The following is a 57,671-nucleotide window of genomic DNA, read 5'->3' on the forward strand; positions in this document are numbered from 1 at the left end:
AATTGGTTGTGCGGTAGATTTTGTGTGTAGGCTTCTTCATTTGAAAATTATATCGCTGAAAAACCCTTTACAGATAGGTTTGTGCAACAAAGCCGTTTTATGCAGCAGTGACTGACTGAGCTTCTGACAGGCAGTGGCCTGTAGAAACATATTTTTTTGGATACGAAAAATTAAGTCACTGCGGCTAAAGTTCTGATGAATTTTTTCATAATGCAAATAATTAGAGGTCACTTGTTCATGGATATCTTGGGCAAAATAATACAAATTTAACCAATAGATACTGGTGTTATTGATACGGGAAGACTTGAGTCGAGAAAGTAAGGAGTGCTTGGCTTGATTGAGACTATTCACCACCTGAGCATTTTTTTGTGAGAGTTCAAACAACAGTGCTTCAACATTATCTACATTGTCTGGATCAAACAGTTTGGCTTTGATTTGTAAGAGTTCTCCTATTTCTTTAAAAATAGTCGAAATTTTTTCTTGTAGTGGCAGTGTGGGGCGAATGATAAAAAATATGATTGAGGTGAAACCGTACCACAGTGCACCACAGACAAAGTAACTGGGTTGCTGGTACCAATGCGGATAATCACCCAATCCAAACATGGTGTAAATAGAAAGTAAAATCGTACCAAATGAAATCGTGGCATAGCGTTGACCTAAAGCGCCCATCAGCACAAAAGCAGCACTGGATAGACTCAAATAAACGATGAACCAGAATTTATAAGGTGCGAGAAAGGCTAAGATTGTACTGACCGTAAAGAACAGTACACAGACATAAAACAAGTTTCGAAGTCGGATGCTTAAGCGGTCATCAAAGTCAGTCAGGGCTGCTGCAATTGCACCCAGTGTGACAGGCACAATAAATTGACTCAGACCAAGTCCATGCAATAGCAGGGTTGTACCGATTAAAACAATAAAAATTTGTAGGCAATACAGCAGAATTGAATTCGATCTAAAGCGATTGAAGAGCACATAAAGACTGTTCATGATTATTTTTCTTCAATGGGTCTGGGTTTTATCATACAAACAAATTTTCCTTATAAAAGTATTGTTTGATCAATGAGGCATATCATTTTTTTGCATCAAGATTGAGTTGATTTTTCAAGTAAAAAGAATAAGCAAAATCCGTGCACAGTTATTGTTTTAAAGATTCGTAATGGAAAAATAAATGAATTTTCAAGCAAACTGTGGATATCTTTTAAGATACCCACAGTCTTTTAACTATTTCGTATCAGGTGGTGCTTCAAGTGCTGCAACTGGCTCTTCCACATTTTCATGTAGCCATTCACGCCAAATCGCCAGTAACACGGCCAAAATTACAGGACCAATAAACAAACCGACTAAGCCAAAGCTAGCGACACCGCCGAGTACACCAAACATAATCAAGATGAATGGAATCTGCGTTGCACCTGAGATTACCAGTGGTCGGATCACATTGTCTGCACTACTGACGATCAGTACGCCCCATACGATGACACCAATTGCTTCGACGGTCTGACCTTGAGAAAATAACCATAGCCCGACACCTAAATATGAAATAGGCGTACCAAATGGAATCAGGGCTAAAAAGAAGGTCACAATCGTCAGTAACATTGGATTCGGTACACCTGCGACGAAGTAACTTAAACCCGCCAAAAGTGCTTGTGCAACTGCAGTTAAACCAACGCCGTACACAACAGCACGTGTTGTTTCTGAGATGGTTTGTAGATAATGGTGGACACGCGGCCCGATCACCATTTCTAAAGCACGACTGACTTGTGCCAATATGGTTTGTCCATCACGATAGAAAAAGAACAGGGTCATCAGAGCAAACGTCAGTTTGATCAAATTACGGCTAATTTCACTCAGGACAAAACGACCATAGCTCAAATGGCTTTGAATCCATTCCGCGATATTTTTTGCAATGCTATTCGGATCGCTGCTTAATTCATTCAGTGTGTGGCTAATGTCTCCGCCAATAATCGGCAGGTTCTTAATAAAATCAGGGATCTGAACATGCCCTGAAAAGAGTTGTTTTTGTAAATTAAAATATAAATTACGACCTTCAAGTTGCAACATAAAGATCGCGAAAATAAATGGAACCCCAATCACCAAAATGACCAAACTGATCATAATCGTGGCATTTAGGGTAGGGCGATGCTCGCCAAAAAAACGACGTTGTACCCATAGATAAACAGGCCAAGTCATATAGGCAATAATCGCAGCCCAAAGGACAGGAACAATAAAGTATTTGAGGATATTAAATCCCAAAAACATTAAGACAAAGAACAGTCCAAACAGCAAAACGCGTTGTAATACGGGAGCGTATTGTTGCACCATAGTTTTCTCTAGTGCTGGAAATTGAATAGATCCATATTAACTGAAAAACCAGTTTAGGGATATTTTCCTGCTGATCTTTTAAGATTTAATATCAAAAGATTACGTTTCTTTGCAAAGCTTAGAACCACTCACTGGGATCATCGACCAACTGGTTTAAAACAGGCTGCCATTGGTTTTGAATCAGCACAAAATTCTTCTGTGGTTTATCAAAAATACTTAGACCTTGCATCGCCAACGTACCATAAGCACTACGTTCAGAAATCCAAGCGACAGGAGGGTGCTCGATTTTGGTAAAGAAGTTCTGGATATCTTTGGAGCTGGCACTGTTTGCTTTGACGCGGTTGGCGATCAATAGGATTTGTACTTTTCCTTTACGAATCCGTTTGATCTCTTGCAAGTGTTTGAGAAAGCGACGGGTACTATCAATATCAAAGAATGACGGTTGTATTGGCGTCACAATCGCATGTGCTTCGCTGACCAACTGTTCAGCATGCTCACCTGAAAGTGCTCCGGGTGCATCAATGATCAAATAATCAAGATTCTTAGGCGCGTCGCCAATTGATTTCTCATGTCGCCAATCAAGACTTTGGATTTCAGTGACCGTTTCTGGACGTTGTTTTAACCATTGTAATGAAGATTTTTGGTTGTCCGCATCTGCTAAAGCAACCTTATACCCTTTTTGTGATAATGCTGTGGCAAGGGTGATCGCAGTCATGGTTTTACCACAACCACCTTTTTGATTTGCGATTAATATTGTCTTCATGAACTCTTTTTTAACAGGTCTCTTATATTCAATCATACCTTAGCATCTTTTTGGCAAGAGTGTGTTACACATGACAAAAGTTTAGGGTCTGTTGACATTTCACAGATGCTTGCGACAGAGGATATTTTTTAGACGATACAAGGCATGGTTTGCGAAATTTAGTATTCTAAATGAGCAAGACATAACGTAGTAGCGGCAAAAAATGTCCCTGTCCCGCAGGGTTATGGCTAAAACTGCCTCAAACTTCGTTGTGAAACTTGACAAGGGGATCGCCATTGCCTACGTTTCACGCCTTGTTTGTGTGGTTTTAGCCTTTAACGCAATGCATGGCTGAAATGTCAATAGACCCTCATGTTGCAGTTAAATAGCACGGCGATAGATAAGGAACATTTTTATGTCAATTTGGCTTGCAATGCTGATTGGTGGATGTATTGGAGTGGTGCTGACGACGCTTATTTTGTCTCATAGTCGTAATGGGCGTATTCAAGCCGAGTATGAGCAATACATTGCTGAACTCGAATTGGAACATAAGCAAGCATTGTTAGATGCGCAGAAGCGTAGCGTAAATACCAGTCGTGCGGTGTTGAAAGGTAAAATGGCAGAGCAGTTTGCACCGATTTTGCCTGAGTTTCGGTATTTACCCAGTGATGCTAAGTTTTTAGGGGATCCAGTCGATTATGTGGTGTTTGATGGTTATACCGATTTTCGAGATGGTGACGGTGAAGCCGAAGATATTGAAGTGATCTTACTTGATATTAAAAGTGGTGGTGCGCGTCTGAGTAAAGGACAGCAGGCGATTGCGCAAGCAATCAGTGAGGGACGGGTCAGGTTCGAAACTGTACGAATTGATTTTGCTGAATAGCCATGGTTTTAATTTCTAATGGCACAAAAATATGACCAAAGTGAAGCTGATTGTTACTAAAAAAAGCAACTTCATTCACGGTCTAGGCATAGTATTAAGGAATGATGTTCTAAGATTTTAGTCATTTTTGAGGATGATCGAGCCATGAACAAACGTCTTTGGATCAGTTTATGCATGGTTGCTGCAATGGGGCAAACACATGCATCAACCAATCAGGCAGAATATAATATTGCCAATGGTTTATCGCCTGTTGTGAAATATCAGTCTATTTCGGTATTAAAACCGTTTGATGGGAATTTTCGTATACTCGGTTCAAAAGTTTATCACGATGATGAACAAGCGAAGTTTTCTCCTATCGATTATGCAGTCAGTTTAGACCTGTTTGCTGATCCAGAGATTGCACGCACGATTTCCGTGCGTCAGTATGATCGGTACTTAAACTGGAACATGAAAAAACTACCTGTATCACCTGATCAAGCATTAAAAATGGTGTCAAATATGCACATCATTCCTGCCAATCCTGAAATCGCAAAGCAAATTAAGCAGGTAAAGCGTGGCGATTTGGTCAATTTAAAGGGTGAGTTGGTTGAGGTGCGTGATAAAGATCTGGTCTGGACATCATCTTTGACACCTGGTGGTGTAGGCGATGGCGCTTGCGAATTATTTCGTGTGAGTTCGATTGAATGGGTCGAAAGACAGAAGATTTAAAATACCAGTTTGATAAAAAAAGCCCGCTCTTTTATAAAAAAGAATGGGCTTTTTATTATGAAAATATTGAGAAAGCTTCATATAATCTTGAAATTTTCTATCAATTAACTTTCGGCCGTTTGTGAACTTTTCCAATGATGCAATTGGCTTTGCGCATGTAGATAGCCATTTAATTGCTCGACCTGATCGGTCGAATTTTGAGATGGATTAGAATAACGACTTTGTTCTAAAGCCTTGGCTTGATTGTTCCAGTAATCATAAAGTAAACCCTGAATATAGCGACCTTGTTCAGTTTTGAGTTCCAAGTCTTTCAACATGTTGAGTGCAGAACGTACATTGTCTTTTTGGCGCTGCTGTTCAAACTCTGCTGTTAAAGTGCCATCTTGTTTCATTTTCGCCAATTCAATTTCCATACTATCGGTCATCTCGGTAAAGCGTTGCTCATATTCATCCAAGATCGCAATATCATGTGCATCATCAGCCGTGGTTGCAAACTGTTTAATTGGCATTGGATTGAGTTGACCAATTGCATCATTGACTGAATTGGTTTGAGCTTCATTTTGCGTTGTAGGCTCTTGGTCTTTATTACATGCACTGAGCAGCAAGGCTGAGCCCAATACGCAGCTCATGGCAAGTGTTGTTTTAAATATAGCTTTCATAAATAAACTCATTAATTCGATATTTTTTGAAAATGATAAGCATAAGTGACATAAGGGAAATCTATCTGATCTTGCGCAGTTAATCCCGTAAAATCAAATACAATTTGTTCGAACTTGGTTTTGAGTTGTTGTTGATCGCTTGGTGCTAGGGCTGCGATAAAGCTGGTAGAGAGCAGACGCTTACTCACCACTTGTTCGACTGTACCGCGATGCATCAATTGAAATGTTTGTACATCGATGGGTTTGAACAAATTCTGACCGTCAAAAACCTGCTTCCATTTCCCGCTGTGATAACGTGGGCTATCTCCTTCAAATGGTGCAATTTCATCAGCTAACGCTTTCACCCAATTGACCTCAATGTCTCGCTGATTCCAAATCAAGCCGACATGCCCAGATGCGGTTAATACGCGATGCATTTCACTTAGACTCTCAATATTTGAGAACCAATGAAAAGACTGCGCGCAAACAATCGCATCAATTGACTGATCGCTTAGAGGAAGATGATCACTGGATGCCTGTATACATTCAATGTTGGGATGGCTGTGTTGGAGTTGTTGCAACATTTCTAAGATAGGCTCGACTGCGATCACTTTTGCTTGTGTCTGAATCAAGTAAGGTAAGAATTTGCCAGTCCCAGAGCCGAGGTCAACAACAGTTGAATTTTCACCTATTTGGAGCCGATCTTGCAGCCAAATGACTGTTTCTTGTGGGTAACTGGGTCGAACTTGTTGGTACAGTTTAGCCCCCAAACTAAAGCCTTTTTGTGCGGTAGGATGTAAGGATTGTGTCATTTTTTGCGCTTTTTAATCTGACTGATCTCTATAAAATAAGATACTCCGCAATTAAGGATTGGCAAAGCCATCATTTGATGACTTGTTGATTCACACCTAGGAATATTTTTCAGTGTGAGCATGGATAAACAAATAATATTTGAAGATGATCATATTCGCGTTATTTTTTTAAAAGGTTCAAGTGACACGTTAGTGGTTTCGTTTGGCGATTTGATTAGTCGCGCTAAAGGCATGTCCATTAATGCTGAAAAATCATTAATAAAATATCAATACAACGTCATCGGCATTATGCCGAAGCAGAAGACATGGTTTCCTAAAAGCAGCATGCTTGCCATGCAGCAACAGATTCAATCGATCTTGCTGCAATTTAAACAGATTGTGGGCTATGGTGGCTCGATGGGCGGTTATGCTGCGATTAAATATTCAAATTTATTGAATATGCAAAAAATCGTGGCTTTTGTTCCGCAATACTCCATCGATCCTGACATGGTGCAAGACCGTCGTTATGCTGAATTTTTTGATGCATCAATTCATCAAGATATGCAGATTCAATCGGATGAAGTCGATCCTGCACGTGAATACATTATTGTCTATGATCCTTATTATGCTGAAGATAAAGAGCATTTTTTAAAGATCCAGCCGTTGTTGCCAAAGATGCATGTGATTCATTTACCTTTTACAGGGCATGAGGCACTCTCTGTGTTGGCCAGTTCAGAACTTTTAAATGATTTCGTTGAAAAGCCATTTGATATCACCTATTTCTATCGACGTGTTCGAGAAGTCAAAAAGCAAAGTAAATTTTATTATCGCCATGTGCTGGATGCTTTATTGCACCGACATCATCGTGCTTTATTAAAAATATTGGAAAATAATGACTTGCAATTGGATGAGCGTTATTTTGATGCAACCATGAAGCAAAAACTGGTGCAGCAATTATTTAAGCTTAAACAAGGAACTGAACAGAACCTACATAAGTTGGGCGCGATTCCGCATTTTGTGCAACACGCTGAAGCTTTGAGTCCGAATGTCGGAACGACGCAACAAAACTTTTTGGTTTTCAATGTGGTGACTTTAAAACTCGAAAGTTATGCGACAGATATTATTGCTGCAAATCATCAGTATCTTTTGCCATTAAAGGTTCAGCCGAATGCTTTGGTCGAACTTGATTTGAATAATGATCGCTACTTACTCACCATGAATGATCGTGGTATTCATAAATTGATTCCATTAGGCGAAGCATTGCCTTTAGATCAGTCTCCATTGATTTTTAAGCAGTATGCTGATTTTTGTAGTGTGAGCTATAAGCAACTGACTTTATGCTGTGATGCTGAAGGATTAAGTCATTTTATTGAAAATAATGCAGATGAGCAGACCAAGCTACAATTCTGTTGAGTTAAAAGATTTGCCTAATAAAAAAAGCCTTTTGAACGTTCAAAAGGCTTTTTTGTGGTGAATATGTCGAGCTTAGTTTGCGCCGACTTTTGCATTGCTGTTTACATTGGCGTTTACACCTAATACTTTCACACCAACATTTGCACCAGCTTGTGCTTGTTTTTTATCTGCATTTAAGCCTGTTTGAGCTTGAACAGATGAATTTCCAACATGAACGCCTGCTTGGGTATTCAGACCCACTGATTTTGGTTCAGCTTTACGTTCCTGATAACGTTTTTTTGCTTCTGCACGTTTTTCAGCCGCTAAGTTTTTGCCATCAATGGCTTTATCGACCGTATAGTCTTTTGAAGTTTTAACAGCTGTGCCCGTGCTATGTACCACTTGTGCGGTTTTATCTGCTGCAAATGTTTTACCATCAACGGCTTTATCTACTGCATAGTCTTTAGAATTCTTAATCGCTGTGCCTGTGCTATGAACAACATTTGAGCCGATATTCGCAGCCGCACCAACGGTTTTTTGAGTGGCATTTACACCTGTATTCACAGCGGTATGACCAACATGATGTGCTGCTTGGCCAACACCTTGTGCGGTATTTTTAACTGTACCAGTAACGCCCTTAATTAAGCCGTTTGACTGAACAGAAACTTGGGCTGAGCCACTTGCATTTGCGCCGACGTTTTGAGCAAAGACAGATGCAGAAGCAAGAATACTTGTTGTCACGATAGCAGTTTTGATCATTTTTTTCATATTGCGGTTCCTTAAGTGATGTGCCATATCAGGGCACTTCATAAACGCAATTGCATCATAGCGAGCAAAAAGGAGAAAGCTATGGATTTCAGCAAAACTTTACAAGCAGATTACAGCTTAAACACACTATAGAGATAAATTGTGGAGAGAGATTAGGAAACTAAATATGTGAAAAATATAATTTTAATTATAAGTAAAAACAAGTTAATTGACGATTAAATAGATAAAAATAAAACCAAATGCGCTTCTATAAGGAAATTAAAGAATGAATGGGGGAGCCAAATATCAAGTTCAAATCATCTAAATTAAAAGTGGCATTTTTATTGCTTGGTCTAAAAGTGTGGAAAAATTATTTTGGTTTTTCATTAAATTCAATTGTCTTTATAGAAAACCATACATCTCTCAAATGATTCTACGTCGAGGTAAAAAGCTGTCTAAAAGTTGAGCGCAATAACGAATTTTTATGTACAATTTTGAATGTTGGAAAAAACATTAAAATTAACGTGAATATTAAAGTTAATAAAACTTATCTTTTAGATGATTCAAACAAAACCTTGCGATAAACAGTAAAAAAAATTGGAGCATATGAATGAAAAAGATCGCGGCATTTTTACTTTTATTGATTGGAGTGGGCGCGATCGTGCTCTATTTCCAGCCATCCGATCCCTTAACATCTTCCCAAGATCAGTATATCCATCAGATGAAAGATGAATATCTTGAAGCTATTCCAACAACATTAAACAAAGAGGAGAACAGCACCACTGAAATAACAACAACTTTATTGAATCAATCGGAACAGTCGAATGAAGAGGCGCAATTTTATAACACCAAAAGTGATCCTGCGATTCAACCGATAGATCCAGAAAAAGATCCTGCAAATGAAATTAAAACGCTTTAATCGTTTAGTGGACTTTACCCAAGACCACTAGAGATTCAAATGTTCTTTATCCGAGAACAATGGAGATATAAATTGAAAAATAAAACGTTATTATTACTAAGTTTATGTGCTTTATACAGTACAAGCTCTTCTGCTGCAGCTTTAAATGCAACTCAATTAAAGCAGCAGTTGAGTTCAAGCGCAGTAGCCAAAGTTGCCCAAGGAAAAATTGATCTAAATGCCTTGGTGAGTAATGAATCTAATGATTTACTGATTGAATATGAGACGAACTTTTCTCATATATCGCCAAGCCTTGAAAAGCGGAGTTATATTGCTGAAGGCAAAACACAGTTTAAAAATAAGTTTGCCAAAGCATCAGGCTTTCAAACTTTACGTGAGTTTAATGGACTGCCTTTAGGTTTATATCGCATCCAAGATCGTGAAACATTAGCAAAGGTTTTAAATGATCCGTCAGTGAAGGGTGTTTACCCGAACCGAAAAAATTCACCGACCACGATGCAAAGTCTCCCTTTAATTAACCAACCACAAGCTGAAACGAATGGCTTTACAGGCGATGGATCTAGTGTGGTGGTGATTGATACAGGTGTAAATTATAAACATGCTGACTTTGGCTGTACCGCAGTCAATACCCCTGCATCGACTTGTCGAGTGGTACATTCCTTTGACAGTGCGCCTGATGACGGCAGCTTAGATGATGATGGACATGGCAGTAATGTTTCAGCGATTGTCGCCAAAGTTGCGACTAAAACCAAAATCATTGGCATCGATGCATTTAGAAAGGTCAGATATCAAGGTCAATGGGTGAGCACTGCCTATGATAGCGATATCCTCGCAGGCATTAATTGGGCAGTGAATAATGCTCAAGCTTATAATATTAAAGCGATTAACATGAGTTTAGGTGTATCTGGGGTGAAATATACGTCTGAATGTCAAAACAGTAGTTATGCCACTGCTTTCGCCAATGCACGAGCAGCAGGTGTTGCTCCTGTAGTTGCTTCGGGTAACGATGGATTTGCAGATGGGATATCTTCACCTGCTTGTGTTGCGGGTGCGGTGCGTGTAGGGGCAGTGTACGATAGTAATCTGGGGAATATGGCATGGAGTAATTGTACAGATCGGACCACGACTGCTGACAAAGTGACTTGCTTTAGTAATGGTGGTTCATTGGTCACTTTACTTGCACCAGGTGCATTGATTACTGCTGGCGGTGAAACTCAGGGCGGGACATCACAAGCTGCACCACATGTGGCAGGGGCGATTGCATTGTTGCGTGCCAATAGTGTGAGTCCGACTGAAAGCATTGATCAAACCATCAATCGTTTGAAAGTAACCGGTAAACCAGTTACTGATACGCGAACTGGTTTGGTATTCCCACGTATTGATGTGTTGGCTGCGAGCAGTGGCTTATCATCAAATTGAGTTAATTTTTTATAGTTTAAATTGACCCAAAGCGTGTTTAAAAGTGCCATAACTCGTTGCAGATATAGATATCTACAACGAGTTTTTTTAATTATTGAGGAACGATTAGTGACATTGGTCTAAATTAGTTTGGCTAAAATGGCTTTTTAACTTGTTAAAGTTGCTTTTTACGTCAGTGTTTTGAATATCAAATATGGTGACTTTGCGAGTATTTTGATCTAACTCAGGTTTTTGAGTTGTGCTATTTAGTGGGCTTTTGAGCTCGTAGTGTGAGGTTTCCGAAAGTGCGCGATTGAGTTTATTTTTTCTAAACGTCCATGTTTCGGTACTTTCACCACTTTCTAAGTAGCCTGTAAATTTGATCACGCACCGGTCTTTGTATTTGCTGAGCGTTGCAATATTTGTTTTTGTATCAGGTAGCGCATCAATATTCTCAACTTGCTCCAACTGGGTGATGGGAAATACGGTTTGAGTTGGTGTAAGCGAACATGCAGTGAACCCAATACTGCTTGCTATGGTCAATAGGGTTATTTTGAATGGCTTGTTAATCATTATTTGATGCATTCCTATAAGTTTTATTTAATCGTATTAATTTGATGATGGTGAGCTTAGATCACCGCGCTCAATTGGTACATTTCCATCATTTGTACCCACTACAGCATCTTTGGTGTCTTGCCATTTCTTTGCAGTATACGTTTTTGCTTTCTCAGTTTGTTCTTGAACAATGACGGACTGTTCAGCACTGTATTCTTTGGTGTTTTTCCATTTTTCACCGATTTTTTGTGATGTATTTTCAGATGCACCTTGAATCGAATCACCTAGGTTCTGCATGCCTTTGCCTGCTTTATAGAGCAAAACACGCGCTAAGTTTGGATTGTCTCCATAGGGTTTAGCATTGGATTGGGTTTCACTCGATGTATTTGTTGGTGTCGTGGTTGTATCCGTTGCCCAGAGAGAAGACGATGCGATCAGTGTAGTGGCGAAACATAAAACTTTTACTTTGTTCATCCTCTTTTCTTTCCTTTGAGCGATCTTATTGCAATAGAGTTTTATAGCTTATCGCCAAGTTCAAGAAAAGAATGTAGGTGATGTGAAATTGATACAGTGAGTAAATATTATGCCTATTCAGTTCGATAGCACATATGTTTGTAGTGTATTTACTGCTTCATCCAATTCAGAAGATCGGGTTGTTAATCAAACATTTGATGAGCGTTGACGCCTTGTTTTCCTCATGATAGTTTTAATTCAACAAAAATCAATATTTGCACGTTTTACTTTTAATCAAAATAGGTATCTTATGAGGCAGAATTTGGAATCTTATGTGTCACCACTGCCGCATAAGAGTAGTTGTGCAGATCGCGTGGTCACCATTGGTGATTCTATAAAGCATCGTGTGCACGATGATCGACGGGTTCTTTTGAACTATGTTGTTTTTATAGTGGTGATGCATTCTATTGGTAGGTTGAACCTGTGCCGCTCCAAGTGCAAACCATAAAAGCAGTATGCAGTGATGCGTAACCGCAGGCACCGTAAGAAGGTTGGGAACAAAACGCATTCTATTGGTCGGGCTTTGGGTGCCGTGCTGGATCAGCCGCCGTAAATTTTTCGCTAGTTTCGGCCAAGTGCATTCTATGGGCATTGCTCGGCAGTGATACTAATCTCCACAACAAGTCGTTCAAGTGGATAGTCCTACGTTCCGCAAATGTTGTGCATGTGCTTCGCACATTATTGCACAACATCTGCTCCACTACGGTCTGCCACTTAACTCTACGTTATACATAAGGAATATCGAGAATATGCCAGAATTAAATGAAGTCTTTGGAGTGAGTCCTAATCAAGTACTTTCTTATATCGAACGGGATAAAATCGATGAAAGGTTTAGTGAATCACTAACCACTGGAAACCATGTCGTCGTATATGGCGCATCAAAGCAGGGTAAAACTGCCTTGGTATCGAGACATCTTCCTTATGATGAAAATATCGTTGTTCGACTCACCCCAAATACAAATATATCCGACATTTATTCGAGCATTTTGAGACAAGTTGGAGTGGAGATTGAGGTTGCTAATCAAAGTGAAGAATCATCTACCTCTTCTGCTAGTGTAGGCATAAAGGCTAAAGCAAAAATCTTATTTTTTGGAGAAGGTGAGGCCAGCGCAGCAGGCTCGATAGGTGCGGGCGAGAAAAAGTCAACAACATATCAAACAGTCCCGTTTAACTTGGCTGTAGCGCAAGATATATCTGAGCTTTTGCACAAAATTAATTTTAGCAAAAAGATAATTTTAGAGAATTTCCATTATTTGGATGAAGAAAAGCAAAGGGAGCTTTCATTTGATCTAAGAACGTTCCAGGAAACCGGTATAATATTTGTCGTCCTTGGAGTCTGGCGTAAAAAAGATAGGTTGAGGACATTTTGTCCTGACTTGACGGATAGAGTTAATGATATTCCCGTAGAGCCTTGGAACGAAGCTGATTTTAGACGCGTGGTAGAGAAAGGGTGTAAACAACTAAACATTACTATTAGTGAAAGCATTATTGCCAAATTTATCGCAAACTCATTCGGGAGCATTGGTGTGCTTCAAGAGCTATTAAAGGCTTGCTGTAATTTTGCTGGCATTAATCGAACTCATGAAGGCGATAGCCATCATTTGGCGAATGATTCTTATGCAGATGATGCCTTAGCAGAAAAATGCAATGAGTACCGAGAAAATCACCAGCAAGCATTAGAATTATTGGCGTCTGGAAACGTGACTCATTCTAAAGGAAAAGAAAAAGCACCCCTTCACCTTCCTTATTATCTAGTAAGAGTTATTGCTCAAAAAGGGTATGACGGCATAGTCGGCGGCTTATCTAGAGCTGATATTAATAATGGAATAAAAGCGATTCATCATCGGGCAGAGGATGTTAGGCCGGGGGATATAAGTAACCTTCTACACAATATATCTCATCTACAGTTCAAGAAAAAATTGAATCCACCTTTAATTGACTATGACCAAGGGAAAAGGCTTCTTTTTGCAATAGATTCTACATTCTTCTACTTTCTCAAAAATAGTAACCTTGAAGAGTTCGAAGAAGAGTTGCCTTCACCATTAGAGTAAAAATGTATAACAAACGGCTCCACGCAGACGCCTAAACCTACGCGCTTTTTGTGGGTTTCGCTACGCTACACTTTGCCACAAAAATCGCTCCGGTTTGGGCGCTGGTGAGCCGGACGTTAAGTATCAGTAATATATTCAGATAAATCACAGAATGGTAATTTGCAATAAAGTTTGTATGATTATTGCCTATAAAAATAAACCCCACTAAATATATAGTGGGGTTTATTTGAAAGATCAAGTATTATAAATACTTAACCCTGCAATACACTCACATCCGCTACAGCGGTAAACAAGCCACGCAACTGAGCCAATAAACGTAAACGGTTCGCTTTTAATTCAGCATCATCCGCCATCACCATGACACCTTCAAAGAACGCATCAATAGGCGCACGAAGGGCAGCAAGCTTAGACAACGCTTCAGTATAGTTACGTGCATCAAGCAAAGGCTGAACCACTGGTGTTAAAGCAGATAATTCCGCATAAAGTGCTTTTTCAGCCGCTTCAACGAGATTCGCTTCAACCACCGCACCTTCAGGCGTTGCTTCTTTCGCAAGAATATTGGCAACACGTTTGTTTGCAGCAGCTAAAGCAGCCGCTTCAGGTAAAGTACGGAAGTGATTGACCGCATTCACACGCTTATCAAAATCAAGTGGCGATTTTGGTGCAAGTGCTTGAACTGATTGTAGAACATCAACCGCAACGCCTTGATCTTCGTACTTGGCACGATAACGACCTTCAAGGAAAGCAACTGCATCAGCACGCGTCTTGTCATGATCTTTAACTACGTCGCCATAACCTTGCAGTGCAAAATTAACCAATTCTTCAATCGTTACATCAAGTTCATTTTCAATCACTAAACGCAAAATACCAATCGCAGAACGACGGAGTGCAAATGGGTCTTTAGAACCTGTCGGCGCTTGTCCAATCCCGAAAATACCGACTAGGGTATCTAAACGATCAGCAAGGGCAATGGTTGTACCTGTCTTAGTCTGTGGTAATACATCACCTGCAAACTTAGGTAAATATTGTTCACCTAGCGCTTCTGAAACTTCGGTGTTTTCACCTTCAAGACGGGCATAGTAAGTCCCTGCAATACCTTGAAGTTCAGGGAATTCACCAACGAGTTCAGAGGTTAAGTCGCATTTCGCAAGTAAAGCTGCTTTCTCAGCATCAGTAACATTCGCACCTGTGGTTGGTGATAACGCTACAGCCAATTTTGCAATACGTTCTGATTTATTCCAAAGCGTACCCAATTGCGCTTGGAATACCATGTTGGCTAATTTTTCTTTACGACTTGCAAGTGGTTGCTTTTGGTCTTGTAAGAAGAAGAATTCAGCATCAGACAAACGCGGGCGTACAACTTTCTCATTGCCTTCAATAATTTGAATCGGATCTTTCGACTCAATATTTGAAATAGTGATGAAGTAAGGCTGTAATTTACCTTCTGCATTGATTAAGCAGAAATACTTTTGGTTGTCCTGCATGGTGGTAATCAAAGCTTCTTGAGGAACGGCTAAATAGCGTTCTTCAAAAGTCGCACGTAATGCGACTGGCCATTCAACTAAACTAGTCACTTCATCAAGCAAGTTTGCAGGAACAATTGCAGTCGCTTTGACATCATCCGCCAATTTTTTCACTTGTTCTTGAATGGTCGCTTGACGCTTTTCAAAGTCTGCTACCACATATGCTTTTTCTAAAGTCGCTAAGTAATCGTTAGCATGCACCAAAGCCACTGCTTCAGGGGCATGGAAACGATGACCATAAGTCACATTACCCGCTTTGTGATCTTGAATGGTTGCTTCAACCACTTGATCATCTTTCAGCAACACGACCCATTTCACAGGACGCACGAACTCAGTACGACTTGCTGCTGAACGCATACGTTTGGCGATTGGCAAGTTATCCAACGCAGTTTGCAAAATCTGTGGCAGTAAAGCATCAAGGCTTTGACCTTTTACATCTTTTAAGAAGCAAACTTTTTCAACCTTACCTGCTTGGAAAGTAGAAAGCTGGTCAACCGTAATGCCTTGACCACGCATAAAGCCTTCGAGTGCTTTGGTCGGTTTGCCTTCAGCATCATAAGCAGCTTGTACGGCAGGACCGTCAAAACGTTTTTGTGTATCTGCTTGAGCTGCATCAATATCCACAATTTTAAGTGCTAAACGACGTGGAGCAGCATAAGCTTCGATTGAGGCAAAGTTTAAACCTGCATCTTTTAAACCTTTTTCCGTTTCAGCTTTTAAAGCATCACGTAGAGTTTTTAAGCTTTTTGGTGGGAGTTCTTCACAGCCAAGTTCGAATAAAACAGTATGCTTTGTCATTATTTCTTCTCCTTCGCTTTTTCAGCTTGGGCTGCATCGAACTCAACTTGTGCTTTTAACTGAGCTAATACTTCATCACGTAAATGTGGTTCTGCCATCGGGAAGCCGAGTTTCGCACGAGCAGCCACATAACTTTGTGCAATAGAACGCGCCAAAGTACGAACACGTAAGATATAACGCTGACGTTCAGTCACAGAAATCGCACCGCGTGCGTCGAGTAAGTTAAAGCAGTGAGATGCTTTGATCACTTGTTCATAAGCAGGAAGTGGCAGTTCAGCTTCGATTAAACGTGAGGCTTCAGCTTCATAGAAGTCAAACAATTCAAACATTTTATCGACTGGCGCGTATTCAAAGTTATAAGTCGATTGCTCAACTTCATTTTGATGGAACACATCACCATAAGTCACTGTACCGAATTGACCTTTGGTCCAAACAAGATCGTAAACTGAGTCTACACCCTGTAAGTACATCGCTAGACGTTCTAAACCGTAAGTGATTTCGCCAGTCACAGGGTAGCATTCAACGCCACCGACTTGTTGGAAGTAAGTGAACTGAGTCACTTCCATACCATTTAACCAGACTTCCCAACCTAAGCCCCAAGCACCAAGAGTCGGAGATTCCCAGTTGTCTTCCACAAAACGGATGTCGTGGGTCAGAGTATCAATCCCGATGGCTTTTAAAGAGTCGAGATAAAGCTGTTGGATGTTATCTGGGTTTGGCTTTAATACAACTTGGAACTGATAGTAGTGTTGTAAACGGTTAGGGTTCTCACCATAACGACCATCTTTTGGACGACGTGAAGGTTGAACATATGCCGCGTTCCAAGTTTCTGGCCCTAATGCACGTAAGAAGGTTGCAGTGTGGAATGTCCCTGCACCCATTTCCATATCATATGGTTGTAATATGACGCAGCCTTGCTCCGCCCAATAGTTTTGTAGGGCAAGAATTAAGCCCTGAAATGTATCAATATGCGATATAGCACGACTCATGGTGCATCCACTGGAATCAAACAAAAATTGTGGTTAAGTATAAGGATTTTGCGGAGTAGTGGCAAAGGTTATAGCTCAAGTTATACTGTTTTTCATCTAGACCAAAATTAAAGCAAATCATGTATCTGATAGATTATGAAAGTAAGTTCCAACGTTGGGAAAACTATGCTGAATTGCCATCTGGTTTATTTTTCCTCATCGATGAATCGGCGTTAGAGACATACTTATCCAAACGGACATGTTTCCTAAAAGGGTTTGAAGCGACTGAATTTATTCGCCTTATATCTAAAGAGATTCCTAAGTCATTCGTATATGAAGTTGCGTTAGATATTTCTGAAAGTTGGAATTCTGATATTGAAATTGCCAAAGTTCGAGAATGGTTGTTTCAATGCAAGATTCCTTTTGATCAAAATATTTATATGCTTTATGACGAGCATGTCATCAAAACCAAATGGAAGGTTTTTGTAAGGCATTGGGATATTTTTAGTTGGTCTGTAGGAGTGAACTTAGACGTTATTGATCATACTCGTAGTTGGCGCTTAGAAGTCCATCATGAGAATGTACTCACTTTTTATTCGATGAAATAAAGAAGTAAGCATGAACTTAACTTTGCAACCAGCTTTGAGGTGCTAATCAGGGTATTCCAGCTTTGAAGAAGTTTTTGCTTTATTTGCAGTTATGAGTAATAAAATCCAGTTGGTCAGGGCAAATGTGAGGGAGAAGAAACAGAAAATAAGAAAAAACCCGAATGGAATAATATTAATTTGAGCAGTATTTAAAATCATAATCAGGCTAGGGACAATAGCGGTAAATAAAACTGCATAGGCAATAATCGAAAAGAAATTGAGGGCTTTATATTTTTTCAATAAAACTTGAACTAAATAGGTTGGAAGGAAAACCAAGATGAAGTAGATCAATGCAATACAGAGTGTGGCAAGGAACATTTCATAGAATACTTTAAATATTTCTATAGAGAAGTAATCGTTAGGTGCGAAAAAAGCGGACAATATAAAAAATATTGGAATACCAGCATAGAGAGGGGTTTGAATCAAACAGCGCCAAATTTGATCTTTACTGACATCAAGCCGTTGGGTAAGTAATTTATAAAAATTTAGGATCATTGTTTTATCTAAATGAAAGGATTGGGAAATTTGGTTATCGCTAATATTTAAGTAATCAACTATACGTCACCTCATGACGCATTGCATCTCCCATGCTCTTAATTTCACAACTTGGAAATGCTAATTTTTAAACGATATTCTTTGTTCTCATCAGGTCGTTTGAAATGTCTGATCGCATTCGTGAAAAATTGCAAATTCTTGCGGACGCAGCCAAATATGACGTGTCCTGTTCATCCAGTGGTAGCGACCGTAAAAATAAAGATAAGGGTTTAGGTGATGCTAGTCGCTCAGGGATTTGCCATAGCTATACCGAAGACGGACGTTGTGTTTCTCTACTGAAAATCTTGTTCAGCAATGTCTGTATTTTTGACTGTGCTTATTGCGTGTCACGCCGTTCCAATGACGTCAAACGCTCTGCATTTACCGTACAGGAAGTGGTTGACCTGACCATTAATTTCTATCGTCGGAATTATATTGAAGGGCTTTTTCTGAGTTCAGGCATCTTCAAATCTGCAGATCACACCATGGAGCGAATGCTGCAAGTGGTGAAAAAACTGCGTCTCGAAGAAAACTTTAATGGCTATATCCATCTTAAAACTATTCCGGGAGCATCGCCTGAGCTGATTCATGAAGCAGGGCTTTATGCAGATCGGATGAGCATTAATTTGGAAATGCCAACTGAGGTCGGATTAAAAACTTTTGCCCCTGAAAAATCACATCAAGAAGTACAAAAAGACTTAGGCTTAGTACGAGATCGACTGATTCAACTCAAAGATGAACGTCAAATTATTAAACATGTGCCAAAATATGTACCCGCAGGACAGACCACGCAAATGGTGGTCGGTGCACATCAAGAAACAGATCAAGATGTGCTGGTGATGGCAGATCGACATTACAAAGAATTTAAACTCAAACGTGTCTATTTCTCAGGCTATATCCCAATCAACACGGAAAATAATTACTTGCCTGCGGTGGGTTCTGCACCGCCATTGTTACGTGAAAATCGACTCTATCAGAGTGATTGGCTGATGCGTTTTTATGGTTTTGAAGTCAACGAAATCGTCAATGAAAAACACCCTCATCTTGATCTAGATGTTGACCCAAAACTAAGTTGGGCACTACGACATCCTGAGCAGTTTCCTGTCGATCTAAATCGTGCAGATTACCGTATGATTTTACGTGTACCGGGTATTGGAGTGAAGTCGGCCAAGAAAATCGTGCAAGCGCGACGTTTTGGCAAGATACATACTGATTTACTGAAAAAATTAGGTGTGGCGTATTCACGTGCTAAGTTTTTTATTCGTTGTGAAGACAGTCCACGCTTCCAAAAGGAACTTTCTTCTCATTACATACGTCAACAAATTCTGACTCAAGGCTCATCTAAGTATGTCAAACAACTTTCACCTCAACTGAGTTTAGGGTTCTAGTGATGTTAAGTGATGGTATTGCTTATTATTACTTTGATGGTTCAATGGTGGGCTTACTCAATTGCGTCTTTCGTGCTTTTCAATTTAAAGAATTTCAAGTTCAACTCTGTTTAAATGAAGGCGCGCAGCATGGATTATTTGCTACTGTTGTTGAGATTCCAAATGATGAACAGCATGCGCAACGTATTTGGTCTGCATTACAACAACGCCTGTCAAAGTCATCGTTAAGACAGTTCTATTTTGCATATTTATCCGAATCGTTGGATGCCTTTCAGCATTTATTTAATTACTGTATCTATGTTTTTCGCCATAAGCATTCGGTTGAAAAGGATTATTCGCATTCTAGTGTCTTGGCGATTTCACAATGGGCGAAAAAGGTGGGGCGCGAAAAACATCGGATGGAGGCATTCATTCGCTTTAAAAAAACCACAGATGAATTGTTTATCAGTTTAATTCGTCCTGATTTTAATGTGTTGCCACTGATTCAGCCGCATTTTAAGCGTCGTTATCAAGACCAGCGCTGGCTGATTTATGATGAGCAACGTAAGTATGGTCTTTATTATGATTTACAAGATATTCATGAAGTATCTTTAGAAGCCCATCAGATTGACCGTAATATCGAAAATGGGGCGAGTCAGAACTTCCAATTAGAATTAGATCAACAAGAAGAATTATATGATCAGCTTTGGAAAGATTATTTTAATAGTATCAATATTAAGGAGCGTCAAAACATTAAACTTCATGTTCAATACCTGCCAAAACGCTATTGGCGCTACTTAAATGAAAAAATCATCTAAAAATAATTTCTCCAAATAATACATGCTCTTAAGTGAATTTTTTCTCTCTATACATTTTTTACTGTTGGAAAAATGCAGGAAATGATTAATTTTGTATTAATGTTATGTTATAACGTTTCAAAATTAATATAAATCAGTCCAACAGGGGAAATGAGTGTGAATAAGTTAAAACAAGCTTATCTGCTGAGTGCGTTATTCAGTAGTGTGTTGTTATCCGCATGTGGGGGCAGTGGTGATTCATCGAGTTCATCATCAAACACTCCAAAACCAGAACAACCGACGACGCAAACATATGAAGGTCGTTTGGCGATTGCTAATGCCGATGCAGATCGTCCAATGCTCTCGGTTTATGATCTAAAAGATCAGAAATTAATTGATAGTAAAGCGTTAAACTATACGCCTTCAGCGATGTACAGCAGCCCGCAATCACGTTATGCGGTCATGGTTAGTCGTAATGATGGTGTGGTTCAATTTGCTGATGGCGGTGTCTTTAGTCAAAGCAATCAACTTAAGGTTAATGCTCCAAATATCTTAACGTTCCAATTGAATGGTGCAACGCCTGCTCATTATCGTAGTTTCAATGGTACGGCGGCATTGTTCTATGATGGCAGTGATACGGAAGTGTCTAAGTTTGATGTGTTTAATGATGCAATGATTGTTCAGCAAAGTATTGCGACGCAAAAGCTACCGAAAAAACATCATGGCGTGGCTGAGCCACGCGGTGAATATGTTCTCAGTACTTATTTACCGACTGATGCAACAGCACTCAGTATTATAAAAAGCTATCATATTCATGGCGATCATTTCCATGAAGAACAAACCTTAGCAAATCCATGCAACCGTCTACATGGGGCAGCATCGATAGCGAACTACGCTGCTTTTGGTTGTGAAGATGGGGTGTTGGTGGTTGAACAGAAGAAAGACACATTTGTCGATAAAAAAGTCCTGATTGATCAACGTATTTCGACTTTGGCTGGGCATGAAAAAATTAATCAATTTGCCGCTTTTGCATCAGGTACAAATGATTTGTTTATTGTAGATCCACAACAGTTGAATGCCATCAGTTTAGACTGGTCGATCGGTGCGAAAGAGCTTGATGGTTCAACTGCAGTTAAACGCTTACAACAAGCATTTGATGCGACAGGACGCTATTTGGCTATTTTGGATAGTATGGGGGCGGTGCATGTGATTGATACGCAAACTTGGCAACGATTAGGTCAAATTCAGGCGATTAACAATGTTATTGGTACTGAACTTGCTAAAAGTCGTTTAGTGGTCAATGCTGCTTCAGACACGATTTTTATCAACGATACTCAAGCCAAAACGATTGTTGAACTTGATTTGAAGAACTTAAAAATCAAACAAAGCATTCAGTTAAATGATGTGCCGAATACCTTTACGTGGTTAGGTGTCGCTAAAGCATCTTAATTTTTCGATAAAAAAATAGCCCAGTAAATGGGCTATTTTTTTGCGGATAAGTTTGAAAATCAATGCAATAACTTAGGACTTATTTAAAGAAAGAATAAGTAAAAGAAGATTGAAATCACGGCAATACATAATACATTCAGGATGAAACCAACTTTCATCATTTCACGTTGTTGAATATGCCCAGTACCAAATACAATTGCATTTGGTGGTGTTGCCACAGGGAGCATAAAGGCACACGATGCTCCGAGACCAATCACTAGTACAAGGATTTCTTTTGGAAGCCCCATTTGTGCGGCAATTGCAGCAAAGACTGGAACCAGAAGCGCGGCAGAAGCGGTATTGCTGGTGAGCTCTGTTAAGAAAATAATAAACGCAGCTACAACAACAATGACCAAGAATGGCGACGCACCACCAAAGGCGTTGGCGAGGGTTTGTCCGAGTACCAATGATGAACCTGAATCTTTTAAAACCGCACTGAGCGTTAATCCACCACCGAATAACATGAGTACACCCCAATCGGTGTTATCAGAGATATCTTTCCATGTCGCGATCCCTAAGATTACCACCATACATGCTGCGGCAATCGCCACCCACGTATCTGGTTGGCTAATTCCAAACTGCTCACTCACGCTCTTGCCAAAGATCCAACCCAAAGCTGTCACCACAAACAAGATCATAGTGAGCATGCGATCCCGATTCCAAGGAATCGTTTCAGCTTTGAATTCAACACGATGGTTTAATTTAGGGCGTAAAACTAGATATAGGCTGACTAACATTGCAGGGAAAAGAAGCAACATCATCGGTAAGCCGATTTTCATCCAGTCAGCAAAATCATAGCCTAGCGCTTTGGCTGCAATGGCGTTTGGTGGTGAACCGACGAGGGTACCTAAACCACCAATATTGGCTGAATAGGCAATACCAAGCAAAATAAATACGAACGTTTTACGTTCTTTGGCTGCATCAAAATGGGAGAGTAAGCCTAATGCAAGCGGGAGCATCATCGCCGCAGTTGCGGTATTTGAGATCCACATCGATAAAAATGCGGTGACGATACAGATTGCCAGTACTGCGAGCCCCAAATGTCCTCGAGACAAGGCAATGACCCACATGGCAATTTTACGATCTAGCTTTTGCACATGTAAGGCAGTTGCTAAAGCAAAACCCCCAAAAAAGAGGAAAATAATGGGGTCAGCGAAAGTGCTGAGTGCTTTGGCTGTTGTGATGGGACTGACTTCGTCATTACTACCAACGCTTGGCATACCCACCAAAACGGCTAAAATAGGAACCAAGAGCGCGGTAATGGTGATGTGGATCGCTTCAGTCAGCCATAAAATGCCAATAAAGAATAATAAACTTAAGCCTTTATTGGCATTTTGATCATAGGGGAGAATTTCATATAGACCGAATGACAGCAAGGCTGCAATTGCAATGATAATCCAACCGCGCAATACGCCTTTCGGCATCGCATTGGTTGGTGTTTCTAGGTGAGGAACATTCATACAATATCCTTATTTGTGCTGTTATCTATCACTCAATTTCACGTGACAGAGTAACTATATTTTTAGCGAATCAATAGTAAATGCTAACTTCTATCATCCATGTAAATTTTTTTTAAATCCGTGTACTCATTGCCCATGTATACATCCAAGTAAGGCTGAAAGTAGGTAGACAAAGTCTGGAGTGCATTCCTGCCCAGTTTTTGAACGTTTGAATTTTATGGTATTTGAGCTGTAAGTGGTATTTAGTTTTTTGATAAAAATCTATGTGATATTTATTTCTTTTATAAATAAGAGGCGTGCGCTGTTTTTCATAATCGGTTTAGTGTTTTAAGTATATTGGTCTTTGGTCTAATTTGATCAAATTTATTATAAGAGGAGTCAGTGGCGTTTAGAGAACAAAATGGCTGCATGTTTTAAGATGTAACAAAAATATATCTTATAAAAGCTTAAGTGTATACTGCCGCAACCCATCAAACTCGACATGATTCCAGCAAGGTGCATTGTGAGCTTTACTCAATCTGACTGGCTAAGTTTTCTAAAACCCAACTATAAAACCCTTCCGCTGAAAGAGCGTTTGCTTTCAGGCTTTGGCGCATTATGTGGTTTGGCCGTGTCGTCATTACTGAGTTGGTATGTACTGGGTGGGATGAATGCATGGTATATCGCACCGATGGGTGCATCCTCGGTACTGCTTTTTGCTCTACCAAACAGTCCGTTGGCGCAACCTTGGAATGTAATTGTCGGCAATACGTTGTCTGGGGTGATTGGCGTTGTTTGTGTGCAATGGTTGCCAGATTTAACCACGGCATTTAGCGTGGCAGTGGGTCTGGCGATTTTTGTGATGATGACGACAGATTCTTTGCATCCGCCAAGTGGGGCGGTGTCGATCACGGCTGTATTGGGGGGAGAGGCAGTTCATCGTCTTGGCTTCTACTTTGTGCTTTATCCTGTCTTATTAAATTCAATTTTACTGTTGTTGTTTGCAGTGTTTTTTAATCGTTTAATTGGGCGACATTATCCAATAACAGCACATGTCAATGCACGCAGCAAAGACCCTACACCGACGCAGAAAGTGTCAATTCAGCCCAAAGATATTGAATATGCTTTAGAGCACCACACCGAATTACTCGATATTAGTCAATACGACTTAGAAAAAATCATCTTAGATGCGCAACAACGAGCACATGGGCGTTTGCAAAATAGCTTCGTTTGCCAAGATATTATGAGTCGGGATGTGATCACGCTGCATGAGGATGATGATATTCATCAGGCATTAGATAAGTTCAAAGCGGTCAATATAATGAGCTTGCCTGTGGTTAATCATGAGGAAAGGCTTGTCGGAACACTGGCTTTATATGAAGTGGTTGAGTGGTTTAAAAGTGCGACTGATCCAAGGAATTCTTGGCAGCATTATGTTCGGCAAATTATGAGTCGTAGAGTAGTGACCGTTGAACCACTACAACCGATTCAAGACCTCATACCTTATTTTGTGGAGAAGTCTTTTAATTATATCCCAGTGGTTGAGAATCAACGTTTGATCGGAATGATCAGTCGTGCTGATATGATTGCTGCTTTGCAACAACAGTTAGGTCGACCATTACCTTAATTTCAATAAAAAAAGCTACGGTTGTATTTGGGGTGTATCCAACCGTAGCGACCAAAAGTGGCAAAGTGAATTAACGTTTCATACTCTGATCATCATAAATTGTTTTTACAGGCTGCTGATAATGTTGTACATGCTCTATAGATGCTGTTTGTCTCTTGGGAATGACCAACCATAGAATCAAATACACTAAAATACCGGGAAAAGCGGCACTGAGGATTGAGATCACAACAAAGATCAAGCGTAATAAATTTGCGTTCCAACCAAAACGTTCAGCAATACCGCCCATTACACCTGCGATCATGCTTTTTTGGTTTGAGCGATATAAACCAGTATTGGTCATCGAATTCTTCTCCTTAACGTAATGAAATGACAGCATAAAAGAGATATTCAATCTGTTGATTGCTGTTTATTAAGAAATAGGGGCGGTATACATTTTTTAAAGTTTAAATAGATAAGAGATTAGTTACGTTGTGTAAAATCCTGCTGGAAAAACCAACAGTATCGCCTAAAATGCACCGACTTAAAGCAGACTGCTTTGTCACCGTATGATTCAGTTTTATTGTCGTTCTTTCAGTCGGTAGGCGTCCCTGATATGAGCATAGAGAATGAATATATTCTATGTTCTTTAGATCTATTGGGCGCAGTCCTGTTGGATTCGTCGATAATGATGTTGATGTTAGAGATTTGTGGATATGCAGTTCAGGTGGTTGTTACTACAGTATGTGAGTGTTGGATGTGTATTGAGTTTCGGTCTGACTGCGTGTGATCGTGATTATTCAGAATCCGCTAAACAAATTCAGATGCAATCAAGTGATGAGGTAAGTGTTGTACCAGATGAGCCGTCTTCATTTACCGATGATGGTGTGCCATTAACTAAAGTTGCTGGACAAGCAACTTTACCGTACTCAGGTATGGGGAAGCGTAACTTAACAGAGCCTTCTGAAACTAGTCTGACCTATGTGGGTCGTTATCATGCTCGTATTCCATGTACCGATGCTTTTGCGGGTTGTGTGAATCAAGAGAAAGAAGCGGAATATATTCTGAATCTATTGGAAGATGGTTCGGTTTATTGGATCAATACCAGTTTTGGTCGCTTAGGTGCAGATTCTTCTCAGAACGTTGCCAAGATCGAGCAAACCTGTAAACAAGTACAATGGTATGCGCATGAAGAACTGAATGAAATTATGGTTCGTTGTGATGCTGCCAACATTAGCTTGTATTATGAAATTAACCAAAATCAAGATTTGGTATTAAATTTAGATAAACTTTGGAATGGGAATAATGGCGAAAATCGGAAGTTCTTTAAAGAATATCCATTCCCCCAAAAAGCCTATGTATTTAAAAAAATAGATTAGAGTGAATAAAAAAGAGCGCAATATGCGCTCTTTTTTTAACAGATCCGATTAGTAATCGAAGCTGAAGTGTTCTGGTGCAAGTGAAGTCAAGGTGCGTGAAGTTGATACCATTGATTCTGCATGACCTTGAGCACGTGGTAACAAGCGGTCAAAATAGAAATCAGCAACTTTGATTTTTGCTTTATAGAATTCTGGTGTTTCGATACCGTTACCCGCTTCTAATTTTTCAGAAGCAACAACAGCCTGTTGCGCCCAGAAGTAAGCCATCATCACGTAACCAGAGAACATCAAGAAGTCAGCAGAAGCTGAAGAAACGATGTCACGGTCCTTACGTGCAGCAAGCATGATGCGAACAGTCAATGTATTCCACTGTGCGCAAAGCTTAGTCAAATCCCAAGCAAAACGACGTAAGTACTTGTTACGTGCATGTGTTGCACAGAACTTTAAGATTTCAGCAGTATAGTCACGAACAACTTTACCTTTCGAGCTTAAAAGTACTTTACGACCAAGTAAATCAAGTGCTTGAATACCTGTTGTACCTTCGTACAAGGTTGAGATACGTGCATCACGTGCGATCTGCTCCATACCCCATTCACGGATATAGCCATGACCACCAAATACTTGCATACCATTATTTGCTGATTCTAAACCGAGCTCAGTCAAGAAGCCTTTTAAAATCGGGGTATAGAAACCAAGTTTGTCATCATGCGCTTCATAAGCGGCTTGATCGCCATTTGCGATCGCATCTGTCATTTTGTCAGCAAGTTTAGCTGCGTGGTAGATCATTGAACGACCACCTTCCGCAATTGCTTTTTGCGTCAACAGCAAGCGACGTACATCGGCATGGTGAATAATCGCATCAGCTACACGTTCAGGTTCTTTTTTACCTGAAAGCGCGCGCATTGACATACGATCTTTTGCATACGGTAAAGCACCTTGGAAAGACAGTTCAGCGTGAGCAACACCTTGAACCGCAGTACCAATACGTGCAGTGTTCATGAAGGTAAACATTGCATGTAAACCTTTATTCACTTCACCGATCAAGTAACCTGTTGCATTATCAAAGTTCAATACTGCTGTCGCAGAGGCTTTAATCCCCATTTTGTGTTCGATTGAACCACAAGAAACTGTATTGCGTTCACCTACGCCACCATCCGCAGTTGGGATGAATTTAGGTACGATGAATAATGAGATACCACGTGTACCTGCAGGTGCATCTGGAAGACGCGCAAGTACGATGTGAATAATGTTTTCTGTTAAATCGTGCTCACCTGCAGAGATGAAGATCTTAGTACCAGAAAGCTTATAAGTCCCATCTTCTTGAGGTTCTGCTTTAGTTTTAACTTGACCTAAATCTGTACCACATTGAGGTTCAGTCAAGCACATCGTACCAGACCAAGTTCCTTCAACCAGTTTAGGCATATAGGTATTTTTTTGCTCATCTGTACCAAATTGCATGATGGTGTTCATACAACCAGTACTCAAACCTGGATACATGGTGAAAGACCAGTTTGCAGTCCCCATCATTTCAGATTTGATTAGGTTTAAAGACATTGGTAAGCCTTGACCACCAAACTCTTCAGGATACGAAAGACCTTGCCAACCACCCATGACGAATTGGTCATATGCTTCTTTGAAGCCTTTAGGGGTTGTGACTTCACCATTGTTGAAAGTACAGCCTTCTTCATCGCCTGATTGATTGAGTGGAGAAAGTACGTTTTCGCAATAATCTGCCGCACCTTCAAGAATCATATCAACAGTTTCAGCATCAGCATTTTGACCACTTGCTAAAGTTTGGTAATGTGCTGGATAATCTAACATTTCGTTCATTAAGAAACGAACATCGCGGAGCGGGGCTTTATAAGCTGGCATAATCTTAATCCTGTATTTGAATCATTTTGGATTATCTGTTTCGATACTCTAGATTATTCACAATAGTGACACAAATACATTGATAAGCCCACTAGAAAAAAATGTCAGAAAAGCGAATTTTGAAGAACAGTGATTAAGGTGGAAGTCCCTTTTTTGTTTGAGTTTTAGACGTATGTTTATGATGAAAATGGGTCAATTTTTAGTTGAAAGTATAATGATATAAAGGTGGTTGGTAAAACTATGCGTTTAAAATATTTAACTTTATGTTTGTTGGGGTTGAGTCTTTCAGCATGTTCACAACATGTCATTAAAACCAATACAAGTACGGCTGGTTTAGAGCAAAAGGCCATCAATAGTATTAATGCGATGTATGAATACCCAAGTTATGATTATCGCGGAAAAATTAATGTTCATGTTGAGTTAGATCAAAATAAGGCTGCTACTCGTCCACAAGCGCCATTAGATGCGGCATTAAAACAAAAAATTGAACAATATTTAAGAGATCAAAAAGTCAATTTAAATAGCAAGCAGAAACAAGCCTTGTATGATGCACTGGCACAAGACAAGAGTTCATATGGTCAAACCAAAGTGGATAAAGTCATTCAATCCATGGCAATGATTTTGAATGATATGCAATTTGAATATGATGGTTCAGTGCATTATCGTCAAAAAATGGGTTCATTTAATCTAACCGCGCGTTATGAAAAACCGACGCTATTGGTACAAGCTAAAATGCCTATGGTGCTCGATTTGAATGACCATAAGTTTTACGTCAATTATTTTGGATTTATGCCGTATTTGGTCAATAAAGAAAATCAGAGTAATTTGGCATATTTCGATTTTTCGAAGTATCAAGGTTTGATCAAGCAAGTTGATTACAAGAAGTTTGTGGAATACCTCAAAGCATCAAGTGGCGTGTTTTATCGTTTGGCAGATCAGCAAAATATACAAGCTTTGCCAGTGTCATCAGCAGAACGTGCGGCAGGTGTCGTTGAAAAGATTCGCTTAAAAACAACCATTGAAGAAGCATTTTTGCAATCGAGTTTATATAGCAAAGTGAATGAAAAATATTTAATGCAAAGCATTTTAAATATGAATGAACAGAGCTTAGAAAAACTGATCGCAGATGAAGTCGATGCTCAAAGTAAGTCTAAAAAAGCATCTTCAACAAAAAATACTAAAACTGCATCTGATGATGCGAGTGTGGTGAGTCAGCAGCTTTATCAATTGGTGAATCAACATTTTGGTGTTGAGGATGAAGCTGATGCCTATGACTCTGCTTCTGAGGATGCATCTGCTGCCGCTTTGGAAGCAATGGCAGCGGCGGAAGCAACACAAGCCGCTGCATGGGAAAATAAATATGACACCAGTGATGCGACTGCTGAAGAAAATCTCGAAGCCGTAATGGCGGCAGCGGAAAGCGGCTATGGTTCTGAGTCTGATGTAAAAGCTGCTTATGAAAGTGGTTTAAGTCGTGAGCAGTGTGATTCTTTATCATCAAATCCAAAAATCACCTATGGCGATGCACAATATTGCCAAAGTATGCATGGTGTTGATGTATTCAATCCAACGCAATCAAATGCGTCAGGTCTAATTTCTTATATTGCGAAATTAAGCGCTTTGGAAGAGTTATTCTCTGTTTATAACCAAGCTCAGTTTATTGATGATCATGCCTTCAAAGCACTCTGGATCAAGCATCAGACTGAGATTAATCAAGCATTGCCTGTAGATAAACGTAATCCATTCCTTATTGATATTAGTTTAGATGAAAAAGGGCGTGCGATTAACTATGACTATGATCTAAATTATACTTCTCCAGAATTGCGATCTCGTGTGAACCTTAAAGCGGATATGCAAGTTTTGAATTATGGAAAAGCAACACCGATTGATCGAGCGCAATTAAAACGTGCCAAAACATGGTCGGAAGTGAGTAAGGGATCGATGTTTGAGCAATCAATTGACCGATTCACTGAAAAAATGGGTCAGGCAGGGATTGTAGAGCGCGCTGCACAGCCATATACATTGTCATTGGATGATCAGCTTAAAGTGATTGCTGCACAACGTTATGATGCAACCCGATCATATGAACAAACCTACAAAGCTGTATTTATAGCCAAATTAACGGAAAGCACACCACAGGTTGTACAGCGTTATTCAACCAAAGAGTTGCAAGAAATAGCCAGTGTGTATGCCTATTGGTATTCAAGTGAAGAGGTATACAACCCTCAAGGTGCGGCACTTACAACGATAGAAGCGTTACAAAAGAAACATCATCTAGAAGACGATGAGCAGTTCAATTATCCGTTGGGCGAATCGGTAGATCGTATTGTCAGTGATGCGATGCGTGGAGATAAAGATCGCCAAGCATGGAAGAAACTACAAGCACAATATAAGCAGCCACAACAGCTATTTTCTAAACAATATCAAATTCAATTTGAACGTGAGAATGGTGCTTCAAGTGAGGAAAAAATCTTACTTGAGCAGACTGCAAATATTTTAGGGCAAGTGTATGTGGCAGCACGCCAAAACAAGTTGACCTTGAATACGATTCAAAACTTAAAGGTTGATCATGATGAGTTTATTGATTATGAAATCTTTAAAGATGTTTATCAAAAGATGTTAACGGTTAAATAATTCAAAGCACAAAAAAGAACCTGCATGATGCAGGTTCTTTTTTGGAGATGGATTTATAAGAAATCTTTTAGTTCAGGTTTAACTGCGTTCCAAATATAAAAGGCTTCGATTGCTTGTCCAACTAGCATGCCAAACCCATCAGTGGATGGAACTTGACGTGCTTGGGCTTGATCGAGAAAGCTAGAGGGTTTGCCATAAGCCATTTCATAAGCATGATGGAAAATTAAACTTTCAGGAAGTTGTAACGCATCACCTGTTAAGCTTGCCGAGGTTGCGTTAATCACCAAATCAAATTCACCTGAAAGTTGTTCTAGGCTAATCGCTGTAAGTTCAGCTTGTGGTACTGCATCTTTTAAATCATTGACCAGTTGTTCAGCGCGGGCTAGGGTACGATTCGCAATCACAATTTTTTTTGCGCCTGCCTGTACTAATGGGTAGATCACACCGCGCGTTGCACCACCAGCACCCAAGATTAAGATACGGCTATTTTTAAGATTCCAACCAAGTGCTTGAATTGCAGCAACGAGTCCTTGACCATCGGTATTGTCGCCGTAGAGTTTGCCATCCTGCATCCATAGTGTATTTACTGCTTTTGCAATCTTGGCACGTTCTGTTAGTTGGTCACACAATGCAAATGCCTGTTCTTTAAAAGGAACGGTGACATTCATGCCGATGCCACCTTGAGTAAAGAATGTCTTAGTCGTCGTTTCAAAACCATCTAAAGGCGCAAGAATTTTTTTATAGTTTAAATCAATACCAGTTTTTGCTGCAAAAGCATGATGTAGTTCAGGTGAGCGAGATTGTTCAATTGGATTTCCAATTACAGCAAATTGTTTGGTCATGAGTGATCGGTGTTGTTATGTTGGTTAAAGTTTATAAAGTTGAGAGCATTGCTGCAATGTTGATTTGCATCTGATGGATATTATTAAATGATCTAATATTGAAAAGACTTTAACTCCATAGAAAAGTAAGGAGGCTAAATTTTATCATGGGTATTTTTCTAATTCGACATGCTGAAAGCGAAGCTAATATCAATAGTCGCACTTTATCTCATGCTTCAATTGCATTGAGTGAAAATGGCAAAAGACAAGCAGAAAAACTCTGTGCAGCATTGCCTCAAATTGATCACGTCATCATTTCTAAATATCTTCGCACTTATCAAACGGCTGAACCCATCTTGCAAAAATATCAGCTAACACCAGAGATCAATGGGAATTTACATGAGTTTAGTTATTTGTCTGAAAGAAAATGTGCCAATACCAATTTAAATGATCGCAAGCTTTGGGTGAATGCATATTGGGAGAGAATGGATTGCCATTTTCGTGATGCGGATGATGCAGAATCCTTCGAAGATCTTTATCACCGAGCACAGAATTTTCACGAGAAAATAAAGCAATTGGCTGATGATTATATAGAAAAGAACTTAGTCGTATTGAGTCATGGACAATTTTTACAGTTATTGATGACCTTGATCAAGCGACCTCAGCCCTTGAGCCGAGAATTGATGCGAAATTTTAGAGCAGATTTAATCAATCGTCCTATTAAAAATACCCAGATATTTTTATTCTAAAGTTTAAATAATTTATCCCTAACGGAGTTTATTAGGGATAAATGAACTTTATTACTTGTTTAAACCTAACCAATCTCTCGGTTTTAAATAATAATCAGTGAGGCGTTTTTCAATCGAATCCGCATCCCACTCAGGGCGATAAGACCAACCTGCAAGATTCGGTAAACTGACTAAGATGGACTCAATCCTTCCACCTGTTTGTAGGCCGAATAAAGTGCCGCGGTCATAAACTAAATTATATTCAACATAACGACCACGGCGATACAGTTGGAATTCACGTTGCGCTTCGGTATAAGGCTGCTCACGATGCTTTTCAAAAATCGGTAAGATCGCTTCTAAATAACCATTACCTACGGCTTGCATATATTTAAAACAAGTTTCGAAATCCCATTGGTTGAGATCATCAAAGAATAAGCCACCGACACCACGTTGCTCGTCACGGTGTTTTAAATAGAAATAATCATCACACCATTTTTTATGTTCTGCATACACATCATCCCCAAATGGCTGACATAGCTCATACGCCGTTTGATGCCAGTTTTGAATGTCTTGATCATCTGGATAGAACGGTGTGAGGTCAAAGCCACCACCAAACCACCATACAGGATCTTGCCCTTCTGGCTCAGCCACAAATAAGCGTACGTTGGCATGTGAGGTTGGGATATTTGGATTTTTCGGGTGAATGACCAGTGATACACCTAAAGCCTGAGCCTTTGCACCAGCGATTTGTGGGTGGCGTTCAGTTGCTGAGGCGGGGAGTTTACTGATATTGATGTGGGAGAACATCACACCACCTTTTTCAATCACTTCACCATTTTGCAAAACCCGTGAGCGACCACCGCCACCTTCGGTTCGTTGCCAATCATCAATGATAAACTCAGCGGTTCCGCCGCCTGCACGTTCCTGTTGCTCTAGTCCTGCACAAATTCGTGCTTGTAGATCGAGTAAAAACTCGCGCACACGTTGAATATCAGCTGAAGTTGGATGCTGCATGATGATCCTCTTGAGGTGATCTAGGAATTAGTAACATCAAAACATAAATCCATAATAAAAGTAAGGGATTTTTATTTTTTATAATAAGATGATTTAAAAATCATCTTTTTGATAAAGATGATCCATACGTTCACGTTTGGTTTTTAAATATTGTTCGTTGAATGGATTGTGTCCAACCGTCAGCGGAACACGCTCAATCACTTTAACACCAAGATCAGTCAATGCTTTTAATTTTAAAGGATTATTGGTGATCAATTTCACTTCTTTGACTTGAAGATGATCCAGCATGATGCTGCACATATCATAACGGCGTGCATCGGCAGGCAGGTTTAATAATAAATTTGCATCAACGGTATCATGACCTTGATCTTGTAAGGCATAGGCACGGATTTTATTGGTTAAACCAATCCCGCGACCTTCTTGGCGTAGATATAAAATCACGCCTTGTCCTTTCTCATTAATCAACTGTTGTGTGGCTTGTAATTGTGGGCCACAATCACATTTGAGCGACGCGAAAGCATCACCTGTTAAGCATTCTGAATGGATACGGACTAACACTGGTTGTGTTGGAGTCGTATCTAAACCTTTCGAAAGCGCCACATGTTCTTCGCCCGTTTCAGGGTCTTGAAACACAGAAATATTGAAGTCACCAAAAGCAGTTGGTAGCTTTGATGTTGCAATAAATTCAATCGGCACAGAGAGCTCACTCGTATCATAAAAACCATCAAAGTATAGCTTAATGTGTGAAGATTGCGTGAATCGGAATTTCTGATTTTTCACATAAGTTTTTCTTTTTCATAGAAAGCACACAATAATGGTTGATAAACAGTGACATAATTCAGGATAATCTGCGAGTCAGTCTTTTAGATTGGCATATGAGTGTTCAGCACTGCATCATTCGCACACGTGGCTGATTGAAGGTAGATCCTATTTAATTGTATGATTGCCCCCATTTAACCCAGCTTCGGATTTGCCAGGCTTAAAAAGGCTTTGCCACATTATGTTGTATACCGAAATTCCAACTCAACGTCCTGTGACGGTACTGTTAGATGAAATTGATCATCCACAACAGTTACGACAGCTCGCGCAAAGCCAACTCGCACAAGTGGCGGATGAGTTACGTCAATATATTTTGTATGCAGCAGGACAGAGTGGTGGTCACTTCGGCGCAAACCTAGGCGTCATTGAACTTACTGTTGCCTTGCATTATTGCTTTAATACGCCAAGAGACCGTTTGGTTTGGGATGTGGGGCATCAAGCTTATCCGCATAAAGTTTTAACTGGTCGCCGTGAGCAAATCACAACAATTCGCAGTAAAAATGGCTTAGCCGCTTTTCCTGCGCGAGAAGAGTCTGAATTTGATACCTTTGGTGTAGGACATTCATCGACGGCAATTTCTGCTGGTTTGGGGATGGCACTCGCTCGTCGATACCAAAAAGATCCTTGTGATGTGGTGGCGATTGTGGGTGATGGCGCCATGACAGCGGGTATGGCATTTGAAGCCATGAACGATGCGGTTGCTCATGATGCAGATTTGATAGTGGTCCTCAATGACAATGATATGTCGATTTCATGCAGCACAGGTGGTTTTGCCAAACACCTAGCCGCGATTTGGGAGTCAGGTCAGTTCGTCAATGTGAATGAGTTGGGTGAAGCCTATATTCAGCCACATCCGAAATGGACCTATAACTCACGCTTACATCAATCCGCAACTGATGCAGCAGATAATTTATTTAAAGCGATTGGTTTTGACTATTTTGGCCCATTTGATGGTCATGATGTCGAGCAACTCGCGCAAGTGTTCCATGCATTAAAAAAACGAAAAGGTCCGCGTTTAGTTCACGTTTATACTAAAAAAGGCAAAGGTTTTGCACCTGCAGAAGCCGATCCAATTACCTATCACGCGATTACTAAAATTGCACCAGCAGCATCTGCACCAATAAAAAAATCACCTCCTAAATATTCAGATGTATTTGGGCAGTGGTTGTGCGATGAAGCAGCGCAAGATGAGCGTTTATTGGCGATTACTCCAGCAATGTGTGAAGGATCGGGCATGGTGAAGTTTGCCCAGCAATATCCTGAACGTTTTTTTGATGTTGCAATTGCAGAACAACATGCAGTGACATTAGCAGCAGGTATGGCGTGTGAAGGTTTAAAACCAGTCGTTGCAATTTATTCAACCTTTTTGCAACGTGGTTATGATCAATTGATCCATGATGTTGCTTTACAAAATTTAGATGTGACTTTTGGTATTGATCGTGCAGGTTTAGTCGGTGAAGATGGTCCAACGCATGCTGGCGCATACGATTATGCCTTTATGCGCACTGTCCCAAATATGGTAATCATGGCACCAAAAGATGAAAATGAATGTCGACAAATGCTACATACCGCCTACCTGTATAATGGACCGACTGCGGTTCGTTATCCACGTGGTGCAGGTGTGGGTGTCGATATTCAAGAGAAAATGACTGCTTTAGAGATTGGTAAAGCCGAGATCGTAGCTGAATTTAATGTAGATGCAGCACAACAGATCAGTATTTTGGCTTTTGGTAGTCGAGTAACAGCATCAGTCCAAGCCGCAGAGTTATTTGCAAATAACCATCCAATCGGTATCCGTGTCATCAATATGCGTTTTGTTAAACCGCTTGATGAGCACATCATTCGTGATTTAGCTGCTAATACACAGCTTTTTGTCACGGTTGAGGAGCATGCTGTGATGGCAGGTGCGGGTAGTGCAGTAAATGAATTTTTGGCACAGGCTAAAATTGTTAAACCAATTTTGAATTTGGGTCTGCCAGATACATTCTTACTTCAAGCATCACATCAACAAATGTTGCAAGACTGTGGTTTAGATAGTCAAGGTATTTTGACTTCAATTGAAAAAGCTTGGTTTTAATCAATAAAACCAAGTAAATGCAAGTGCATTTGATAATGGCAATTGCCCACTAAATTTTTAGCAACATTTTTTCCCTAAAAGTGCTCAGATTTGATAGAATGCGGGCGCTTTTATGCATTATTCTTTGTCAAAATCTTCGAAATTTGTAGTGGGTGTTCAATGGAACCTATGGTGGTTATGGCTGCGCGTGCGGCTCAAACAGTTGGTCAAGAGCTTTTAAAGGCACATCAAAATCGTCATAAACTCGATTTACAAGTTGAAGATAAAGGCATTGATGGTCCAGTGACGCGTGTTGACCGTTACTTGGAACAACTTACTATCGATACTCTCCGTAAAAGTTATAAAAACCATAGTTTTCACGGTGAAGAGTTTGGATTTCAAGAGGGTAAAGGACACGACGCTGATTGGTGTTGGGTTATTGATCCTTTAGATGGCACACAAAACTTCATTAATGGTTTCCCGCATTTCTGTATTTCTATCGCTGTACAACACAAAGGTGTAACCCAACACGGTGTGATCTACGATCCAGTACGTGATGAATTGTTCTCTGCAAGTCGCGGTCGCGGCGCGGTCATGAATCAACGTCGTATCCGTGTGAATACAAGTGAAACTTTAGAAAATACCTCGCTTGCTGTTGGTCATCCATTCCGTGCACAACGTGATGGAGAAATCGTTTCGTATGCCGAACAGCATTTTGCTTCATTATTGGCTGTGACTAAAGCGGGTGCACAAATTCGTCGTGCAGGTTCTGCTGCTTTAGATTTAGCTTATGTTGCAGCGGGTCGTTTTGATGGTTTCTTTGAGCTAGGCTTGAAACCGTGGGATATTGCTGCGGGTGAGTTGATTGTGAAAGAAGCTGGCGGTGCGATGGTTGATGCTCGTGGTGGTAATGACTCATTTGAAAATGGCCAAGTGATTGCTTGTTCATTGAAAATGTTAAAACCATTGATGCAAGCAGTTGTTCCTGCTTGGGGTGTTGCTGCAAAATAATTCGAATTTCTGGAAAGCCCTCAAACTTTGAGGGCTTTTTTATGCGAGATCGGAAAATAAGGTTAAATAATTTGCTTATCTATTTTATTGGTCCTGGTGGAGCTGGCAAGACGACAATATCGAATTATTTTGACAGACGAGAAGCCTGAACGGGTCGCTCAAAAAGTTAAAGTGGTGTTGGAAACACGATGCTAAGTATTTATTGATAAATAAAGCATATAAGGTATATTAATTAAATAACTGATAAATGGCTTATTTTTATTGAAAAGTAGCTTGTTAGGCGATAAATAAAGACAACTTAATAGGAAAAACAATTAAAAAGCGTGACATTCTTAAACTTTCTGCTATACTCCGCCCACGCACTGAAATTCCAGTTCATTACCTGAACATTCTGTTCTATTCATATTTTGCGCTCGCTGTCCATAGAGAGGACCACATCTTGCGCCCAAATCGCTTAGCGATTCTTCAGGTTGAAGCAGTAATCAAGCGTGCGTTTAGTCCACATCGTCGTTATTCGGATCGCCGCTGAATCTCATTTATTTTCAGCTTGAGTCGCTTTGCCGCCTGTTGCCGATGTCTATTTTTTGTATTTATTAAAATGGAGCACCCACAAGGGTGAAACTCTCTATGAGCAAAACTTTTGCCGAATTTTCATTACATGAAACCTTACAACAAGCGCTTGAAGGTTTAGGTTTTACTACCCCAACTCCTGTACAAGAACAAGCAATTCCTGCTGCATTAGAAGGAAAAGACTTATTAGTTTCTAGCCAGACAGGTTCTGGTAAAACTGCAGCATTTTTATTGCCTACACTTAACTCTTTAGCGGGCGAAGAAGCATTTGCTTCTTTTAAAGACCGTATGAAAGCAGTGACTCAACCTACGATTTTAGTTATTTCTCCTACTCGTGAGTTGGCACAACAAGTAAGTCAAGATGCGATTGCATTGGTACGTCACATGAAAGGTGTTCGTATTGCTGCGATTATGGGCGGTATGCCTTTTGGTAAACAAATTCAACAGCTTAAAGGTGCGCAAGTTGTCGTTGCAACGCCTGGTCGTTTGCTTGATCTTGTTAACCGTCGTCAAATTAAATTAGATAAAGTTGAATCATTAATCGTTGATGAAGCAGACCGTATGCTTGATCTAGGTTTCTCTGAAGATCTAGAAGCAATTGGTGAATTAGCTGCAAATCGTAAACAAACATTGATGTTCTCTGCGACATTTGCAGATCGTATTATTCGTCTTGCTGAACGTATGATGAATAACCCTGTACGTATCGCAATCGAAACGGGTCACAGTACCAATACTGATGTTACTCAAACATTACATTGGACTGATGGTTTCGAGCACAAGAAAAAATTACTTACGCATTGGTTGTCTGATGAATCAGTAGATCAAGCAGTTGTATTTGCGAGTACGCAAGAAGATACCGATATGCTTGCTGAAGAGTTAGCTGAAGCGGGTCACTCTGTTGTTGCGTTGCACGGTGCAATGCCACAAACAGTTCGTAACCGTCGTTTACGTAGTATCCGTGAAGGTCGTGCAAAAATCTTAGTTGCAACTGATGTTGCAGCGCGTGGTTTAGACGTACCAACCATTTCTCACGTGATTAACTTCGGTTTACCAATGAAAAATGAAGACTATGTACACCGTATCGGTCGTACAGGTCGTGCAGGTCGTTCAGGTCAAGCAATTACTTTAGCGACTTACCGTGAACGCGGTAAAATCCGTGCTTTAGAAGATTATTTAGATGCACGTTTAAGTGTTTCTGAAATTGAAGGTTTAGAGCCATCTCCACCTCCTGCTCGTTCAGGTCGTGATGGTGGTGGTCGCGGTCGCAGTGGTAATGGCGGTGGCGGTGCTGGTCGTGGTCGTAGCGGCAATGGTGGCGGCGGTCGTCGTTTTGAAGGCGAAAGCAACTTCAAACGTCGTGAAGGTGGTGATGACCGTCCACGTCGTAGCTTTGATGATAAACCACGTGGTGATCGTCCATCTTATGGTGATGATCGTCCTAAGCGTGATTTTGGTGATCGTCCACCACGCCGTGAAGGTGGGTTTGGTGATCGACCACAACGTAGCTTCGGTGGCGAAGATCGTCCACGCCGCGACTTTAATTCAGATCGTCCACGCCGTGAAGGTGCTGTAGATGATCGTCCTAAGCGTGATTTTGGTGATCGTCCACCACGCCGTGAAGGTGGTTTCAATGATAAACCGCGTTTTGACTCAAATGATGATAACCGTGGTAACCGTGTAGACTATAAACCACGTCGTGAGGGTGGTTTTGGTGACCGTCCTAAGCGTGATTTTGGTGATCGCCCAGCAGCTCCACGTGAGGGTGGTTTTGGTGACCGTCCTAAGCGTGATTTTGGTGATCGTCCAGCAGCTCCACGTGAAGGTGGTTTTGGTGACCGTCCTAAACGTAGCTTTGGTGGTGATGATCGTCCAAAACGTACTTTTGGTGGTGATGATCGTCCAAAACGTACTTTCGGTGGTGAAGACCGTCCTAAGCGTACTTTCGGTGGCGAAGATCGTCCAAAACGTACTTTCGGTGGTGAAGATCGTCCGAAACGTGATTTTGGTGATCGCCCAGCAGCACCGCGTGAAGGTGGCTTCGGTGGTGACCGTCGTCGGAAAAACGATTATTAATTGATAAAAAAGAAGCCAGTTGAAAAACTGGCTTTTTTATTTATGCATAGTCATGTAAAATAATAAAAATGTGCACTGGTTCAAACTTTGAATAAGAAATGAATAGGATGAAACAAAACAACAGCTTTTTAAATCAAATATGGTCTTTTACCTGTAATGAAGGACTGCCGTGTCTTTTTGTCATTATGATGCTGTGTAATGGTTTATTTTTTGCCTATGCGGTTTTTGATCAAAGTAATCCCGATCGTTTAAATGCAAATTTTCACCAAACGACTAGCGAAGTTGATTCAAAGAATAACTACATAAACTAAATCATCTTGATACATCCCTTATCAAAATAAAAACAACGATTTAATCTTTCGGTGTATAGTATGCGTGCATAAAAAGTGCAGGAATGAATGCCATTATGAATAACAAATCTCCTCTCGATGCTGAAGCCTTAATTGAAGTTACAAACTTGAGCTTTAATCGAGGAGACCGCGTCATTTATGACGATATCAGCCTTAAAATTCGACGTGGTCAAATCACAGCAATTATGGGACCATCTGGTACGGGTAAAACCACTTTATTGCGTTTGATTGGAGGACAGCTTAATCCTGATCAAGGTAAGGTTTTACTTGATGGTAAAAATATTGCTTCAATGTCACGTCTTGAGTTGTTCGCTGCACGCGCACGTATGGGAATGTTATTTCAAAGTGGCGCATTATTTACAGATATGTCTGTGTATGAGAATGTTGCATTTCCGATTCGAGCACACACCAAGTTGCCTGAGCACCTGATTGCAGAGTTGGTGGCATTAAAGCTTGAGTCTGTAGGATTACGCGGTGCTGAACAACTCATGCCTACAGAACTATCGGGCGGGATGAATCGCCGAGTTGCTTTAGCACGTGCCATTGCACTTGATCCTGAATTGATTATGTATGACGAACCCTTTGCAGGCCAAGATCCGATCGTGAAAGGGATTTTGACGCGTTTGATTCGTTCACTACGAGAAGCATTAGATTTAACCACGATTATCGTCTCTCATGATGTGGCAGAGACTTTGTCGATTGCAGATTACATTTATGTGGTTGCAGAAGGCAAAATTCAGGGTGAAGGTACACCTGAACAATTAAAAACACATGCTTCACCATTTGTACGTCAGTTTTTAACAGGTTCGGTTGAGGGGCCTGTCGAATATCAATTTACTCACCAAGCATATTTAGATAACGAGGTTCGTCCATGAATACGATTGCCTGGTTAGGTAGACTCGTTATTGAGCGAATAAAGGGGATTGGTGCTGCGTCACTGATGCTCCTGCAAATTTTATTTTCGATGCCATCAAAAGGTGGTTTTCAACGTTTTATTTATCAGATGCATCGTGTCGGGGTGATGTCTTTATTGATCATTGCTGTTTCTGGTTTATTTATCGGTTTGGTCTTGGGTTTGCAAGGTTACTCGATTTTGGTCAATGTCGGTAGTGAGTCCATGTTAGGCACGATGGTGTCTTTAACTTTGCTGCGTGAACTTGCACCCGTGGTTGCTGCGTTATTATTTGCAGGACGCGCAGGCTCGGCTTTGACGGCTGAAATTGGCTCGATGAAACAGAGTGAGCAACTCGCCAGCATGGAAATGATTGGTGTTGATCCACTGCGTCAGATTGTATCTCCGCGCTTATGGGCGGGGATCGTGAGCTTGCCGATGTTAACCGTGATTTTTGCTGCGATTGGTATTATCGGTGGCAAAATGGTCGGCGTCGATTTCCTTGGTGTGGATGAAGGTTCATTCTGGGGCGGTATGCAAAGTAGTGTGCAGTTCGGACACGATGTTGTAAATGGCATTATTAAAAGTATTGTTTTCGCTCTAATTTGTACATGGGTAGCGGTGTATCAAGGTTATGCCTGTGATCCAACGCCCGAAGGTATTGCGACGTCTATGACCAGAACAGTCGTATATTCTTCGCTTTGTGTATTAGGTTTTGATTTCGTGTTGACTGCGGTCATGTTCGGAGGGATTTAATGAAATCACGTATTAGTGAGCTGGCCGTTGGTGTTTTTGTCATTATCTTCGGTATTGCCTTATTTTTTCTTGCGATGAAAGTCAGCGGCTTGGTAGGTACCAACCTACGTGACAGTTATAGTATGACGGCTCAGTTTGACAACGTAAATGGCTTAAAGACGCGTGCAAAAGTCACCATGAGTGGTGTGACGATTGGTCGTGTTGAATCCATTACGCTTGATCCGGTCTCGCGCCTAGCAACGGTCAAATTTGTTTTGGATGGTAAGCTCACCAGTTTTAATGCAGAACAATTAAAAGTCGTGCAGCAAAATGCATTGGAAGAATTGCACTACAGTTCTGATTATCAGCAAGCAGATGAGACGAAACAAAAAGCAATGGAACAGCAACTGATCAGTAACATGACCTCCATTACTAGTCTTGATGAAGATGCTTATATAATGGTAGCAACCAATGGTTTATTGGGTGAAAAATATTTGAAAGTTATCCCAGGTGGTGGCGTGGACTACTTAAAACGTGGTGATGTCGTTTCAAATACCCAAGGCACAATGGATCTAGAAGATTTAATCAGTAAGTTTATTACGGGTGGTGGTGCGAGCAAAGTTGCATCGGGCACTGAAACTTCAGCAACACAGTCAGATGCCGAACCATCTTTTGCTGAATAATCGTATTTAGGAGTTTTAAAGTGAACACATTATTGAAACAAACTCTAACGGCAAGCGTATTGTCAGCTATGCTTGCAACTACAGCTTTTGCAGCTCCGACAGAGACGCCACCTGATTTTGTTAAACGTGTAGCAGATGGTTTGGTCAATCGATTAAAAGCCGATCACGCAAAGTTGCAAAATAATCCTCAATTAGTTAATACGATTATTCGTCAAAACCTTGATCCGTTTGTTGATTCACAAGCTTTTACACGTATCGTGCTAGGAACGTATGCCAATAATCAGCATACCAATGCAGCGCAACGTGCTCAGTTTGAGAAAAACTTCCGTGAAGTGATTATTGAAAACTACGGTAGTGCATTTGCAAAATATACCAATCAAAGCTATACCATGCGTCCTTATAAAGCCAGCAACAGCAAAAATCCAGTTGTGACTTTAGACTTTTTAAACAATGGTGAAAAGATTCCTGTATCTTTCCAGTTGATTGATAAAGGTGATCAATGGAAAATCCGTAATGTGAATGTAGCGGGGATCGACTTAGGTTTGCAATTCCGTAATCAGTTTGCTGCTACGGTTCAGCGTAATGGTGGTGACATCAATAAAGCGATTGCAACTTTTAAACCTGATGCAGATGCAGCAGTCACTAAAAAATAAGTAGGTGAAGGGTGATTCAGTATATTGATCAGCAACTTATCGTTCCTAAGACGATTGATTTTGAAAATGCAGAGCAGGTTTACCAATCGGGCTTAGTGCATATTCAGCAACATCAGCATTTTCCTTTGATTGTTGATCTTGCTCAGCTTGAACAGGGCAGTACCTTGTCTCTCGCTGTATTGGTGCAATGGTTGCGTCAAACCCCTGAAAGTAAAGGGCTGCATTTTAAAAGTGTTCCTGAGAAAATGCTAAAGATCATCCAAGCTTGTCATTTAGAAGATGACCTTATCTTGATTTGATATTGTATGAATCGAAAAAAGAGCTTTTTTATAAAGCTCTTTTTTTATATTTATGATTTTGGAAAGGCTGAAAAAAGAGCCTGACAAGTTGGGTATTTTGTCTGTAATTTTTTGAGATAATAAGTTTGATCGTATGCTAAAAAACCATCTAGTAATTTTATGGATGTGGGGTGGTCATCATGACAATTATTATTTTTTCGGTTCCACGCTAGGAACGGTAAAATTGGCTGGCCTATAGACAGAATATCATTTTGACAATGTAATCGTGCTAAAGAAGCCACAGTATAGTTGTGTGGTTTAGCTTGATCAGGGGCGTAGGCTAAGCCAATGATTAAATCATTCTTTTTTATATTTTTAAGTGGGAACTGACTCTGCCATTGTTTCGGCTTTGAATGCATTATCCATGTTCTAAAGCCGTGGAAGATAAAACGGGAATTGTTTATTGTTAAGTGGTAATGATCCGTGGACGCTATCTTCTGAACAGCTTGAAGACGTGCAATAAACACGTCATCTGGTGAATGCGGTGCACAAGCAAAAGCTGTTGGGAGGAATAGAATCGATCCTAGTATAGGCATACTCAAAAAAAGAGAGTTGCCTTTCATGCTAAATCCATTTCTTCCAGCGGAAATAGAGTATTGGTCCGATCAATAAAGTAATAACAAAAGTAATGACAATCCAGAAGCTGGTATCTCCTTGAGCAAAAGGCAAAACATCAGTATTCATACCGTAGATACTGGCGACCAACATTGGTGGGGCTAACATGCTGGGTAAAATAGAGAAACGTTTGAATGTTTCATTCATTTCAGTGTTGGCGAAACCTGTGGTGATATCCAGTAAGAATTTTAGTTTCTGGAATAAGAATGCGTTATGTTCTAGTAAAGAACGCACATCCTCACTCATTTCTCGAATATCAGCATCATAAATATGACTACCCAAAGCACGTGGGCGTGACAGAAAAGTCAAAACCCGACGTAAGTCTGTAAGACAGAGTTGTGCTTTTCCTAACATATCTTCTTGATGCGCGAGGTTTGTGATCATATCGTCAAGATCAAGAATTTGTTCGCGGTGATGATCATTGAGAACTTCTGCAGAGTACTCTTCAAGATAACGGTGGGTATCTTCTAAAATGTCTGAAAGCTCATCTAGTTTAGCTTCCAATAAACCTAATAAAATCCAAACTGGATTCTTATAGTCCATCTCATAATCATTGCGTCTCGCTCTTGCTCGAAATGCTCGAAATGCGACTAATTTCTCACCACGAAGTGTGATGAGTCGGTTTTTCTCAAGCAAAAAAGCAACTGTGTGTACGGTTGCAGCAAGGGTGTTTTCAAGATCTTCTTGTTCACGATCTGATTGGGTGTTTTTGTTCTTGGTGAGAAAGTAAGTACTGATATGTAAAATACCTTCATCATCACGATAAAAACGTGCCGATGAGGAAATGTCTTCAAGTGATTTTAGGGTCGGTAGATTGCGATCATAGGCTTCGAGTACCCATTGTTGTTCTTCTTGGGATGGCGCGATCAGATCAATCCAGACCAACTCAGGATGCAGATCAAATCCACCATTGATTGTTGCATCTTCTAGACTACCGCGCTCTGTGGCATAAAAGGCTTCAAGCATGTCTTTTTTCCTTGCGCAGTCAATATAAGGCCTTCTGCATTTTACAGAAAGTCAGCGTGTATTTTAGACAAGGATGAAACGAAAAACACTTGCCTAAACGTTATTTTCTCAAAAATCATGTTTTATAGCTTACTTTAGCAGCATGACAGTTGGATAAAACAGCTTTAATGCGATGAATTTTATCTATCTTTTTGACCATTCTACACGTAGTCATGATTTGGTTTATTCTTAAATAGTTTTAGTGTTGGGATAAGGGGGAGAAAGTCACTTAATAAGGGAAAAGATAGCGTTGCGGAACATGCATGTTTATTGGGTTGTTTTCTGCATTTTCGAGATCTAGAATAGCAGCCTGCTATTGAAACTCATGTTCGAGGAAGTCTCATTGAAAACAATTACTGTTGCTGCCGCGATTATCTTGAACGATCAGAATCAATTATTATTGGTTCGTAAACAGAATACACAAGCATTTATGCAAGTCGGCGGTAAATTAGAAGAAAATGAAGCCCCCGAGCTTACGATTCAACGTGAGATTTTAGAAGAAATTGGTTGTGAATGTGAAATTAAACAATTTGTTGGGCAGTTTGAAACAGCGGCTGCCAATGAGCCAGATCATATTTTGGTGAGTTATGTTTATTCGGTTCAATTAAAACAAAAGCCACAGATTGCAGCCGAAATTGCTGAGATGAAATGGATCGATTTGACTGACCAAGCAACGTTGTTAGCACCGTTGACTAGCGAAGTGGTGATTCCATGGTGTCAGCAAAATCGAATGAGCTAGGATGGTCTTTTACTTGTCCCGCTGCGAGACATACGGCATAAATTTTTTGACAGCCAAGTTGTTCTAAAGCCTGAGAAAGTGCGGTGATAGAGCTGCCTGTGGTCATCACATCATCTAAAATCAGCACTGTTCTATAGCAAATTGTATTGGATGGTTTTGCAACAAACTGCTGTTCAATATTCTCCAATCGTTCTAAGCGTGATAATCCCTTTTGCGAATGTTGTGCCAAGCGCTGTATCGGTTGCCAAACAGGAACGTCTAATTTTTTACCGAGCGCTTTGGCTAATAGTAGTGTTTGATTGAAACCTCGTTCCACTAAACGATCGGTTGAAATGGGCATTGGAACGATTGCGTGGACTTTTGGAAGTCGAAGCTGTAACAACACACCATTTAATAATCTTTGATGATGTAATTTTTGTTCATATTTGAATTGTTGAATAATCCGATTGATCGGGTAGTCATAATGACAAGCGACATACACTTGTTGGTGATTACGTTGGATCTGTTGTTTTAACCAAGGTAACTGTTGCCAACAGCTTTGGCAGATACCAAACTGTTGCTTGATGCCGACCTCACATAGGCTACACGGCGTCACATAATCAAAAAGTCGTTGTGCGTGTGTACTGAGGGATTTAAACATAGGCATAACGCGGTGCTTTAGGTAACCAGCGTTTGAGTAAGCCTGCTGCGTGTTGTGGGTAATCTTTTAAAATCTGTTCCGCAACGTAGTGTGCTTGAGTTAGTAGGTGGTCATCACGTTCTAATCGTGCAACACGAAAGCCCATATCACCAGTTTGTTTAGTACCTAATAGCTCGCCAGGTCCTCGTATTTCCAAGTCCTTTTCAGCAATCACGAAACCATCGTTACTTTCACGTAAAATAGAAAGCCGTTCCTGACCATTTTGCGACAAAGGGACTTTGTATAATAATGCGCAAAAACTCGCAGTAGCACCACGTCCAACTCGTCCACGGAGTTGATGTAACTGAGAAAGCCCCAAACGTTCTGCATTTTCAATCACCATAATCGATGCATTGGGAACGTCCACACCGACCTCGATGACGGTAGTGGCAATCAGCAGTTGTAGTTGGTTGTCTTTAAAGGCCTGCATGACCGATTGCTTCTCATCAGCTTTCATTTTGCCATGTACTAGACCAATGTTGATATCTGGAAAACGTTCTCTGATTTCCTGATAGGTGGCTTCTGCGGCTTGAGCATCTAAGGTCTCAGATTGCTCAACTAAGGTACAGACCCAATAGGCTTGTTTACCTTCGCGGCAGTTGGTTGCGATTCGTTGTAGGACTTGTTCACGACGATCCAGAGGAATGGTCACTGTTTGAATTGGTGTACGTCCTGGTGGCAGTTCATCAATAACCGATGTATCTAAATCACCATAAGCACTCATGGCGAGGGTACGGGGAATCGGGGTTGCCGTCATCACCAACTGATGGGGCGTAAATTGATCTACGCCTTTATTTCTAAGTGCAAGGCGCTGATCCACGCCGAAGCGATGTTGTTCATCAATGATTACTAAGCCAAGTTTGGAAAATTCAACATTGTCTTGGAATAGCGCATGTGTGCCGACGATGAGCTGCGAATGTCCTGCTTTGACCTGTTGTTCGGCGTGCGTACGTGCTTTACCTTTCTGTTTGCCCGATAGCCATGCAACTTGAATCCCCAATGGCTCGAACCAGCGTTTAAAGTTCAAATAATGCTGTTCAGCTAAGATTTCAGTGGGTGCCATCAATGCCACTTGCCAATCTGCTTCTAGCGCATGACAGGCCGCTACGGCAGCGACCAAGGTTTTACCTGCACCGACATCGCCTTGAACTAAGCGCAACATTGGTTGGTCTTGTTTTAGATCTTGTAGAATTTCTTTGGAAACGCGTTTTTGTGCATTGGTCATTTGAAAGGGCAGTGCTTCTAAGAGTTTCTTCGCCAGAACTTTACTGCTGCTAAAACGTGGTGCGGCGATTTGTCGAATAAAAGCACGACGAGTAAGTAAACTAATCTGGTGAGCCACTAATTCTTCAAAGATTAAGCGTTGCTGTGCGGGATGTGAGCCTTGATTGAGTTGCAGCATATTGGCATCAATCGGCGGTTCATGAATGTAATGTAGCGCTTGTTTGAGTTCATAGCCATTGCTGTATTTACTCGGTAGCAGTTCAGGTAGATCATCACTATGATGTTTCAAAGCCTGACGGACATATTCACGCAACTTTGGTTGCGTCAGACCTTCTGTACTTGGATAGATCGCGGTGAGCTGAGTTTGTGGCAATGCGGTATGCTGGTGGATGACTTGAATTTCGGGATGATACAGTTCTAAACCACGCGCACCAACGCGTACTTCCCCGAAGATGCGTAATCGAGCACCCATTTGGATGCGATCAGTTAAGCCTTTATAGATATGATAAAAACGTAATGTGACTTTGCCGAAATCATCTTGCAATAATGCAGCGAGGGATTTCTTTTTTCCTGGTGGGAAATCGACGGATCTGACCTCACCTTCAAGCAAATAGCTGCGTCCAACAACCAACTGATTCATCGGAATAATCGTGCTACGATCTTCATAGTCACGGGGAAGATGAAACAATAAATCATCCGTGCTAAAAATATGAAGCTTTTCTAATAGGGTCGCTGCGCTAGCGCCAACGCCTTGTAACTGCTGGACTGAACTCATATTTGATCAAGGACATGTATGCATATTTTATTTATTGGTTATGGTAAAACATCTCAGCGTGTCGCTAAACACTTATTTGAGTGTGGTCACCACATTAGCACAATTAGTCGTAGTGAAAAAACAGATTGTTATGCGACTCATGCTATTCAAGACGTGCAGCGACTTGATTTAACAGCATTTCGTCCAATTGATGTGGTTTATGTGCTTCTCGCACCATCTCAAAGTGGCATTGAGTCTTATCAACACACTTATGTTGATAGTGTTGAGCCGATTGTTCGGGCCTTAAAATCACATCCCGTGCAACGCATCATTATTGTGTCTTCAACTCGGGTCTATGGTGAAAGTGCTGGTGAGCGAATTGATGACGAATCACTGATACAACCTGCCGATGAGCAAGGGCATTTGCTGCGTAAGATGGAACTTTTATGGCAAGCGCATTATCCAGAGCGTAGTATTATCGTTCGACCAACGGGTATCTATGGGACATCGATTGTTCGATTAAAAAGATTGGCTGAGCAAACACGCATTTATCCGACCATTCACTATAGTAATCGGATTCATATCGATGACTTAGCCAAGTTTTTGGCCATGTTAGCTGATCTTTCAGAAGTGGAATCTAGTTATATTGTCAGCAACAATCAGCCTTTACCGATGCATGAGATTTTACTTTGGTTTCAGCAACAACTTGATTTTCCTCAGTTACAGCTGGTTTCTCAACAACATACCGGTAAGCAAATTTATGCGACAAGGCTACTGAGAACAGCTTTTAAATTTGACCATTTGATTTGCTTTAATGACTATGCTGAGGCGCTATTGGTACATAGTAATAAATGAAATTTTGATTAAAATGTGACGTGGTTGTTCTTTTTTGGGGTTGGATTCTTGATTTTTACTCTCTGTGAATACAGGGCTGATTGAAGCCGATATGTGTACATGGATTGCGCTAAGGCATTAAGGGGTATATATGAAAAAAATAATTTGCTCGATGTTACTTGGCTTGATGACGACAACGAGTTGGGCGAGTGAAAAAGTATGGTGTGTATTTGATCCTTTGAGTACGCAGGGAGATATTAGCCGCCGTTTACATGATATTCGGTTATATGCGCAACATAGCCAAGTCCAATTGAAATTTAAAACCTTCAAAAATGAAAAAGAGGCGATCCATGCATTTGATCAAAATGAATGCTCTGGTTTAGTCGCATCCAATTTTAATACCTATCGTTATAATCCATTTATGGGCAGTACCAGTGGCATTGGTCTGATTCCAAATAATCGAACGGCAAGGGTGTTTTTACAGCTGCTTACCAATCCGAATGTCGAAAAACGTATGATTGGTTCCGAGTATGAAGTGGTTGGCATGATTCCAGTGGGTACGGTCTATATGATCATGAATACCCAAAAGATCCAGAAAGTCTCACAACTAAAAAATAAGACTATTGGGATTTTGGTGGATAATCCACCGCAACTGGCATTGGCGCAAAGTGTCGGAGCAAAACCTGTTTATGTGGATTTTGCAAATGCCATAGATTTATTCAAACAGAAGAAAATTGATATCTTGGCTGCACCCGCTTATGGGGTGTTGCCATATAACTTAAAGACCGAGTTTGGTGATAAGACTCAAGTGGTCAATTTTCCTGTGGCTTATTTTGCTGTCAATATCGTGATCCGCCCTCAAGCATACCCAGCAGGTTTTGGTCAGAATATTCGAACTTGGTTTGTTAAAAATAGCCATGTTTTGTCTGCTCAAGCAATTCAATGGGAAAACCAATTGCCTGCATATTATTGGGCTGATATTTCAGCTCATGAAAAACAAGGTTATGACGCTTTGGTGATGCGAATTCGTAATCGCTATGTGGCATCTGGTTACTATGATGCTTATTTTGTTGAACTAATCAAACGTTTAAGGTGTTTGGATGAACCCAAATACATCGAATGTCGAAGATAGATAAACAATAACGGCAACCGAAGTTGCCGTTATTGTTTTTGCTGTTAAGCCTTTTTGCGTTTGAGGCGACGTTTGGCTTGTTGTGATGCCATTGCCTCTAAAGCAGTTGCAAGTTCTTCATCACTGAATGTAGTGATGTGTTGCAGCATTTGTAAGGTGGTTTCATCTAACACAAGTCGTGCACCTGCCGCCATCTCACTGAAGTTATCATCATATTCAATGAAACCTTGTTCATTATTGCGAATATAGTTTTGTTGAGTGAGAACTTTGATAAAACTCTGAAAGAGGGATTTATCAAAGAATTCTGGTGAGTTGAACTCATAAAGTACAGATAAACGCTGACCTAATAAATGACTTAACTCTTCAACTTGCTTGGTCGAAATATTGCCAGAACCGCGTTGCGTAATCAGCGCAAGCGTCATGTAGTAGCGTTCTAAACTTTGTTTCACTGGCATTGCTAAAGTTAAAAGCTTTTGATGCTCTTCACTATTTGGTGTTGGGCTAAACAAGTTGTCATCATGATCTTGGAAAATCAAACCAAGCTGAACCAGCGCATCGATATAGCTATCAATGTGTTGTTGTAGTTCAGAAGGCTGCCATTTCATAAACAGTTCGGCTTTTAAGAACGGATACAAGGTACGAATCACATTACTTAGATCTGCTTTATTAATTTTACCGTTGTGCTCAACCAGTGAGGCAACCAAAGATGGCAATACAAAGGCATGCAAAATATTATTACGGAAATAGGTGAGTAAGACTGCTTGATTATCTTCAATTGCAATAATATCGCCCAAGACATGCTGAACACGTTTGATCAGTTTAAGTTTTAAACCATAAGCAATGATTTCTTTACCTGATAATGATGTCACTTGCGTACGTTCATCATAAGGCTGTTGGGTGACAAGGTCTCGGTAAATATCGAGCTGTTTTATACAGATTTCCTCGTCCAGCGTATGTTTTGGTGTGGCCAATAACACCAAAGAAAGCAATGAAACAGGATTCACAACCACGGCACGGTTAATGTTTTCTAAAATCAGATTGGCAGAGCTTGCAACCACATTGGAGATTTCGGCTGAAATAGGCGCATCATTTTTTTCGACGTGAACATTGTCTGCTTGATGCTGTTTTAAAATATCATCCAAGAAAACAGGTTCACCGAAGTTGACGTGAACTTTACCGAAAATTCTTTCAATTTTACGTAAGGTTTTTAAGATACCAAAAATAGATTCAGCCTCTTTCGGCTTACCTTGCATTTCACCAACGTAGGTCGCACCTTCCATCAAGCGCTCATAGCCAATATAAGTAGGTAAAAATACGATCGGTTTGGCAGGTCCACGAAGGTGACCTTGAATGGTCATTGCCAACATGCCTGTTTTCGGTGGAAGTAAACGTCCTGTACGTGAACGTCCGCCTTCGATAAAGTATTCGATCGGTGTGTTACGAGATAAAATGCTATATAAATATTCTTTAAATACAGATGTGTAAAGTGCATTGCCACGGAAAGAGCGGCGAATAAAGAACGCACCACCACCACGCAATAATTGCCCCACAAACGGCATATTTAAATTATCACCCGCAGCGATATATGGAATCATCAAGCCGCGTTTATAAATCACATAGGACAATAATAAATAGTCGATATGGCTACGATGACATGGGGTATAGATAATTTCATAATCTTTTGCCAGCTCACGCACGGTGCTAAAGTTGTGTACTTCGACGCCGTCATAGAGTTGCGTCCATAAACGTGTCAGTGCCATATCGGCAAAACGCACAGCTGAAGCAGAATAGTCTGAAACGATTTCATTGACATAACCAATGGCACGACGTTCAGCCTCTAGCATGCTGATTTTATGGTGAATGCTTTCACGGCGAATTGCATCTTGCACATCTGGTGCTTTGACCACGGACTGCATGACATTACGGCGATCGGATAAATCAGGGCCGAGTACCACTTCACGCTGTTGATCTAAATAAGTATCGAGTGAGCTTGCAATATACGTTGCAGGAGAAATATTTGGATGCTGTGTTTTCGCATAGTCAACCAATTCACGTAAACATTGGGGTTCATGGAACTCTAAGTAGGATTGGCGGCCATGTAAGCCTATATTGACCAATTGCTTTACTGTACTCGGTGTTGCCCAAGTATCTGAAAATAATAATTTGAACCAAGAATCTTCTTTATCTGGTGATCGTCCCCAAAGTACGGTCACAGGAATCAATTGAACTTCAATGTTAGGATTTTGTTCAAGGGCTTCGATCAGTTGTAATAAGCGTGGAGGATAAGTTTGAGTGTTGAAAAAAATATTATCGTTCTGATGTAAAAAAAGGACTGAATTTTTTTCTTGATAGTTGCCAAAACTCAAAGGATCTAGCGCAGGTTTTAGCTTAAGGCGACGCGTCTCACCATCGACCACCAGCGCATTACTATGCGAATAGTTTTGTAATACATAGCATACGACTTTATTTGGATCGGCTGGGCTTTGTTCTGTTGTGGTGGATTCTACAGGAACTTCACCAAGAACGTGCGGGGTTACCACAAGGTCAAGTAACTTACTCGAAAGTTGACGATACATTTGACCAAATCCTGTCTTGGACATTACGAACTCCTAAATATAACCCTAACATCAAGTCATGATGAACACGACATTCTGCTGTATTCTGACATAAAACGGTATGCTATTTTCTGACAAAATATAGCGTATTTGGTAGATTTTATCGTTAAAAATCGTATTTTTAGCAGGTATAAATAGAATAATGCGATGGGTAAATCATTTTATCTTGGCTACAATCTATATTAATCGACTCATCTCGATTAAGATGATTATTCTTGCTCCGCCTTAGGTTTCAAGCAAAATACTGCTTTGCTATGGCCCTCGTTATTTCTCCCTCATTGTTGTAAAAAGGTGATTACATGAATGCTTTAACGCAAGAACTCGTTGAGCTTTTGACGCTAGAAAGACTGGAAGCCAATATCTTTCGGGGCAATAGTCGCAACTTGGTTGGCAAACGTGTATTTGGTGGACAAGTGCTTGGGCAAGCATTAAGAGCAGCGTCATATACCACAGATCGTCCTGCGCATTCGTTACATGCATATTTCCTTTATGGTGGGGATGTTGATGCTCCGATTATTTATGAAGTAGATTCGCTTCGAGATGGGAAAAGCTTTGCCAGTCGTCAAGTGCGGGCGATTCAACATGGGCGTACTATTTTTTCGGCAATGGTTTCTTTTGCCAATCCTGAAGAAGGCTTAAATTATCAACATAAAGAGCCCGAATATCCTGCACCTGAAAGTTTGAAATCAGAAAATGAACTGAAAGAAGCGATGATTAATTTTGTCCCTGAAAATGTTCGTGCCAGTTTTATGCGTGAACGTCATGTGGAAATTCGCCCAGTTCAGCCAGTCAACCCTTTTCAGCCGCAACCTGAAGCACCGTTTTATGCACATTACATTCGAACCCATGGTGATATTGCTAAAAATTTGGATGAAATCTCATTGCATCAAGCGATCGTGGCATTTTATTCAGATTTCACTTTGATGACCACAGCATTGCGTCCACACGGTTTGTCGTGGATTTCTCCAAATCTACAGTGTGCCAGTATTGATCATACGATTTATTTCCATCGCCCATTGCGTGCAGATGAATGGATGCTCTATGAAATGGAAGCGACCATTAGCGCAAGCTCTCGTGGACTTAATTTTGGTCGGATGTGGCAAGATGGTCAGTTGGTCTGTAGTACGGTTCAAGAAGGTTTGATTCGGCTCAGAGAAATCGAAACCCAATAACAAATAAATTTATACTAAGGCCATCATTCTGATGGCTTTTTTATGATATAGATGTGACAAAAAATTGCTCGATTCTTCAACATGAGCATGCCATAGTAGCAATAAGTTAAAAAACTTTATCAAGCATAATGAATTTAAATACACAGATTTTACTGGCCGCTGTGCTCGGTGTGGCATTTGGTTTTTTGTTAAATGCTTACCCACAAACGATATTTGTTGACTATAGTTTATATGGGCTCGGTATTTTAAGTAACATTTTCATTGGTTTGTTGAAAATGCTATTGATTCCATTGATCTTTAGTTCAATTGTGGTCGGTGTTTCAAACTTACAAGCAGGTGGACAATTTGGACGCGTCTGGAAAATCACAGCGCTGAGTTCGATCACCACCACCACCTTGGCACTGATTCTCGGCATCAGCTGTGCACATCTTTTTGACGTGGGCAAGGGGATTGATATTCAAATTTTCCAAGCCGATATGCAAAGTCATCAGACCCCAGACACGCTAACCCCCTCTAGTTTTTTGACCAATTTTGTACAAAACACCCTGATCAACCCATTTAAAGCCTTTAGTGAAGGCAATGTTTTGGCGGTCGTGGTATTTGCATTATTTTTGGGTGTTGCGTTAGTTAAAGGTGGAGAACGTTTTGCGCTGGTACGGAATAGCTTTCAACAATTCTTTGAAATGATGATGATGCTGGTGGGTTGGGTGATGAAACTTGCACCGATCGGCATTTTCGCATTACTCGCCAAACTGATCGCCAGTGAAGATCTTTCTGTATTGAGTCGTTTAGTTGAATTCGCGGCTGTGGTCACAGGAACCACGATATTTCATGGTCTGGTTGTACTCCCTTTATTGTTATGGATATTCGGTCGAATGGATCCGATTACCTTTTTTAAGGGGGCTAGAGCAGCCTTGGTGACCGCTTTTGCAACCAGTTCCAGTTCAGCGACCATGCCGCTTAGTTTGAAATGCGCACAAGAAAATCTCGGTGTTAGACCGCAAACTGCAGGTTTTGTTATTCCTCTCGGCACGCAGCTTAATATGGATGGTACGGCGCTGTATGAAGCAGCGGCAGCATTGTTTATTGCCAATCTGATGGGTTTAGATTTATCCATCACCCAACAGATTATTGTCTGTTTGGTGGCGATTGTTGCTTCTTTAGGTGCGCCTGGGATTCCAAGTGCTGGCATGGTCACTATGATTATGGTGTTACAATCTGTTGGTCTACCCGCAGAGGCGATTGCAATTTTACTGCCTATTGATCGTTTATTGGATACAGTACGTACCGTGGTAAATGTGCAGGGCGATATGATGATTAGTGTCGTGGTTGATCGGCATACACCTGAGTGAAAAATATAAATGACAGTATGTGAGCGATAGATTGTATATCGCTCAGGCAGAGCGACTGGTGTCAGTTCAGTTGGAAGAATATTGCTTAGTTCAGCCAATGATGAAAATGTTGGATAAAGTTTTGGTTATTTAATTAGTTGAAAAGTGCATTAAAAAAAATGATTTTAATTCCATGATATGCTGAAATATAAAAGAAAAAAAGATGATATATATTCTAATAAATTAATAGTTTTAAAAATATATATATGAAATTAAAGCCATTTTATGACAAATGTCTTAAGAAAATATAGATAATCATTCTTGTTTGCACTATCATTTGTTTGTTTTTTGTCTGAGATCGTTTCTGGTCGCTAAAGAAAAATAGCGATGGAAAGGATATTCCGTTCTTTACCGCTTCGGGGGAAGCTATGAAAAACCGTTTTTTTCTAAAAAATCCAATCGTAATGAGTGGTTTGTTATTCGGTAGTTTTGCGCCTATGTTGCATGCTGAGACAGCACAAGAGAGCAAAACCATGGTTCTGCCTACCATTCAGGTGATCGGTTCACAGGATGGCGCTGTTTCTAAGATACCGGGTGCGGCTGTGATTGTAGATCAGGAGCAAATCCAAAAATTTGTCCCGACCTCGACCGAAGATATTTTAAAGCGTGTTTCAGGCGTTTATGTCAAACCTGAAGAAGAGTCTGCTGTTGTTGCCAATATCGGTATGCGCGGTATTAGCTCGGCTGATTATAAAACCTTAATTTTAGAAGATGGTGTGCCTGTTGCACCGGGTCTATTTGTGGGGAATGGTCGTTATTACAATCCGCGTGTACAACGCATGGATAGTATTGAAGTTCTGAAAGGTTCTTCGGCATTGCGTTATGGTCCATCAAATATTGGTGGAGTCATTAACTATCGTACTAAGCAACCTAAAGATGGTGCATTGGTCGATCTGTCGATTGGCTCTTGGGATACCTATAAAACCACAGTTGAATTGGGTGGCAGCTCTCCAAATAAAGACAGTAACTTTGGTGCAATTTTAAGTTGGGCTAAAAGTGACGGTTTCATGGACAAGAGCTATGAAATGAAAGATGCAGTCATCAAAGCGGGTACTGCGATTGGCGATAATCAATGGTTAGGTGTTAAATTTACCCATTATGAAAATGATGCCAACATTTCATATCGTGGGCAGTTCTTGGGTGAATATCATGCCAAGAAAAAGAACAATCCTGCACCAGATGACTGGTTCTTGACTGAACGTAACTCATTCGATATCAACCATCATTGGAACATCAATGCGGATACAGAACTTCAAACCTTGGTGTATTGGAGTGAAATGAACCGTGATTACTGGCGTTATGGGGTTAATGGAGCTGCTTCAAAAACTGCTGGTCGTTGGGTATATACCGATAGTGTGAACGGTAATAACCGTGCCTTTGAGCGTGTGGGTGCTGAAACCCGTTTAGTGGCAAAACATAATTTGTTCAATATCGCAAGTGAAGCTGAAGTTGGTCTACGCTTGATGAATGAAAAAATGGATGATGTGACCATTAATGCGACTCGTGCAACACCACGCACAGGTGCGACGACAAAGGATACAAAAGACACTGCTAAAAGTGTCGCGTTATATGCGCAAAACCGTTTAGATATTACCGATCAGTTGTCAGTGACACCAGGTCTTCGTATCGAACGTTATGAGCAGCAACGTGAAGACAAACAAAAAAGTGAAACGGTTAAAACTTCAAATACAGAAGTGATGCCTGGTCTAGGCGTGACCTTCCAATTGGTTCCAGCTGTACAGCTTTATGGTAGTGTTTATAAAGCTTTTTCTCCAGCGTTGAATGGTGACTCTCTCAGTGGTATGAAGGATCAGAAATTGGATGCAGAAACTGCAGTCAGTTGGGAGTTGGGTTTAAGAGGTCAGCAGGATATCTTTAAATATGAGTTGACTGCCTTCCGAATGGACTTTGATAACCAAATTATTCCAGCAAACAGTAACTCTGACTTTCAAAGCACCAATGGTGGAAAGACCTATAATCAAGGTCTTGAAAGTGCGATCAGTGTAGAATTGGAAAATGGCTTTGATGTATTTGCCAATGTCACTTGGGTGGCAGATGCACAG

General features: G+C 40.6%; 49 protein-coding genes and 1 pseudogene (1 of these 50 running past the window's edge). 28 read left to right on the forward strand and 22 right to left on the reverse strand.

What is annotated here, in order from left to right:
* Nucleotides 1-99: 99 nt before the first annotated feature.
* From MMO38_RS11165 to MMO38_RS11175, 3 genes and pseudogenes are all read right to left on the reverse strand, one after another.
* Nucleotides 100-987: pseudogene (locus MMO38_RS11165) on the reverse strand (YccS/YhfK family membrane protein); the annotation flags it as partial.
* 234 nt (nt 988-1,221) lie between these two features.
* Entirely contained in the window at nt 1,222-2,316 is a 1,095-nt protein-coding gene (locus tag MMO38_RS11170) for an AI-2E family transporter (RefSeq protein WP_171063513.1), read from the reverse strand.
* 121 nt (nt 2,317-2,437) lie between these two features.
* Complete coding sequence (locus MMO38_RS11175) at nt 2,438-3,082, reverse strand: ParA family protein (protein WP_034594731.1); 645 nt, start codon at nt 3,080-3,082, stop codon at nt 2,438-2,440.
* A gap of 394 nt (nt 3,083-3,476) precedes the next feature.
* Here MMO38_RS11175 and MMO38_RS11180 point away from each other — a divergent pair, with 394 nt between their 5' ends.
* Both MMO38_RS11180 and MMO38_RS11185 read left to right on the forward strand, forming a co-directional pair.
* Nucleotides 3,477-3,944, forward strand: coding sequence for a Holliday junction resolvase-like protein (locus MMO38_RS11180; protein ID WP_005193778.1), 468 nt, complete (start codon nt 3,477-3,479; stop codon nt 3,942-3,944).
* A gap of 144 nt (nt 3,945-4,088) precedes the next feature.
* A complete protein-coding gene (locus tag MMO38_RS11185) occupies nt 4,089-4,652 on the forward strand; it encodes a hypothetical protein (protein ID WP_241323592.1) in 564 nt (187 codons plus the stop codon).
* Nucleotides 4,653-4,756: 104 nt separating this feature from the next.
* Here MMO38_RS11185 and MMO38_RS11190 read toward each other — a convergent pair whose 3' ends face one another.
* Both MMO38_RS11190 and MMO38_RS11195 read right to left on the reverse strand, forming a co-directional pair.
* Nucleotides 4,757-5,311: a hypothetical protein gene (locus MMO38_RS11190; RefSeq protein WP_241323593.1), complete on the reverse strand. Its 555-nt coding sequence runs from the start codon at nt 5,309-5,311 to the stop codon at nt 4,757-4,759.
* Between the two features lie 11 nt (nt 5,312-5,322).
* Entirely contained in the window at nt 5,323-6,102 is a 780-nt protein-coding gene (locus tag MMO38_RS11195) for a class I SAM-dependent methyltransferase (protein WP_241323594.1), read from the reverse strand.
* A 120-nt stretch (nt 6,103-6,222) separates the two neighbouring features.
* Between MMO38_RS11195 and MMO38_RS11200 the strand changes: the two genes are divergently transcribed.
* On the forward strand, nt 6,223-7,494 hold the full coding sequence (locus MMO38_RS11200) for a hypothetical protein (RefSeq protein WP_241323595.1): 1,272 nt from the start codon (nt 6,223-6,225) through the stop codon (nt 7,492-7,494).
* A gap of 72 nt (nt 7,495-7,566) precedes the next feature.
* Here the strand turns inward: MMO38_RS11200 and MMO38_RS11205 are convergent, their stop codons facing one another.
* Nucleotides 7,567-8,241, reverse strand: a complete 675-nt coding sequence (locus tag MMO38_RS11205; protein ID WP_241323596.1) for a hypothetical protein — start codon at nt 8,239-8,241, stop codon at nt 7,567-7,569.
* A gap of 589 nt (nt 8,242-8,830) precedes the next feature.
* Between MMO38_RS11205 and MMO38_RS11210 the strand changes: the two genes are divergently transcribed.
* Nucleotides 8,831-9,139 carry a hypothetical protein gene (locus tag MMO38_RS11210; RefSeq protein ID WP_004673097.1) on the forward strand — a complete coding sequence of 103 codons (309 nt, stop codon included), beginning with the start codon at nt 8,831-8,833 and terminating at the stop codon, nt 9,137-9,139.
* A 72-nt stretch (nt 9,140-9,211) separates the two neighbouring features.
* The gene (locus tag MMO38_RS11215) at nt 9,212-10,558 is read left to right on the forward strand and encodes a S8 family serine peptidase (protein ID WP_034595725.1); all 1,347 of its coding nucleotides are present in this window, start codon (nt 9,212-9,214) and stop codon (nt 10,556-10,558) included.
* Nucleotides 10,559-10,663: 105 nt separating this feature from the next.
* Here the strand turns inward: MMO38_RS11215 and MMO38_RS11220 are convergent, their stop codons facing one another.
* Nucleotides 10,664-11,110, reverse strand: coding sequence for a hypothetical protein (locus MMO38_RS11220; protein ID WP_241323597.1), 447 nt, complete (start codon nt 11,108-11,110; stop codon nt 10,664-10,666).
* 36 nt (nt 11,111-11,146) lie between these two features.
* Nucleotides 11,147-11,566: a hypothetical protein gene (locus MMO38_RS11225; protein WP_241323598.1), complete on the reverse strand. Its 420-nt coding sequence runs from the start codon at nt 11,564-11,566 to the stop codon at nt 11,147-11,149.
* Between the two features lie 788 nt (nt 11,567-12,354).
* On the opposite strand from MMO38_RS11225, the gene MMO38_RS11230 reads away from it, so the two are divergent.
* Nucleotides 12,355-13,656 (forward strand): hypothetical protein, encoded by a 1,302-nt coding sequence (locus MMO38_RS11230; RefSeq protein ID WP_241323599.1) that lies wholly within the window; start codon nt 12,355-12,357, stop codon nt 13,654-13,656.
* Between the two features lie 251 nt (nt 13,657-13,907).
* On the opposite strand, the gene glyS is transcribed toward MMO38_RS11230, so the two are convergent.
* Both glyS and glyQ read right to left on the reverse strand, forming a co-directional pair.
* On the reverse strand, nt 13,908-15,977 hold the full coding sequence (glyS, locus tag MMO38_RS11235) for a glycine--tRNA ligase subunit beta (RefSeq protein ID WP_241323600.1): 2,070 nt from the start codon (nt 15,975-15,977) through the stop codon (nt 13,908-13,910).
* Nucleotides 15,977-16,966 (reverse strand): glycine--tRNA ligase subunit alpha, encoded by a 990-nt coding sequence (gene glyQ, locus MMO38_RS11240; protein WP_241323601.1) that lies wholly within the window; start codon nt 16,964-16,966, stop codon nt 15,977-15,979. Before glyQ ends, glyS begins: the two co-directional genes overlap by 1 nt.
* 119 nt (nt 16,967-17,085) lie before the next feature.
* Here glyQ and MMO38_RS11245 point away from each other — a divergent pair, with 119 nt between their 5' ends.
* On the forward strand, nt 17,086-17,553 hold the full coding sequence (locus MMO38_RS11245) for a hypothetical protein (RefSeq protein ID WP_241323602.1): 468 nt from the start codon (nt 17,086-17,088) through the stop codon (nt 17,551-17,553).
* A 42-nt stretch (nt 17,554-17,595) separates the two neighbouring features.
* Here MMO38_RS11245 and MMO38_RS11250 read toward each other — a convergent pair whose 3' ends face one another.
* The gene (locus MMO38_RS11250; RefSeq protein WP_241323603.1) at nt 17,596-18,087 is read right to left on the reverse strand and encodes a hypothetical protein; all 492 of its coding nucleotides are present in this window, start codon (nt 18,085-18,087) and stop codon (nt 17,596-17,598) included.
* A gap of 164 nt (nt 18,088-18,251) precedes the next feature.
* Here MMO38_RS11250 and MMO38_RS11255 point away from each other — a divergent pair, with 164 nt between their 5' ends.
* The 3 genes from MMO38_RS11255 to MMO38_RS11265 all read left to right on the forward strand — a co-directional run bounded on the left by MMO38_RS11255 (nt 18,252) and on the right by MMO38_RS11265 (nt 21,739).
* A complete protein-coding gene (locus MMO38_RS11255) occupies nt 18,252-19,514 on the forward strand; it encodes a putative DNA modification/repair radical SAM protein (protein ID WP_241323604.1) in 1,263 nt (420 codons plus the stop codon).
* A gap of 2 nt (nt 19,515-19,516) precedes the next feature.
* Nucleotides 19,517-20,311, forward strand: coding sequence for a TIGR03915 family putative DNA repair protein (locus MMO38_RS11260; protein WP_241323605.1), 795 nt, complete (start codon nt 19,517-19,519; stop codon nt 20,309-20,311).
* 150 nt (nt 20,312-20,461) lie between these two features.
* Complete coding sequence (locus MMO38_RS11265; protein ID WP_241323606.1) at nt 20,462-21,739, forward strand: hypothetical protein; 1,278 nt, start codon at nt 20,462-20,464, stop codon at nt 21,737-21,739.
* Between the two features lie 83 nt (nt 21,740-21,822).
* Here the strand turns inward: MMO38_RS11265 and MMO38_RS11270 are convergent, their stop codons facing one another.
* The gene (locus MMO38_RS11270; RefSeq protein ID WP_004673071.1) at nt 21,823-23,238 is read right to left on the reverse strand and encodes a DASS family sodium-coupled anion symporter; all 1,416 of its coding nucleotides are present in this window, start codon (nt 23,236-23,238) and stop codon (nt 21,823-21,825) included.
* Nucleotides 23,239-23,740: 502 nt separating this feature from the next.
* Between MMO38_RS11270 and MMO38_RS11275 the strand changes: the two genes are divergently transcribed.
* Nucleotides 23,741-24,844: an HPP family protein gene (locus tag MMO38_RS11275; RefSeq protein ID WP_241323607.1), complete on the forward strand. Its 1,104-nt coding sequence runs from the start codon at nt 23,741-23,743 to the stop codon at nt 24,842-24,844.
* Nucleotides 24,845-24,914: 70 nt separating this feature from the next.
* On the opposite strand, the gene MMO38_RS11280 is transcribed toward MMO38_RS11275, so the two are convergent.
* On the reverse strand, nt 24,915-25,184 hold the full coding sequence (locus MMO38_RS11280) for a PspC domain-containing protein (RefSeq protein ID WP_004673066.1): 270 nt from the start codon (nt 25,182-25,184) through the stop codon (nt 24,915-24,917).
* Nucleotides 25,185-25,536: 352 nt separating this feature from the next.
* On the opposite strand from MMO38_RS11280, the gene MMO38_RS11285 reads away from it, so the two are divergent.
* On the forward strand, nt 25,537-26,199 hold the full coding sequence (locus tag MMO38_RS11285) for a hypothetical protein (protein WP_241323608.1): 663 nt from the start codon (nt 25,537-25,539) through the stop codon (nt 26,197-26,199).
* Between the two features lie 48 nt (nt 26,200-26,247).
* Here MMO38_RS11285 and MMO38_RS11290 read toward each other — a convergent pair whose 3' ends face one another.
* A complete protein-coding gene (locus tag MMO38_RS11290; protein WP_004673064.1) occupies nt 26,248-28,071 on the reverse strand; it encodes an acyl-CoA dehydrogenase C-terminal domain-containing protein in 1,824 nt (607 codons plus the stop codon).
* A 240-nt stretch (nt 28,072-28,311) separates the two neighbouring features.
* Here MMO38_RS11290 and MMO38_RS11295 point away from each other — a divergent pair, with 240 nt between their 5' ends.
* Nucleotides 28,312-30,705 carry a hypothetical protein gene (locus tag MMO38_RS11295; protein ID WP_241323609.1) on the forward strand — a complete coding sequence of 798 codons (2,394 nt, stop codon included), beginning with the start codon at nt 28,312-28,314 and terminating at the stop codon, nt 30,703-30,705.
* A gap of 53 nt (nt 30,706-30,758) precedes the next feature.
* Here the strand turns inward: MMO38_RS11295 and aroE are convergent, their stop codons facing one another.
* Nucleotides 30,759-31,547 carry a shikimate dehydrogenase gene (aroE, locus tag MMO38_RS11300; protein WP_241323610.1) on the reverse strand — a complete coding sequence of 263 codons (789 nt, stop codon included), beginning with the start codon at nt 31,545-31,547 and terminating at the stop codon, nt 30,759-30,761.
* A gap of 146 nt (nt 31,548-31,693) precedes the next feature.
* On the opposite strand from aroE, the gene MMO38_RS11305 reads away from it, so the two are divergent.
* Complete coding sequence (locus MMO38_RS11305) at nt 31,694-32,275, forward strand: histidine phosphatase family protein (RefSeq protein ID WP_241323611.1); 582 nt, start codon at nt 31,694-31,696, stop codon at nt 32,273-32,275.
* Between the two features lie 51 nt (nt 32,276-32,326).
* On the opposite strand, the gene hemF is transcribed toward MMO38_RS11305, so the two are convergent.
* On the reverse strand, nt 32,327-33,268 hold the full coding sequence (gene hemF / locus MMO38_RS11310; protein WP_005193737.1) for an oxygen-dependent coproporphyrinogen oxidase: 942 nt from the start codon (nt 33,266-33,268) through the stop codon (nt 32,327-32,329).
* 93 nt (nt 33,269-33,361) lie between these two features.
* Nucleotides 33,362-33,964, reverse strand: coding sequence for a GTP cyclohydrolase II (gene ribA, locus MMO38_RS11315; protein WP_241323612.1), 603 nt, complete (start codon nt 33,962-33,964; stop codon nt 33,362-33,364).
* A gap of 304 nt (nt 33,965-34,268) precedes the next feature.
* Here ribA and dxs point away from each other — a divergent pair, with 304 nt between their 5' ends.
* From dxs to MMO38_RS11355, 8 genes are all read left to right on the forward strand, one after another.
* Nucleotides 34,269-36,164, forward strand: a complete 1,896-nt coding sequence (gene dxs / locus MMO38_RS11320; RefSeq protein WP_241323613.1) for a 1-deoxy-D-xylulose-5-phosphate synthase — start codon at nt 34,269-34,271, stop codon at nt 36,162-36,164.
* Nucleotides 36,165-36,323: 159 nt separating this feature from the next.
* Complete coding sequence (locus tag MMO38_RS11325) at nt 36,324-37,154, forward strand: inositol monophosphatase family protein (RefSeq protein WP_004673055.1); 831 nt, start codon at nt 36,324-36,326, stop codon at nt 37,152-37,154.
* Nucleotides 37,155-37,781: 627 nt separating this feature from the next.
* Nucleotides 37,782-39,797 (forward strand): DEAD/DEAH box helicase, encoded by a 2,016-nt coding sequence (locus MMO38_RS11330; protein ID WP_241323614.1) that lies wholly within the window; start codon nt 37,782-37,784, stop codon nt 39,795-39,797.
* 406 nt (nt 39,798-40,203) lie between these two features.
* The gene (locus MMO38_RS11335) at nt 40,204-41,022 is read left to right on the forward strand and encodes an ABC transporter ATP-binding protein (RefSeq protein WP_241323615.1); all 819 of its coding nucleotides are present in this window, start codon (nt 40,204-40,206) and stop codon (nt 41,020-41,022) included.
* Nucleotides 41,019-41,795, forward strand: a complete 777-nt coding sequence (mlaE, locus tag MMO38_RS11340; protein ID WP_005193730.1) for a lipid asymmetry maintenance ABC transporter permease subunit MlaE — start codon at nt 41,019-41,021, stop codon at nt 41,793-41,795. The genes MMO38_RS11335 and mlaE overlap by 4 nt, the downstream gene beginning before the upstream one ends.
* Nucleotides 41,795-42,457, forward strand: a complete 663-nt coding sequence (locus MMO38_RS11345; RefSeq protein WP_005193729.1) for an outer membrane lipid asymmetry maintenance protein MlaD — start codon at nt 41,795-41,797, stop codon at nt 42,455-42,457. Before mlaE ends, MMO38_RS11345 begins: the two co-directional genes overlap by 1 nt.
* 20 nt (nt 42,458-42,477) lie before the next feature.
* The gene (locus MMO38_RS11350) at nt 42,478-43,110 is read left to right on the forward strand and encodes an ABC transporter substrate-binding protein (protein WP_241323616.1); all 633 of its coding nucleotides are present in this window, start codon (nt 42,478-42,480) and stop codon (nt 43,108-43,110) included.
* Nucleotides 43,111-43,121: 11 nt separating this feature from the next.
* Nucleotides 43,122-43,409: an STAS domain-containing protein gene (locus tag MMO38_RS11355; protein WP_241323617.1), complete on the forward strand. Its 288-nt coding sequence runs from the start codon at nt 43,122-43,124 to the stop codon at nt 43,407-43,409.
* Between the two features lie 50 nt (nt 43,410-43,459).
* On the opposite strand, the gene MMO38_RS11360 is transcribed toward MMO38_RS11355, so the two are convergent.
* Both MMO38_RS11360 and MMO38_RS11365 read right to left on the reverse strand, forming a co-directional pair.
* Nucleotides 43,460-44,011 carry a hypothetical protein gene (locus tag MMO38_RS11360; RefSeq protein WP_241323618.1) on the reverse strand — a complete coding sequence of 184 codons (552 nt, stop codon included), beginning with the start codon at nt 44,009-44,011 and terminating at the stop codon, nt 43,460-43,462.
* A 1-nt stretch (nt 44,012) separates the two neighbouring features.
* Nucleotides 44,013-45,029 carry a CorA family divalent cation transporter gene (locus MMO38_RS11365; protein WP_005193724.1) on the reverse strand — a complete coding sequence of 339 codons (1,017 nt, stop codon included), beginning with the start codon at nt 45,027-45,029 and terminating at the stop codon, nt 44,013-44,015.
* Between the two features lie 382 nt (nt 45,030-45,411).
* Between MMO38_RS11365 and MMO38_RS11370 the strand changes: the two genes are divergently transcribed.
* Nucleotides 45,412-45,807, forward strand: a complete 396-nt coding sequence (locus MMO38_RS11370; protein ID WP_241323619.1) for an NUDIX domain-containing protein — start codon at nt 45,412-45,414, stop codon at nt 45,805-45,807.
* Here MMO38_RS11370 and MMO38_RS11375 read toward each other — a convergent pair.
* Nucleotides 45,761-46,447: a phosphoribosyltransferase family protein gene (locus MMO38_RS11375; RefSeq protein WP_241323644.1), complete on the reverse strand. Its 687-nt coding sequence runs from the start codon at nt 46,445-46,447 to the stop codon at nt 45,761-45,763. The genes MMO38_RS11370 and MMO38_RS11375 overlap by 47 nt on opposite strands.
* Nucleotides 46,440-48,485 (reverse strand): ATP-dependent DNA helicase RecG, encoded by a 2,046-nt coding sequence (gene recG, locus MMO38_RS11380; RefSeq protein ID WP_241323620.1) that lies wholly within the window; start codon nt 48,483-48,485, stop codon nt 46,440-46,442. Before recG ends, MMO38_RS11375 begins: the two co-directional genes overlap by 8 nt.
* An 18-nt stretch (nt 48,486-48,503) precedes the next feature.
* Here recG and MMO38_RS11385 point away from each other — a divergent pair, with 18 nt between their 5' ends.
* Both MMO38_RS11385 and MMO38_RS11390 read left to right on the forward strand, forming a co-directional pair.
* On the forward strand, nt 48,504-49,319 hold the full coding sequence (locus tag MMO38_RS11385; protein WP_241323621.1) for an NAD-dependent epimerase/dehydratase family protein: 816 nt from the start codon (nt 48,504-48,506) through the stop codon (nt 49,317-49,319).
* Between the two features lie 130 nt (nt 49,320-49,449).
* Nucleotides 49,450-50,430, forward strand: a complete 981-nt coding sequence (locus tag MMO38_RS11390) for a putative solute-binding protein (protein ID WP_241323622.1) — start codon at nt 49,450-49,452, stop codon at nt 50,428-50,430.
* A 44-nt stretch (nt 50,431-50,474) separates the two neighbouring features.
* Here MMO38_RS11390 and plsB read toward each other — a convergent pair whose 3' ends face one another.
* Nucleotides 50,475-53,030, reverse strand: coding sequence for a glycerol-3-phosphate 1-O-acyltransferase PlsB (gene plsB / locus MMO38_RS11395; RefSeq protein WP_241323623.1), 2,556 nt, complete (start codon nt 53,028-53,030; stop codon nt 50,475-50,477).
* Nucleotides 53,031-53,344: 314 nt separating this feature from the next.
* Between plsB and MMO38_RS11400 the strand changes: the two genes are divergently transcribed.
* From MMO38_RS11400 to MMO38_RS11410, 3 genes are all read left to right on the forward strand, one after another.
* Nucleotides 53,345-54,217, forward strand: a complete 873-nt coding sequence (locus MMO38_RS11400; protein ID WP_004673026.1) for an acyl-CoA thioesterase II — start codon at nt 53,345-53,347, stop codon at nt 54,215-54,217.
* Between the two features lie 128 nt (nt 54,218-54,345).
* A complete protein-coding gene (locus MMO38_RS11405; RefSeq protein WP_241323624.1) occupies nt 54,346-55,569 on the forward strand; it encodes a dicarboxylate/amino acid:cation symporter in 1,224 nt (407 codons plus the stop codon).
* A gap of 407 nt (nt 55,570-55,976) precedes the next feature.
* On the forward strand, nt 55,977-57,671 hold the 5' portion of the coding sequence (locus MMO38_RS11410) for a TonB-dependent siderophore receptor (RefSeq protein WP_241323625.1). It continues 390 nt past the right edge of the window; only the first 1,695 of its 2,085 coding nucleotides appear in the window; the start codon lies at nt 55,977-55,979; its stop codon lies off the right edge, out of view.

It is taken from the genome of Acinetobacter sp. NIPH 1852 (assembly GCF_022549455.1).
Taxonomy (GTDB): Bacteria; Pseudomonadota; Gammaproteobacteria; order Pseudomonadales; family Moraxellaceae; genus Acinetobacter.

Coding starts and splice junctions, on each gene's coding strand:
- MMO38_RS11285 (WP_241323608.1), top strand. CDS start 25,537: ATGCAGTTCAGGTGGTTGTTACTACAGTATGTGAGTGTTGGATGTGTA.
- MMO38_RS11405 (WP_241323624.1), top strand. CDS start 54,346: ATGAATTTAAATACACAGATTTTACTGGCCGCTGTGCTCGGTGTGGCA.
- MMO38_RS11250 (WP_241323603.1), bottom strand. CDS start 18,087: ATGATCCTAAATTTTTATAAATTACTTACCCAACGGCTTGATGTCAGT.
- MMO38_RS11325 (WP_004673055.1), top strand. CDS start 36,324: ATGGAACCTATGGTGGTTATGGCTGCGCGTGCGGCTCAAACAGTTGGT.
- aroE (WP_241323610.1), bottom strand. CDS start 31,547: ATGACCAAACAATTTGCTGTAATTGGAAATCCAATTGAACAATCTCGC.
- MMO38_RS11265 (WP_241323606.1), top strand. CDS start 20,462: ATGAGTGTGAATAAGTTAAAACAAGCTTATCTGCTGAGTGCGTTATTC.
- hemF (WP_005193737.1), bottom strand. CDS start 33,268: ATGCAGCATCCAACTTCAGCTGATATTCAACGTGTGCGCGAGTTTTTA.
- dxs (WP_241323613.1), top strand. CDS start 34,269: ATGTTGTATACCGAAATTCCAACTCAACGTCCTGTGACGGTACTGTTA.
- MMO38_RS11185 (WP_241323592.1), top strand. CDS start 4,089: ATGAACAAACGTCTTTGGATCAGTTTATGCATGGTTGCTGCAATGGGG.
- MMO38_RS11360 (WP_241323618.1), bottom strand. CDS start 44,011: ATGAAAGGCAACTCTCTTTTTTTGAGTATGCCTATACTAGGATCGATT.
- MMO38_RS11305 (WP_241323611.1), top strand. CDS start 31,694: ATGGGTATTTTTCTAATTCGACATGCTGAAAGCGAAGCTAATATCAAT.
- MMO38_RS11295 (WP_241323609.1), top strand. CDS start 28,312: ATGCGTTTAAAATATTTAACTTTATGTTTGTTGGGGTTGAGTCTTTCA.
- MMO38_RS11345 (WP_005193729.1), top strand. CDS start 41,795: ATGAAATCACGTATTAGTGAGCTGGCCGTTGGTGTTTTTGTCATTATC.
- glyS (WP_241323600.1), bottom strand. CDS start 15,977: ATGACAAAGCATACTGTTTTATTCGAACTTGGCTGTGAAGAACTCCCA.
- MMO38_RS11180 (WP_005193778.1), top strand. CDS start 3,477: ATGTCAATTTGGCTTGCAATGCTGATTGGTGGATGTATTGGAGTGGTG.
- MMO38_RS11220 (WP_241323597.1), bottom strand. CDS start 11,110: ATGATTAACAAGCCATTCAAAATAACCCTATTGACCATAGCAAGCAGT.
- MMO38_RS11375 (WP_241323644.1), bottom strand. CDS start 46,447: ATGTTTAAATCCCTCAGTACACACGCACAACGACTTTTTGATTATGTG.
- MMO38_RS11335 (WP_241323615.1), top strand. CDS start 40,204: ATGAATAACAAATCTCCTCTCGATGCTGAAGCCTTAATTGAAGTTACA.
- MMO38_RS11255 (WP_241323604.1), top strand. CDS start 18,252: ATGTCTGATCGCATTCGTGAAAAATTGCAAATTCTTGCGGACGCAGCC.
- MMO38_RS11175 (WP_034594731.1), bottom strand. CDS start 3,082: ATGAAGACAATATTAATCGCAAATCAAAAAGGTGGTTGTGGTAAAACC.
- MMO38_RS11385 (WP_241323621.1), top strand. CDS start 48,504: ATGCATATTTTATTTATTGGTTATGGTAAAACATCTCAGCGTGTCGCT.
- MMO38_RS11400 (WP_004673026.1), top strand. CDS start 53,345: ATGAATGCTTTAACGCAAGAACTCGTTGAGCTTTTGACGCTAGAAAGA.
- mlaE (WP_005193730.1), top strand. CDS start 41,019: ATGAATACGATTGCCTGGTTAGGTAGACTCGTTATTGAGCGAATAAAG.
- MMO38_RS11230 (WP_241323599.1), top strand. CDS start 12,355: ATGCCAGAATTAAATGAAGTCTTTGGAGTGAGTCCTAATCAAGTACTT.
- MMO38_RS11280 (WP_004673066.1), bottom strand. CDS start 25,184: ATGACCAATACTGGTTTATATCGCTCAAACCAAAAAAGCATGATCGCA.
- MMO38_RS11200 (WP_241323595.1), top strand. CDS start 6,223: ATGGATAAACAAATAATATTTGAAGATGATCATATTCGCGTTATTTTT.
- MMO38_RS11330 (WP_241323614.1), top strand. CDS start 37,782: ATGAGCAAAACTTTTGCCGAATTTTCATTACATGAAACCTTACAACAA.
- MMO38_RS11270 (WP_004673071.1), bottom strand. CDS start 23,238: ATGAATGTTCCTCACCTAGAAACACCAACCAATGCGATGCCGAAAGGC.
- glyQ (WP_241323601.1), bottom strand. CDS start 16,966: ATGAGTCGTGCTATATCGCATATTGATACATTTCAGGGCTTAATTCTT.
- recG (WP_241323620.1), bottom strand. CDS start 48,485: ATGAGTTCAGTCCAGCAGTTACAAGGCGTTGGCGCTAGCGCAGCGACC.
- MMO38_RS11225 (WP_241323598.1), bottom strand. CDS start 11,566: ATGAACAAAGTAAAAGTTTTATGTTTCGCCACTACACTGATCGCATCG.
- MMO38_RS11245 (WP_241323602.1), top strand. CDS start 17,086: ATGTATCTGATAGATTATGAAAGTAAGTTCCAACGTTGGGAAAACTAT.
- MMO38_RS11260 (WP_241323605.1), top strand. CDS start 19,517: ATGTTAAGTGATGGTATTGCTTATTATTACTTTGATGGTTCAATGGTG.
- MMO38_RS11190 (WP_241323593.1), bottom strand. CDS start 5,311: ATGAAAGCTATATTTAAAACAACACTTGCCATGAGCTGCGTATTGGGC.
- MMO38_RS11290 (WP_004673064.1), bottom strand. CDS start 28,071: ATGCCAGCTTATAAAGCCCCGCTCCGCGATGTTCGTTTCTTAATGAAC.
- plsB (WP_241323623.1), bottom strand. CDS start 53,030: ATGTCCAAGACAGGATTTGGTCAAATGTATCGTCAACTTTCGAGTAAG.
- MMO38_RS11195 (WP_241323594.1), bottom strand. CDS start 6,102: ATGACACAATCCTTACATCCTACCGCACAAAAAGGCTTTAGTTTGGGG.
- MMO38_RS11390 (WP_241323622.1), top strand. CDS start 49,450: ATGAAAAAAATAATTTGCTCGATGTTACTTGGCTTGATGACGACAACG.
- MMO38_RS11365 (WP_005193724.1), bottom strand. CDS start 45,029: ATGCTTGAAGCCTTTTATGCCACAGAGCGCGGTAGTCTAGAAGATGCA.
- MMO38_RS11205 (WP_241323596.1), bottom strand. CDS start 8,241: ATGAAAAAAATGATCAAAACTGCTATCGTGACAACAAGTATTCTTGCT.
- MMO38_RS11210 (WP_004673097.1), top strand. CDS start 8,831: ATGAAAAAGATCGCGGCATTTTTACTTTTATTGATTGGAGTGGGCGCG.